This window comes from Streptomyces racemochromogenes, from assembly GCF_044129415.1.
Taxonomy (GTDB): domain Bacteria; phylum Actinomycetota; class Actinomycetes; order Streptomycetales; family Streptomycetaceae; genus Streptomyces; species Streptomyces racemochromogenes_A.
The window spans coordinates 1-56687 of the sequence record NZ_JBBDHD010000021.1 but is presented as its reverse complement, the minus strand read 5'-3'; the positions used below and the strand labels follow the sequence as shown (position 1 = coordinate 56687).

Annotated in this window: 48 protein-coding genes and 1 pseudogene (1 of these 49 running past the window's edge); 21 read left to right on the top strand and 28 right to left on the bottom strand. The window is 75.4% G+C overall.

The features are described from left to right. Positions 1–187 carry the end of an MFS transporter gene (locus WDV06_RS11225; RefSeq protein WP_395509509.1) on the top strand. Its footprint begins 1001 nt before the window's first position, so only the last 187 of its 1188 coding nucleotides appear in the window; its start codon lies beyond the left edge, outside the window; its stop codon occupies positions 185–187. A 15-nt stretch (positions 188–202) separates the two neighbouring features. Here WDV06_RS11225 and WDV06_RS11220 read toward each other — a convergent pair whose 3' ends face one another. The 6 genes from WDV06_RS11220 to WDV06_RS11195 form a co-directional block, all read right to left on the bottom strand. After that, entirely contained in the window at positions 203–1066 is an 864-nt protein-coding gene (locus tag WDV06_RS11220) for an amino acid ABC transporter ATP-binding protein (protein ID WP_395509508.1), read from the bottom strand. A gap of 13 nt (positions 1067–1079) precedes the next feature. After that, on the bottom strand, positions 1080–1880 hold the full coding sequence (locus WDV06_RS11215) for an amino acid ABC transporter permease (RefSeq protein ID WP_395509507.1): 801 nt from the start codon (positions 1878–1880) through the stop codon (positions 1080–1082). Further along, complete coding sequence (locus WDV06_RS11210) at positions 1877–2644, bottom strand: ABC transporter substrate-binding protein (protein ID WP_395509547.1); 768 nt, start codon at positions 2642–2644, stop codon at positions 1877–1879. Before WDV06_RS11210 ends, WDV06_RS11215 begins: the two co-directional genes overlap by 4 nt. A gap of 252 nt (positions 2645–2896) precedes the next feature. Further along, positions 2897–3064: a hypothetical protein gene (locus WDV06_RS11205; RefSeq protein ID WP_362067930.1), complete on the bottom strand. Its 168-nt coding sequence runs from the start codon at positions 3062–3064 to the stop codon at positions 2897–2899. A 125-nt stretch (positions 3065–3189) separates the two neighbouring features. Continuing rightward, a complete protein-coding gene (locus WDV06_RS11200; RefSeq protein WP_395509506.1) occupies positions 3190–6732 on the bottom strand; it encodes a hypothetical protein in 3543 nt (1180 codons plus the stop codon). A gap of 68 nt (positions 6733–6800) precedes the next feature. Continuing rightward, positions 6801–7466, bottom strand: a complete 666-nt coding sequence (locus WDV06_RS11195) for a DUF4360 domain-containing protein (RefSeq protein ID WP_395509505.1) — start codon at positions 7464–7466, stop codon at positions 6801–6803. A 257-nt stretch (positions 7467–7723) separates the two neighbouring features. Between WDV06_RS11195 and WDV06_RS11190 the strand changes: the two genes are divergently transcribed. After that, complete coding sequence (locus WDV06_RS11190; RefSeq protein ID WP_395509504.1) at positions 7724–8668, top strand: nucleoside hydrolase; 945 nt, start codon at positions 7724–7726, stop codon at positions 8666–8668. A gap of 82 nt (positions 8669–8750) precedes the next feature. On the opposite strand, the gene WDV06_RS11185 is transcribed toward WDV06_RS11190, so the two are convergent. After that, on the bottom strand, positions 8751–9572 hold the full coding sequence (locus WDV06_RS11185) for a helix-turn-helix transcriptional regulator (RefSeq protein WP_395509546.1): 822 nt from the start codon (positions 9570–9572) through the stop codon (positions 8751–8753). 140 nt (positions 9573–9712) lie between these two features. On the opposite strand from WDV06_RS11185, the gene WDV06_RS11180 reads away from it, so the two are divergent. Continuing rightward, positions 9713–11128 (top strand): MFS transporter, encoded by a 1416-nt coding sequence (locus WDV06_RS11180; RefSeq protein WP_395509503.1) that lies wholly within the window; start codon positions 9713–9715, stop codon positions 11126–11128. Between the two features lie 193 nt (positions 11129–11321). On the opposite strand, the pseudogene WDV06_RS11175 reads toward WDV06_RS11180, so the two are convergent. The 4 genes and pseudogenes from WDV06_RS11175 to WDV06_RS11160 all read right to left on the bottom strand — a co-directional run. Then, a pseudogene (locus WDV06_RS11175) lies at positions 11322–12089 on the bottom strand (IclR family transcriptional regulator); the annotation flags it as partial. Between the two features lie 866 nt (positions 12090–12955). Further along, on the bottom strand, positions 12956–13534 hold the full coding sequence (locus tag WDV06_RS11170; RefSeq protein ID WP_395509502.1) for an RNA polymerase sigma factor: 579 nt from the start codon (positions 13532–13534) through the stop codon (positions 12956–12958). Between the two features lie 331 nt (positions 13535–13865). Further along, positions 13866–14498 carry an NADPH-dependent FMN reductase gene (locus WDV06_RS11165; RefSeq protein WP_395509545.1) on the bottom strand — a complete coding sequence of 211 codons (633 nt, stop codon included), beginning with the start codon at positions 14496–14498 and terminating at the stop codon, positions 13866–13868. 335 nt (positions 14499–14833) lie between these two features. Further along, positions 14834–15814 carry a hypothetical protein gene (locus WDV06_RS11160; RefSeq protein WP_395509501.1) on the bottom strand — a complete coding sequence of 327 codons (981 nt, stop codon included), beginning with the start codon at positions 15812–15814 and terminating at the stop codon, positions 14834–14836. 332 nt (positions 15815–16146) lie between these two features. On the opposite strand from WDV06_RS11160, the gene WDV06_RS11155 reads away from it, so the two are divergent. From WDV06_RS11155 to WDV06_RS11145, 3 genes are all read left to right on the top strand, one after another. Further along, positions 16147–17250: a mechanosensitive ion channel family protein gene (locus tag WDV06_RS11155; RefSeq protein WP_395509500.1), complete on the top strand. Its 1104-nt coding sequence runs from the start codon at positions 16147–16149 to the stop codon at positions 17248–17250. Between the two features lie 105 nt (positions 17251–17355). After that, entirely contained in the window at positions 17356–17868 is a 513-nt protein-coding gene (locus WDV06_RS11150) for a hypothetical protein (RefSeq protein ID WP_395509499.1), read from the top strand. 140 nt (positions 17869–18008) lie between these two features. Further along, complete coding sequence (locus WDV06_RS11145; RefSeq protein WP_395509498.1) at positions 18009–19523, top strand: glutamate synthase subunit beta; 1515 nt, start codon at positions 18009–18011, stop codon at positions 19521–19523. Positions 19524–19801: 278 nt separating this feature from the next. Here WDV06_RS11145 and WDV06_RS11140 read toward each other — a convergent pair whose 3' ends face one another. Together WDV06_RS11140 and WDV06_RS11135 are read right to left on the bottom strand one after the other, a co-directional pair. Next, a complete protein-coding gene (locus WDV06_RS11140) occupies positions 19802–20323 on the bottom strand; it encodes a hypothetical protein (RefSeq protein ID WP_395509497.1) in 522 nt (173 codons plus the stop codon). 50 nt (positions 20324–20373) lie between these two features. Then, positions 20374–22680 (bottom strand): family 20 glycosylhydrolase, encoded by a 2307-nt coding sequence (locus tag WDV06_RS11135; protein ID WP_395509496.1) that lies wholly within the window; start codon positions 22678–22680, stop codon positions 20374–20376. A gap of 249 nt (positions 22681–22929) precedes the next feature. Here WDV06_RS11135 and WDV06_RS11130 point away from each other — a divergent pair, with 249 nt between their 5' ends. Beyond that, positions 22930–23844, top strand: a complete 915-nt coding sequence (locus WDV06_RS11130; RefSeq protein ID WP_395509495.1) for an alpha/beta fold hydrolase — start codon at positions 22930–22932, stop codon at positions 23842–23844. On the opposite strand, the gene WDV06_RS11125 is transcribed toward WDV06_RS11130, so the two are convergent. Then, the gene (locus tag WDV06_RS11125; protein ID WP_395509494.1) at positions 23834–25078 is read right to left on the bottom strand and encodes a cation diffusion facilitator family transporter; all 1245 of its coding nucleotides are present in this window, start codon (positions 25076–25078) and stop codon (positions 23834–23836) included. The two genes, WDV06_RS11130 and WDV06_RS11125, sit on opposite strands and share 11 nt — an antisense overlap. A gap of 219 nt (positions 25079–25297) precedes the next feature. Here WDV06_RS11125 and WDV06_RS11120 point away from each other — a divergent pair, with 219 nt between their 5' ends. Next, complete coding sequence (locus tag WDV06_RS11120) at positions 25298–26347, top strand: methyltransferase (RefSeq protein WP_395509493.1); 1050 nt, start codon at positions 25298–25300, stop codon at positions 26345–26347. A 21-nt stretch (positions 26348–26368) separates the two neighbouring features. On the opposite strand, the gene WDV06_RS11115 is transcribed toward WDV06_RS11120, so the two are convergent. Further along, entirely contained in the window at positions 26369–26917 is a 549-nt protein-coding gene (locus WDV06_RS11115) for a hypothetical protein (RefSeq protein WP_395509492.1), read from the bottom strand. A 203-nt stretch (positions 26918–27120) separates the two neighbouring features. Here WDV06_RS11115 and WDV06_RS11110 point away from each other — a divergent pair, with 203 nt between their 5' ends. Beyond that, a complete protein-coding gene (locus WDV06_RS11110; RefSeq protein ID WP_395509491.1) occupies positions 27121–27783 on the top strand; it encodes a hypothetical protein in 663 nt (220 codons plus the stop codon). A 157-nt stretch (positions 27784–27940) separates the two neighbouring features. After that, positions 27941–29494, top strand: a complete 1554-nt coding sequence (locus tag WDV06_RS11105; RefSeq protein ID WP_395509490.1) for an alpha/beta hydrolase — start codon at positions 27941–27943, stop codon at positions 29492–29494. 10 nt (positions 29495–29504) lie between these two features. Here WDV06_RS11105 and WDV06_RS11100 read toward each other — a convergent pair whose 3' ends face one another. Continuing rightward, complete coding sequence (locus WDV06_RS11100) at positions 29505–30263, bottom strand: SDR family NAD(P)-dependent oxidoreductase (RefSeq protein WP_395509489.1); 759 nt, start codon at positions 30261–30263, stop codon at positions 29505–29507. A 103-nt stretch (positions 30264–30366) separates the two neighbouring features. Then, entirely contained in the window at positions 30367–30951 is a 585-nt protein-coding gene (locus WDV06_RS11095; RefSeq protein WP_395509488.1) for a TetR/AcrR family transcriptional regulator, read from the bottom strand. Positions 30952–31104: 153 nt separating this feature from the next. On the opposite strand from WDV06_RS11095, the gene WDV06_RS11090 reads away from it, so the two are divergent. Both WDV06_RS11090 and WDV06_RS11085 read left to right on the top strand, forming a co-directional pair. Beyond that, entirely contained in the window at positions 31105–31539 is a 435-nt protein-coding gene (locus tag WDV06_RS11090; RefSeq protein WP_395509487.1) for a CBS domain-containing protein, read from the top strand. A gap of 140 nt (positions 31540–31679) precedes the next feature. Further along, positions 31680–32768, top strand: coding sequence for a peptidoglycan recognition protein family protein (locus WDV06_RS11085; RefSeq protein ID WP_395509486.1), 1089 nt, complete (start codon positions 31680–31682; stop codon positions 32766–32768). A gap of 9 nt (positions 32769–32777) precedes the next feature. On the opposite strand, the gene WDV06_RS11080 is transcribed toward WDV06_RS11085, so the two are convergent. Further along, a complete protein-coding gene (locus WDV06_RS11080; protein ID WP_395509485.1) occupies positions 32778–33164 on the bottom strand; it encodes a hypothetical protein in 387 nt (128 codons plus the stop codon). Between the two features lie 145 nt (positions 33165–33309). Here WDV06_RS11080 and sigJ point away from each other — a divergent pair, with 145 nt between their 5' ends. Further along, on the top strand, positions 33310–34227 hold the full coding sequence (gene sigJ, locus WDV06_RS11075; protein ID WP_395509484.1) for an RNA polymerase sigma factor SigJ: 918 nt from the start codon (positions 33310–33312) through the stop codon (positions 34225–34227). Positions 34228–34239: 12 nt separating this feature from the next. Here sigJ and WDV06_RS11070 read toward each other — a convergent pair whose 3' ends face one another. The 4 genes from WDV06_RS11070 to WDV06_RS11055 form a co-directional block, all read right to left on the bottom strand. After that, positions 34240–34908, bottom strand: coding sequence for a DUF2278 family protein (locus WDV06_RS11070; RefSeq protein WP_395509483.1), 669 nt, complete (start codon positions 34906–34908; stop codon positions 34240–34242). A 44-nt stretch (positions 34909–34952) separates the two neighbouring features. Next, complete coding sequence (locus tag WDV06_RS11065; RefSeq protein ID WP_395509482.1) at positions 34953–36467, bottom strand: alpha/beta hydrolase; 1515 nt, start codon at positions 36465–36467, stop codon at positions 34953–34955. 63 nt (positions 36468–36530) lie between these two features. Beyond that, positions 36531–39728, bottom strand: a complete 3198-nt coding sequence (locus WDV06_RS11060) for an amidohydrolase family protein (protein ID WP_395509481.1) — start codon at positions 39726–39728, stop codon at positions 36531–36533. A 155-nt stretch (positions 39729–39883) separates the two neighbouring features. Further along, positions 39884–41320 (bottom strand): multicopper oxidase family protein, encoded by a 1437-nt coding sequence (locus WDV06_RS11055; protein ID WP_463668211.1) that lies wholly within the window; start codon positions 41318–41320, stop codon positions 39884–39886. A gap of 328 nt (positions 41321–41648) precedes the next feature. On the opposite strand from WDV06_RS11055, the gene WDV06_RS11050 reads away from it, so the two are divergent. The 3 genes from WDV06_RS11050 to WDV06_RS11040 all read left to right on the top strand — a co-directional run bounded on the left by WDV06_RS11050 (position 41649) and on the right by WDV06_RS11040 (position 45040). Next, complete coding sequence (locus WDV06_RS11050) at positions 41649–43589, top strand: choice-of-anchor R domain-containing protein (RefSeq protein ID WP_395509479.1); 1941 nt, start codon at positions 41649–41651, stop codon at positions 43587–43589. Positions 43590–43594: 5 nt separating this feature from the next. Continuing rightward, the gene (locus WDV06_RS11045; RefSeq protein WP_395509544.1) at positions 43595–44173 is read left to right on the top strand and encodes a TetR/AcrR family transcriptional regulator; all 579 of its coding nucleotides are present in this window, start codon (positions 43595–43597) and stop codon (positions 44171–44173) included. 81 nt (positions 44174–44254) lie between these two features. Continuing rightward, complete coding sequence (locus WDV06_RS11040; protein WP_395509478.1) at positions 44255–45040, top strand: SDR family oxidoreductase; 786 nt, start codon at positions 44255–44257, stop codon at positions 45038–45040. Positions 45041–45181: 141 nt separating this feature from the next. Here the strand turns inward: WDV06_RS11040 and WDV06_RS11035 are convergent, their stop codons facing one another. Genes WDV06_RS11035 through WDV06_RS11025 form a run of 3 tightly spaced genes read right to left on the bottom strand, consistent with a single transcriptional unit; the run spans position 45182 to position 49571 of the window. Beyond that, positions 45182–46369, bottom strand: coding sequence for an anhydro-N-acetylmuramic acid kinase (locus WDV06_RS11035; protein WP_395509477.1), 1188 nt, complete (start codon positions 46367–46369; stop codon positions 45182–45184). After that, positions 46366–48126, bottom strand: a complete 1761-nt coding sequence (locus tag WDV06_RS11030; protein WP_395509476.1) for an MFS transporter — start codon at positions 48124–48126, stop codon at positions 46366–46368. Before WDV06_RS11030 ends, WDV06_RS11035 begins: the two co-directional genes overlap by 4 nt. Then, positions 48123–49571 carry a L,D-transpeptidase gene (locus tag WDV06_RS11025; RefSeq protein ID WP_395509475.1) on the bottom strand — a complete coding sequence of 483 codons (1449 nt, stop codon included), beginning with the start codon at positions 49569–49571 and terminating at the stop codon, positions 48123–48125. Before WDV06_RS11025 ends, WDV06_RS11030 begins: the two co-directional genes overlap by 4 nt. Before the next feature lie 170 nt (positions 49572–49741). On the opposite strand from WDV06_RS11025, the gene WDV06_RS11020 reads away from it, so the two are divergent. Continuing rightward, the gene (locus WDV06_RS11020) at positions 49742–50362 is read left to right on the top strand and encodes an L-threonylcarbamoyladenylate synthase (protein ID WP_042810236.1); all 621 of its coding nucleotides are present in this window, start codon (positions 49742–49744) and stop codon (positions 50360–50362) included. A gap of 62 nt (positions 50363–50424) precedes the next feature. Here WDV06_RS11020 and WDV06_RS11015 read toward each other — a convergent pair whose 3' ends face one another. Then, the gene (locus WDV06_RS11015; RefSeq protein ID WP_395509474.1) at positions 50425–51075 is read right to left on the bottom strand and encodes a MerR family transcriptional regulator; all 651 of its coding nucleotides are present in this window, start codon (positions 51073–51075) and stop codon (positions 50425–50427) included. A gap of 87 nt (positions 51076–51162) precedes the next feature. On the opposite strand from WDV06_RS11015, the gene WDV06_RS11010 reads away from it, so the two are divergent. The 4 genes from WDV06_RS11010 (at position 51163) to WDV06_RS10995 (ending at position 53702) form a co-directional block, all read left to right on the top strand. Then, positions 51163–51681 carry a DUF4188 domain-containing protein gene (locus tag WDV06_RS11010; RefSeq protein WP_395509543.1) on the top strand — a complete coding sequence of 173 codons (519 nt, stop codon included), beginning with the start codon at positions 51163–51165 and terminating at the stop codon, positions 51679–51681. An 8-nt stretch (positions 51682–51689) separates the two neighbouring features. Continuing rightward, positions 51690–52319 carry a hypothetical protein gene (locus tag WDV06_RS11005; RefSeq protein ID WP_395509473.1) on the top strand — a complete coding sequence of 210 codons (630 nt, stop codon included), beginning with the start codon at positions 51690–51692 and terminating at the stop codon, positions 52317–52319. Between the two features lie 85 nt (positions 52320–52404). Continuing rightward, positions 52405–52635: a DUF6296 family protein gene (locus tag WDV06_RS11000; RefSeq protein ID WP_395509472.1), complete on the top strand. Its 231-nt coding sequence runs from the start codon at positions 52405–52407 to the stop codon at positions 52633–52635. A 152-nt stretch (positions 52636–52787) separates the two neighbouring features. Next, positions 52788–53702 (top strand): carbonic anhydrase, encoded by a 915-nt coding sequence (locus WDV06_RS10995; protein ID WP_395509471.1) that lies wholly within the window; start codon positions 52788–52790, stop codon positions 53700–53702. An 85-nt stretch (positions 53703–53787) separates the two neighbouring features. On the opposite strand, the gene WDV06_RS10990 is transcribed toward WDV06_RS10995, so the two are convergent. Both WDV06_RS10990 and WDV06_RS10985 read right to left on the bottom strand, forming a co-directional pair. Then, positions 53788–55050: an MFS transporter gene (locus tag WDV06_RS10990; RefSeq protein WP_395509470.1), complete on the bottom strand. Its 1263-nt coding sequence runs from the start codon at positions 55048–55050 to the stop codon at positions 53788–53790. After that, the gene (locus WDV06_RS10985; protein WP_395509469.1) at positions 55047–56576 is read right to left on the bottom strand and encodes a hypothetical protein; all 1530 of its coding nucleotides are present in this window, start codon (positions 56574–56576) and stop codon (positions 55047–55049) included. Before WDV06_RS10985 ends, WDV06_RS10990 begins: the two co-directional genes overlap by 4 nt. Positions 56577–56687: the final 111 nt, after the last annotated feature.

Sequence of the window (56687 nt, the reverse complement as noted above, 5' to 3'; positions counted from 1 at the left end):
CGCCGCCGTGATCTCTGCGCTGTTCGTGGTGGCGTACTGCGGGATCTCGGTGCCGGTGATCGGTGTGGGACTGCTGGTGGGGCCGGTCGGGCTGGAGGGCGCGGGGCTGGTGTTCATCGCGTGCATGGCCGTCCTGGTGTCGGCCGCCGGCGCCTACCTGCTGCGGCGGCCGGTGCGGACGGGCTGACCGGGCGCCCTCCGCTCAGCCGCCCGCCGGGGCGTCGGGCCGCCCGTCCTCCCGGCCGCGGCCGTCGTCGTCCTGTTGCACACCCGGTGCCCGGACGGCCGCCGGGTCCAGGACGCGGTTGAGGAAGTCACGGGTCCGTTCCCGGGCCGGCCGGGTCACCACCTGCTCCGCCGGTCCCTGTTCGACGACGACTCCCCCGTCCATGAACACGACCCGGTCGGCGACCTCGCGGGCGAAGCTCATCTCGTGCGTGACGACCATCATCGTCATCCCCTCCCCGGCGAGCACCCGCATCACCGACAGCACCTCGCCCACGAGTTCGGGGTCGAGCGCCGAGGTGGGCTCGTCGAAGAGCATCACCTCCGGCCCCATCGACAGCGCCCGGGCGATGGCCACCCGCTGCTGCTGCCCGCCGGACAGCTGGGCGGGGTACGCGTCCGCCTTCCCGGCGAGGCCGACGCGCTCCAGGTTCTCCCGGGCGACGGCGAGGGCCTCGGCCTTGCCGCGGCCCAGCACGCGCCGCTGCGGGAGGGTGAGGTTGCCGGTGACGCTCACGTGCGGGAAGAGGTTGAACTGCTGGAAGACCATGCCGATGCGGCGGCGGGCGGCGTCGATGTCGACGTCGGGGTCGGTGAGTTCGGTTCCGCCGACGAGGACCCGTCCCCGGCTCGGCTCCTCCAGCAGGTTCACACAGCGCAGCAGGGTGGACTTGCCGGAACCGGAGGGCCCGATGACGCACACGACCTCGCCGCGGGCGACGTCGAGGTCGATGCCGCGCAGGACGTGGTTGTCCCCGAAGGACTTGTGCAGTCCCCGGATCTCGATCTCCGGGCGATCCGCCCCCATGGTGCCCCCCGCCGTTCCCGTGGTCCGTGACATCGTGTCCTGCTCCTCACGTGGCCTTGTCCGCGCGGGCCTCCAGGCGGCGCACCACGAAGCCCAGCGGTACGGTCACCAGGAGGTAGCACAGGCCCGCGACCAGGATCGGGGTGGAGTTGGCGGTCTCGCTGGCGAGGTCCCGGCCGAACTTGGTCAGTTCCCGCTCCTGCAGGGTGACGCCCAGGAACAGTACGAGCGAGGAGTCCTTGAACAGCAGGACGAGTTCGTTGGTGAGCGGCGGGATGACGATGCGGAAGGCCTGCGGGATGATCACCGACACCATGGCGCGGCCGTGGGAGAACCCGAGCGAGCGGGCCGCCTCCATCTGTCCCTTGGGCACGGCCTGGATGCCCGCCCGAATCGTTTCCGCCATGTAGGCGGCCGCGACCAGGCCGAGGCCGAGCGCGACCTTCCCGTACGTTCCTCCGGGGATCGCGGTGCCGGGGAAGGCCAGGGGCACCGCGACCCCGACGAAGATGAAGATCAGCAGGGCGGGCAGGCCGCGGAAGAGCTCGATGTAGACGCCGGCGACCCAGCGGTAGGGGGCCACCGACGACAGCCGCATCATGGCGATGACCAGCCCGAGCACCAGGCCGAAGGCGAATCCGGAGAAGGTGTACACCACCGTGTTGCGCAGGGCGGTGGTGATGATCTCCGGGAAGAGCCGCGCCGCCAGGTCCTTCTGCGCGAACTGGTTCTGCAGCCGGTCCCAGCCGGCCAGGACGGCCACCAGGACCACCGCCGCCACGAAGACCGCGTACTGGACGCCCTGCCAGACGCGGCGCCGCTGGCGCCGGGTCAGCCGAGAGGTCACGACGCTGCCTGGGGCAGCGGGCCGATCCACTGTTCGTAGAGCTTCTTGTAGGTGCCGTCGGCCTTGGCCGTGGTGATGGCCTTGTCGATCGCGGCGAGGAGGGCGGCGTTGCCCTTCTTCACGGAGAAACCGTACTTCTCGCCGGTCTCGATGTTCTGGCCGAGGACGAACTCGGCGGCATTGGCCTTGTCCTTGAGCCAGCCCTGGACGACCGGGTAGTCGATGACGACCGCGTCGACCTGGCCGGTGCGCAGGCCGTTGAGGACGGCGTCCGAGCTCTCGAAGGCGACGGGGTTGAAGCCCTGGCTCTTGGCGTAGCTCTCGCCGGTGGTCTCGGCCTGGGCGCCGAGCTTGGCGGACTTCGCCTTGACGTCGGCGAGGGAGGTGATCCCGCTCTTCTTGGTCGCCAGCAGCGCCTGGGTGGCGTCGAAGTAGGGGACGGAGAAGTCGACGTTCTTCTTGCGCTCGTCGGTGATGGTCATCCCGGCCGCGGCGAGGTCGCACTGGCCCGAGTTGAGGAAGGCTCCGGTCTTGAAGTTCTCGAACGGGGTGTCGAGGATCTTCTGCTCGACCTTGAGGTCCCGGGCGACCAGGTCGATCAGGGCCACGTCGAAACCGACGACCTTGCCGTTCTGCTCGAACTGGAAGGGCGGGTAGGGAAGATGGGTGCAGGTGGTGAGCTTGCCCTTCTCGACCACGGGGACCCCGCCGGCCGCCTCCCCCGGTCCGCTCCCGCCGGAGGAGCACCCCGCGGCGAGGAACATGCCCGCCGCGGCGGCGCAGGCCGCACCCCGCAGGCGGGAGCGGCCCCGGCGAGCCGGGCTGCTGCTGGTGCGCTGACTGCGGACTCCTCGGGCCGTGCGGAACACGGTGACCTCCACGGGTGCAGGGCGGGCGGCGGTCGCGGGACGGGACCGTCCGATCGAGATCGTAAGCCCCGGCGGCGCGCGGCGGCGGAAGATTCGCGATGCGGCGGGTCCGGGGACGGGCCGGCGGCGCCGTCCCCGGCGGCTGCGTCAGCGCGCGGGCCGGTGGGGCTTTCCGGCGGGCGCCGGCGCGGGCGAGCCGCCGGGCTCCCCGAGGGCCTCGGCCTCCTCCAGGTCCTCCAGGCCGGGGAACCGGTAGGGGTCGAGTGCCCAGCGGGGCATGCGGGATGACAGTGCGTACGTCGGTGCGGTGTCCATCGAACCTCCCGAATGTAGTTACTGGCTGTGATGAGGTACTACTCTGCGCATTCGGTTGCGGGTGGCTGCGACTCCCACCCGAACGCCCTCAATGACATTTCTTCACATGACGTACACATCGGTCCTCAGGTCAGGAGGCCGGCCACCGGGGAGACGGGATCCCAGTCGGGGTCGCGTCCCGTGAGCCGGGCCGTGACCCGCCCCCAGGCGCCGGGATCGGCCGCCAGACGGTCCCCGACGAGGGCCGCGAGTGCGGTCAGGGCGGCCCGTGCCCGGGGCGGGGCGTCCGCGCGGCGGGCCGCCGTACCCAGGTACGCGAGGACCTGGCCCGCCGGGGCCACCGCGTGCACCAGGTCGTCCCCGGTCAGGTGGCCCGAGGCCAGCATCCCGTCGAACTGGACGACGGGCGGGTCGTGGTGGAGACCCGCCAGCCCGTGACGGGCCCGGGCGCGGGTGGCCTCGGGGCCGTCGGGCAGGCCGTCCGGTCCGGGCTCGTGCAGCAGGGCGGCGTACCGGAGCCGGATCGCGGCCGGCGCGCCCGGGAGGTTGACCAGGAACTTCCAGTTGGGGAGCGGATCCTCCTCGTGGGCGGCGGCCAGGACCTCCCAGTCGACCTCGCCGGGGACGGACAGCACCGTGCCGGTCGTCCGCCAGTGCAGCGGGGTCCGCCGCAGGCGGCCGACGAGTCGGGCGGGGGCCAGTTCCCGGGCCACCCGGGCCCGGATCACGGCGGCCGGGTCCGGCGATGCCAGTGCCTTGGCGCACAGCGTGGCGGCGGCCTGGCCGAGCACGTCCCGCCGCGCGAGCGCGGCCAGCCGGGCCGTACCGCCGTGCTCCGCCAGGGCGAGGCAGCCGACCGCCTGCTCGGCGAAGCCCAGGTCGGCGCCCAGACGGGCGAAGACCTCCTCGATCAGGGCCGGTTCGCGCGAGTGCAGCCAGAGCGAGCCGCCGGGCAGGGGCGCGGAGGGGTCGGCCCGCAGCTCCGCGAGGACCCGTGCGGCGGTGCGGGAGTGGGGGCGCGTGGCGATGCGACGGGCCAGGCCGGCCGCGGTTCCGCTCCGCAGCAGGGTGAGGTCGACCTCGGGGTCGTCGAGACCGACCAGCCGTTCCCTGGCATCGGAGGGAAGCCGGCGCGACGCGGCGGCGAGCACCCGCAGGGCCCGCGGGTCGCGCCCTTCCAGCAGGCGGTCGAGGAGGACGCGGGGGGTCCGGTCGTGGCGCAGCAGGTACGCGGCGAGCAGCCAGGGCCCGTCGGGGCCGAGGCGGGGCAGGACCGCGTCGACGACGTCGGCGTCGGCCAGGGACAGCAGCGTCCCCACCGGCCAGATCCACTGGCGGTTGCCCCGCTCCAGGAGCCGGACCGCCTCGTCCGGGCTCTTCGGGGCACTGCTCAGCGAGCCCCACGGGCGGTGCTCCGGCAGCGGGTGGGCGGCGGGCCGCGGGGCGTCGGGGATGCGGGACAGCCGCAGGAGCTCCGCCCAGGTGGGCCCGCCCCCGTCGGCCGGGGTGTCCGGCAGGGCACAGGCCGAGGCCGCCTGGGCCAGCCGGAGCCAGCCGTCGGGGTCGGTGCCCAGTTCGGCGCGCAGCAGGCGGGCCACGGCGGCCCGCCACGCGCCCGCGAAGGCGAGGCGGCGCCAGTCGTGGGGGCGCACGAGCAGGTGGTGTGCCGGGAGCAGGGCGGGCAGCTCCTCGGCGGGGAGGACGCCCTGGATGTAGGCGTGTTCGGTGAGCCGGGCGCTGCTGCCCCAGGACCGGGGGCCCTCGGCGCGGACCTCGTCGAGGGTGGGGGCGGTGTACCAGGGGCCGCCGTGGGGCGGTGCGACGCCGGCGCCCGCACAGGCCCGGGCGAGCCACCGGGGGGTGGCGAGGCCGGGGGCGTCCTCCTGGCGGTGGTCGGCCAGGAAGCGCAGGGTTCCGGGGTCGGCGGGCAGCGGGGCGCCGGCGGGCGCGAGGGAGTACAGGAGGTCCAACGCACCGAGCGCGGCCCGCTCGTGGGCGGTACGCGGACCCTGCGGCGCCGCCCGGTCCGGCCCGCCGGGACGCGTGGTCGTGCCGGGGGCGCCGGGACGGGCGGCCGCGGAGGGGTGCGGCGGGTGGGGCGGCGGGGTGGGGGGCGCGTGGGTCAGCAGTTCCGCCAGGGTGCCCTCGTGGGTGCCCAGTGCGCTGTCCAGGGCGGCCCACTCCTCGGGGGGTCCGGTCAGGCGGGCCGCGGTGACGGTGCGCAGTTCGGCCAGGGCGGCGGCGGTGAGCAGGTTCCGCTCGGTGAGCCGGGCCAGGGCGGCCACCGCGTGCCGCGCGGGGCGTGCGGTGCGGACCAGGTCGACCGGGTCGAGCAGGCCCGCCGCGGCCATGCCCTCCGCCCAGTCCGCGGCCGAGCCGTCGAGCCGCTCCCGGGCCAGGCGCCGCCCGGGCGGCTCCGCGTTGCCGGCGCGCCGCCCGCCGGACCGCCAGGGCTCGTTGAGGACGCTGAGCCGGAACGCGAGGCGCTGCGCGTCGTCCGCCGCCTCGTGCCGGGCGAGCTCCTCGCAGGCCTTGGGCATGAACGGGGTCTTCGCGTGCGCCTCGGCGAGGGCCGCGATGTCATGGGCGTACGGCTCCGCCAGCAGGGCGCTCAGGCTGCTCGTGCCGCGGGTGGCGGCCAGCAGGGCGGGCAGCCGGGCCGGGTCCTCGTAGGGCTCGCCGTCCTCGCTCAGGCGGCGCAGCCCGTTGCCCGAACCGTCCTCCTCGGCCAGGGCCTTCCGGACGGCCGTGCAGACGGGCGTGGTGAGGTGCCGCAGCACGTCCGGACCGTCGAGCAGCGCCTCGACCGCCTCCGGTCCGGCGGTCTCCCATACGCGTACGAGCGCGTGCCGCTGGACGGCGCCCCGGGTCCGCAGGCTCCTGAGCGCGCGGACCGTGAGCTCCGGGTCCCCGGAGGTGAGCAGCGGCGCGAGCCAGGTGTTCGGGAGCGGACGGGTGCCGCCGGCCAGTTCGGCCCGCAGCGCCTCGTCCAGCGGGACCCGCGCGAGGTCGCGCACGAGGGCGCGGCGCAGGGACGGGGTGCAGCGCGGGTTGCGGTAGACGGCGGCGGCGACCTCGGGGTCCCCGACGGCCGCCAGCCGGGCCAGGACCCGGGCGTCGAGCCGGGCGTGCCGTGCCAGGGCGGCCCGGGCGGCCCGGTCCCCGTGCTCGGTGACGGCGGTGACCAGCGCCGGGGCGGGGAGCGCTCCGCCCGCGAGCAGTCCGTCACGGGTGCGGGCCGGCAGCGCGGCCAGGGCCGCGGCGGCGTGCTCGGGCCGGGCGTGCTCCAGCAGCAGGACCAGGGTGGCGTGGACGCTGCGGGGAACGGGCGGACGGACCTCGCCCGGGGCGGCCGGCGGGGCGGGCGGCGGTATGTCGGCCAGCAGTTCGGGCAGGGTGCCGCGGTGGCGGGCGAGCGCGTCGTGCACGCCGAGCCACCGGTCGGGACGGTCGCCGAGCAGGTCGTCGGCCCAGCCGCGCAGCCGGGCCGCGGTGTCCCCGTCCGGCCCTCCGGCGGCCGCCACGCCCGCCGCGACGGTGCGCGCCGGCCGGGCCTCCTCCACCACCCGGAGGGCGGCGCCGGCCACGACGGCGCCCCCGTCCCCGAGGGGGGTGGCGAGGGCTGCGCGCACCATTGCGGAAAGCGGACTGCTCGGCGGGTTGCTCATGGACGCCATGCTAGGCAGCGGGTACGACAACTCCCCCGCACCGGGCCCCCTCCGCCCCGGGCCCGGGGTCAACGCCGCTGGGGGCAGGTCTTCCAGGAGAAGTGGTACTTGGTGTTGATGCTGCCGTCGGTGGAGTCCATCGTCAGGAAGCTGGTGGTCCTGGCGGTGTCGGAGGTGCCGGCCTGGGTGAGCAGCTCGGTGTTGATGTTCAGGTTCCGCTTCGCGCCGCAGGGGTGGAAGACGAGCGCCTCGACGGGCACCGTGTCGGAGATCTGCCAGCCGCCCTGGACGGGGCCGCGCAGGGCGTGGCTCCGGCTGGCCGTCTGGGACATGCCCTGGAAGTAGTAGCTGGCCTTCTGGCTGGCGGTGGCCCCGTCCTCCAGGCTGGCGAAGCCGCGGTAGTCGGCCTGGGCGATGGCGAAGGTGTAGCCCTGGGGGACGTTCAGGCTGAGTCCGAGCTGGCAGTTCTTGCGGAAGTCGGTCGGCTTGGCGCCGACGCCGACCTGGGCGAGGTACTCGCTGTACGTGACGGTGAAGGCCGTGTTGTCGGGGGCGACGGCCACGGTGGCGCTGCCGGGGCGACAGCCCGAGCCGTTGACCTGGACCACGTCGATGGTGATCTGTTCCGGAGGCGCGAAGGACGGGCCCGCGCCGGTGGCGGCTCCCGCCGGGGGCGTGAGAGCGGCCGCGGCGAGCGCGACGGCCGCGCCGGCGGTGAACACCGTTCTGAACATGGGGAGTCCTTCCGATCGCTGCTGTGCGTGACCGGCTCGAACCGTTCCACACCGGCCCGCCCGGGCGGCGCAGGCGCGGCAGGCACGCCCCGCGGGTCCGCTCCGAGGCCACTCGCCCGGACGAATCGTCCGCACGACGCGCCCGAACCGCGTGTATCCGCCACCGGCTCCGGCGTTTTGGCGCACAAGTGGCGGCCCGCGCGCCCCTACGACGGCAGACTGGGCAGGTCAGCGTCCCCCACCGGGAGGAACTGCCCGTGCCCGTCCCGATCGTCATCGACTGCGACCCCGGACACGACGACGCCCTCGCCATCATGCTGGCGGCCGCCGATCCCGCGGTCGACCTGCTCGCCGTCACCACGGTCGCCGGGAACCAGACGGTGGAGAAGACCACCCTCAACGCCCGCCGGGTGTGCACGGTGGCCGGGATCACGGGCGTGCCCATCGCCGCCGGGTGCGCGCGGCCGCTGCTCCAGCCGCTGGCGGTCGCCGCCGACGTGCACGGCGAGTCCGGGCTGGACGGTCCGCGGTTCCCGGCCCCCTCGGTCGACGTGGTGCCGGGGCACGCGGTGGAGCTGCTCCACCGGATCCTGACGGAGCACCCGGAGCCGGTGACGCTGGTGCCCACGGCCCCGCTCACCAACATCGCCCTGCTGCTGACCCGCTACCCCGAATGCGCCGGCAGGATCCGCGAGATCGTGCTGATGGGGGGTTCCACGGAGCGGGGCAACCGGACCCCGGCGGCCGAGTTCAACGTGTACACCGACCCGGAGGCCGCGGACATCGTCTTCCGCAGCGGCGTACCGGTGACCATGTGCGGGCTCAACGTCACCCACCAGGCCCTGGCCACCCCGGAGATCGTGGCCCGGTTCGAAGCGCTGGGCACGGAACTGGGCACCGTGTGCGCCGAGTTGCTGACCTTCTTCGGCTCCGCCTACCAGCGGCTGTGGGGCATGCCCCACCCTCCGCTGCACGACCCCGTGGCGGTGGCCCGCGTCATCGATCCGGCGATCGTGGAGTGCGTGGACGCGTACGTCGCGGTCGAGCTGCGGGGCACGCACACCCGCGGGGCCACCGTCGTGGACCCGCACGGCTACCTGGGCCGGCCCGCGAACGCGCGCGTCGCCGTCGCCCTGGACCGCGAGGCGTTCTGGGACCGCATGGTGGGCGCCGTCGCCGCCCTCGGCGCCCGCACCGGATGACCCCGCGCAGGGCCCGGCGACCCGCTAGGTCCTGTCGTCGAACTCCCGTCTGCGGGCGACGACGGGAACTTGACGACAGGCCCTAGCCCGCGACGGGGTACATCAGTCCGCGGCGGCCCTCCGGCGAGGTGAGCCACTCCAGTTTCTCGGCGGTGTCCGTGCCCGGCAGCGGGGTGTGCAGCACGATCGCCAGGTCGGGGCGCGCCGGGACGCGCAGCTGGGTGGACTCCACGAACAGGGTCCCCACGACGGGGTGTTCCATCCGCTTGCGGAGCTGGCCGCCGGGGCGGACCTCCTGCCGCTCCCACAACTCGGCGAAACGGGGGCTCAGTTCCCGGGCCTGCTCCAGAACCGCCTGGAAGCCCTCGTCCTCGGGGTGTTCGGAGCAGGTGGCCCGGAACTGGGCCACGACGTCCACGGCGATCTCCTCCCAGTGCGGGGAGCGTGCCATGTAGACGGGGTCGGTGAAGAAGGCGATCAGGCAGTTCTGCACGATCTCGGGACGCATCCCCAGGACCAGCGAGGCCGCGTCGTTGTACATCACGGTGTTCCAGTAGACGTCCATGATGTGCGCGGGGAAGGGCATCCAGGCGTCGATCAGGCGTTGCAGGCCCTGGCACATGTCCCGGTCGCCGGGGGCGACTTCGAGGGCGGGCGGGTTCAGGCCGGCGAGCACGTACAGGTGCCGGCGTTCGGCGCTGGTCAGCCTGAGGACCCGGCTCACCGCGTCGAGGACCTGCCCGGACACCGTGATGTCGCGGCCCTGCTCCAGCCACTGGTACCAGGACACGCCCACCCCGGCGAGGACGGCGACCTCCTCGCGGCGCAGTCCTGGGGTGCGGCGGCGGGCCCCGCCGTCGGGCAGGCCGGCCTCCGCCGGGGAGACCCTGGCACGCCGGCTCATGAGGAACTCGCGCAGTTCCGTACGGCGGTTCCGGTCGATCGGTGTGGCCACGAATCCCCCTGTTCGGCTGCCTGGTGGTGGCACCAACAGGATAAGTTCCCACTCTTCACGGGCGTTCCCGGGCCGCGAGGGTGGTGGGCATGACGACAGACATCCGCACCCCCGCGGCCACCGGCCCGCACCCGGCGGCCCCCGAGGACGCCCGGCTCTCCGGACGGGCCCGGCTGGTCCTCTTCGTGCTCTGCGCCGCCCAGTTCATGGTGGCGCTCGACTTCTCCGTCCTCAACGTGGCCCTGCCGGCGCTGGGCAGGGACCTGGGCCTGACTCCGTCCGCCCTCCAGTGGGCGGTCACCGCGTTCACCCTGCCCTCCGGCGGATTCCTGCTCCTCTTCAGCCGGATCGGCGACCTGTACGGCCGCAAGAAGCTCTTCCTGGCCGGTCTCGCCCTCTTCGGGGCCGCCTCGCTGCTCGCCACCCTCGCCTGGAACCCGGCGGCCTTCCTGACCGGGCGCGCCCTCCAGGGCCTCGGTGCGGCCGCGATCGTGCCGGCCGGGATGTCCCTGCTGACCACGACCTTCCCCGAGGGCCCGCAGCGCGACCGGGCGCTCGGCATCTCCGGGACGCTGCTGTCCCTGGGCTTCACGGTCGGCATGGTCCTCGGCGGTGTCATGACCGACACCCTGGGCTGGCGCTCGACGATGGGGCTGCTCGCGCTCGCCGCGCTGGTGGTCCTGGTGCTGGCTCCGGCCCTGCTGGCCGAGTCCCGCACCCCGGAGCGGCCGCGCCTGGACGTGCCGGGCGCCGTCACGGTCACGGCGGGTCTGCTCGCGCTGATCTACGCCCTGTCGACGGCGGCCGACCGCGGGTTCGGCGGGGCGGACGTCCGGGCGACGCTGGTGGCCGGGCTGGTGCTGCTGGCCGTCTTCGTACGGGTGGAGTCGAGGTCCCCGGCCCCGCTGGTGTCGCTGCCCATGCTGAAGCGGCGCACGGTGGCCTGGGGCAACGTCGGCGGACTGGTGACCTTCTCGATGATGTCCACGGTCATCTTCGTCCTCACCCTGTACCTCCAGGAGACGCTGCGGCTGTCCTCCTTCCTGACCGGTCTGGTCTTCGGTGTCCAGGGCGTCGCCTCGGCGCTCGCCGGTTCGCTGGTCCCCCGGTTCGTCGGCCGCTTCGGTGCCCGCCGCACCCTGGTCGGCTCCCTGGTCGGGCAGGGGCTGTTCACCGCGGCGCTGCTGCTGGTGGGCCCGGACTCGGGCGCTCTGGTGGCGACCGTCGCCGTGTCGCTGGGCAGCATGTGCCACCTGGGCGCGATCATCGCGTACGGCCTGACCGCCACGAGCGGGGTGCCCGACGGGGAGCAGGGTCTGGCCACCGGTCTGGTCACCACCACCCAGCAGGTGGGCCTCACGATCGGGATCCCGCTGCTGGGCGTCCTGGCCACGACGCGGGCTTCCCTCTTCGACGGGGTGCGCACCGTCCTGGCGGTGGACGCGGCCCTGGTCGTCGGGGCGGCCCTGCTGGTGGCGGCCGGCCTCGGGCGCCGCAGGGCCTGAGCCGAGCGAGCGGGGCCCGGTCCGGAACCTCCGGTCCGGGCCCGCTCGGCTGTGCGGTGCGCAGTCCCCCTCAGGCGGTCGTGGACAGGATCGTGGTCGCGCGGCCCGGTGCCGCCTCCGGTTCGGGCGGGCGCCGCAGACCCCCGCGCGGGTCGAACGCGGGGCGGGCGGCGGTGGGCCGGGTGCTGCCCGCGACGATCAGTGCGAGTAAGACGGCGGCGGCCTCGCTCTGCAGGATCCGGGCCGCCTGTCGGAGCCGGGCCGGGTCGGGTACGGGGATGGAGAGGGCCACGCACTCGGCGTTCGGGCCCGCCGTGATCGGCACGGCCGCGCAGACCGTGCCGACGGCGTACTCCTGGAAGTCGAGGACCGGGGCGTTGGGCCGGCGGGTGTCGAGCTGGTGGAAGAGGGCTTCCTGGCTGGTCACGGTGTGGGAGGTGAAGCGGGACATCTCGTGCCGGGCGAGGTGGTCCTTGCGGTCGTCGTAGTCGAGTTGGGTCAGCAGGGCCTTGCCGACCGCGGAGGCGTGGGCGGCCGCGCGGAAGTCGACCCATTCGTCGACGGCGGGGGCGCCCGGGCCGTCGGCGTACTGGGTGATCGAGACCTCGCCGTCGGCGTAGCGGGCGACGTAGACGGCCGCGCCGACGGCGTCCCGGACCCAGGCCAGGGTCTCGCGCAGGTGTCCCCTGCCCTCTCCGCAGGCCGCGTCGGCCAGCAGCAGGGCGTGGCCCGCGACGTAGGCGTCCGGTCCGGTGGGGGTGGCGAGCCCGGCCCGGACGACCTGTTCGGTGGCCCGGGCCAGGACCAGTTGCGGGAGTTTCGTCTCGCGGGCGATCTGGGTGAGGCTGACTCCGCCCGAGTAGCGGTTGACGACCTCCAGGACGCGCAGCGCCTGGTGGACGGAGGCGAGCGCGGCGGGGGCCGGGGGCCCGTCGGGGGTCCTGCGGGCGGCATGCGTCAGCTGCGGTTGCCTGAGGGCCTCCAGGGCCCAGGCGTTCGCCTCGTGCGTCAGGTGAGCGGGGTTGAGGCGGGCGTGCCGGGCGACTGCCACGGCGACGGGCGGGCTGGGGGTGACGATGTCGCCCAGCTCGGGGTGCTCCTTGCGGGGGCGCGCCGCCACGGCCTGGCGCAGGCGCGCCGGCAGCCGGTACGGGGGCCGTTCGGCCCGGCCGGGTCCGGTGGTGAGGGCGGTCAGGTCCTGGGTGCTGATGGGCGGGGAGGTCCAGATGACCGAGGCGCCCAGGGTCGCTTCGAGGTTGTCCGGGATCGGGGGCAGGGGTGGCAGGTGTTCCTCGGCGGGCAGGAGGCGGGCCTGCTGCTTCCAGTGGCGGGCGGTGCGGACCTCGGCGCGGGCCAGGTGGTGGAGGTAGAGGCACTGGGCGGCGGTCCGCGATCCCGCGCCGGCGGCGTACTGGAACCAGAACTGGGCGGCCTCCAGCCGGTCCGTCAGGTGCAGCAGGCAGCCGAACAGCAGGGCCGAGTCAACGCCGTGGGGCCAGGACCGGGCGTGCAGGGCGAGCTCCGCGAAGTCCCGGCTCTCGGCCAGGGACCACGTCAGGTCGTCCAGGCAGCGCGCGGCACGTACGTGGCAGGCGGCGTCCAGCACCAGGTCGTCCCAGGCGGTCGACGCGGCCCGCCCCCGGACCGTCTCGGCCGGCGCGTGGGTGCCGATCGCCGAGCGGGCGCGGTCGGCGGCGATGCGGCGGGCGACCCGGCGCCGGGCGGCCCCCTCGTCGTAGCCGGCGTACTCCTCGGCGAGCACCGCCGCGTTCTCCAGGGCCGCGTCCAGTGCGCGCAGCGGCATGTCACGGTCAGCGGGCATGTCGCTCACTGCTCCTTCTCCTCTCCGGGGATCCAGTCCACCCCGAGCTTGCGGGACAGGTTTCGGCGTGCGCCGCGGACGTGCGACCGGACGGTCGCGGGGGAGATCCCCATCATCCGGGCGACCGTTTCGCAGTCGTTGCCCAGCAGGAAGGCCAGCAGGACCACGTCGTACTGCCGCTCGGACAGTTCGGCGATCGCGGCGTACAGGCCGAGCTTCGACTCCAGGAGTTCGAGCCGCTCCCTGGAGGAGCGGCGCAGCGCCGAGAACCATGCCGTTTCCACCATGGCGACCTGGCGGCCGAGGGCGGCCAGGCGCCGTTCCACGTGTTCGCGCAGCACCGCCCACGCGAAGCCGTGGAGGCTCGCTTCCTTCAGTGCCTGGCGCCACACCTTGAGCAGGAAGGTGAAGACGTCGTCGACGACTTCTTCGGCGTCCTTGGCGTTGCCCAGTTGGAGGTGGGCGTAGCGCAGGTACGCGCGGTGCTGCTGGGAGTGGAACGCGGTGAACTCCACCGGGAGCACGCCGGCCAGTTCACTGGAGACCGTCTGGTCCCCGGCTGGGTCGAACTCTCCATCGTTCATGCGTTCCCCCACCGTTGTTCTTCCGGGTCCTGACGGGCTGGGGTGACCTCTATCAGCACGAGGGTGCCGTTGCGGGCAGCGTTCACGTCGAGGTGGAACCTTCCGAGTGGCTTGTGAGTAGCGGGCCGCCTGCCCCCGTGTCCGGCAGCCGTGGAGCGACAAGCTCCCCCCATCACCACCCCATCGGAAAAGGCGCCCGATCGTGCAAGCCGGGATCGGAAATCTTCCGGAAGAGTCGCATCCGCCGTGGCGTGCGCCCCCCGCACAGCAGCGCACGCCCCGCTTCCGGAGGGAGGCGGGGCGTGCGTCGGCGGGGGGGAAAGGCGGTGGCTCAGTCCTGGGCGCGGGCGGTGACGGGCGCGTCGGTCCGGTCGCCGAGGAACTCGTACCAGCGGCGCTGGAGGCACAGGTAGCGGGTGTCGGCCTCGGCGAGGTCCAGGAAGGCGCCGACCGTCGACGCCAGGCGCTCGCCGAGGCCGCTGTCGGCGAGGGCGCCGTCCTCGGTGAACTCCTGGTGGGCGGCCGCGAGGCTGAACATGTCGGGATAGACCCGCGCGCCGAGGTGTTCCAGCGGGACGCGCAGCGCCCACAGGCCCCGGTTGCCGCCGACCATCGACGGGGAGGCCGACACCAGGAGGACCTGCTTGTCCTTGAAGGGCTGCGGGCGGACCCGGGAGACCCAGTCGACGGCGTTCTTGACCGGGCCGGGGACGGAGGCGTTGTACTCGGGCGAGGCGATGACCACGGCCTGCGCCGCGTCGATCCGCTCGCGCAGCGCGAGCGCTCCGGCCGGCACGCCCTCGTCGGCCTCCACGTCCCCGTCGTAGAGCGGCATCGGGAAGTCCCCGAGCAGCGCGGGCTCGGCGGTGGCCCCCGCGCGCACGACCAGTCCGGCGACGAGTGCCGCCAGGCGTGCGTTGACGGACCCGGTGCGGGAGGAACCGGAGAGCACGAACACGTGCATCGAGGCGCGGCCGGAGGGGTGCCCGTCGTGGGGGCGGGCCGGGTCCGTGGGGAAATGAGCCTGGTCGTTCGAGGTCACGCTGTCTCCCTTGCCGGTGCGCGCCCCCGGCGCCGGAGGCGGGGGTCCCCAGCGGACTGTACGGGCGTGCGGGCCGCTCCGGCCGGGGCCGCGCGCGGGCGGGGCCCTTGCGTCACCCGGCTGCCCGGCAGGGCGCGGGGGCGCTGCCGTGCTCCGCGGTCCGGGACCGGGCGTTCCCGCCGGGACGGGCCGGACGGGCGTGCGGCGCACGGGGCGCCGCCCGCTCCCGGGGCTGCGGGAGCGGGCGGTTCAGACCGCTACCACCAGATGACGACGTAGCCGTCACCGCCACCGTGGCCCGGGGCGCCGTTGCCGCCGCCCGCGATTCCACCGGCGCCCCCGTCGCCGCCCGTGGCGGCCAGCGGGGGGAGGCCGACGATGCCGTCCGGGACGTCGGTGGCGCCCGCGGCGCCCGGGCCGCCGTTGCCGCCGGACAGGTTCACACCGCCCGTGGAGCAGGAGCCGGTACCCCCGGTTCCGGGGGTACCGGGGGTGCCGTCCACGGTGGGCGCGGCTCCGCCGCCGCCCCCGCCCCCGCCCCCGCCGGTCGCGGTGAGCAGGGTGGTGCCGGTCGCGGAGGCCGTGACGGTGGTGGCGGAGCCGCCGGTGCCGGCCGTGCCGTCGCCGCCCGCGCCCGTGGTGCCCTGGGCGCCGCCCCGTCCGCCGCGGCCCGCGCTGCCGACGTCCACCCCGTAGTCGGTCAGCGGGATGACCTTGAGGGCGCACCAGGTGAAGCCGCCCGCGCCCCCACCGCCGCCGGCGCCGCCGGCGCCGCCCGTCGCGTTGGCGCCGCCTCCGCCGCCGCCCCCGCCGCCCGCGCCCCAGGCCTGGACGAAGACGGAGGTGACGCCCGCCGGCGGGGTGAAGGTGTTGTCGGAGGTGAACTGGCGCAGTCCGTGCGCGACCGGGGCCGTCCTCTTCTGCTTCTGCCCGTGCTCGTCCTTGCCCTGCTCCCGGTCCTGCTCCCGGTCCCGGTCGTCGTCCCGGTGCCGGTCCGGGTCGCGGACCTGGCCCGTGGCCGGGGGCTGCTGCCGGGCCGGTGACGGCTGTTTGGCGGGTGTCCGCTGCTTGCCGGGTGCGGCCGGCGCGGGGTCCGAGGGCTTGGGGCCGGCCGCGGTCGCCGCCGGAGCCGTCGCGACCAGCTGACCGGTCAGGGCCGCCGCGGCGGCGAGGGAGGCGAGCAGGACCCGGGTACGTGCCCGGGAGCGGCGGGTCCCCTTGTGCGCGTGGAGGTTCATGACTGCACATCCCACCCGGCCCCACGGGGGCCGGCGGCCCGGCGGGGCCGGGGGTGTGGGCCGGGCAGGTGAGGAGTTCGCCGGGCCGGAGCAACTGCGGCGTGGTGGCGGGACCGGGGCGGCGGGAAAGGGCGGGGGTGCGGGGCCGGGGCCGGGGAGGGCGGCCGTCCCGGCCCCGCTGCGGGGGCCGTCGGCGCATACGGCAGGATGACAGTCCGTTCGGAATGCGCACGTCCGCTCGAACGGACCCCCGCACAACGCGACCTGACAGGTGACATGGTGACGACACGACACATACCGCGGCCGGACCTCGTGCGAGCGGAGGCCGTGCGGTGACCCGGGACCTGGTGCTGCACGACTGGGTGGTGGCCGCCATCGCGCTGGCCTCGGGCGGAGCGGCCGGGCTGCTGCTGCGGGCCCTGCTGAAGTGGCTGGCCAAGCACGCCGAGCGGACCAAGTGGACCGGCGACGACATCATCGTCGACGCGCTCCGGACGCTCGCCCCCTGGGCCGCCGTCATCGCGGGCGCGGCGGTGGCGGCGACGGCGCTGCCGCTCACGGCGCGGATCGGGAACATCGTCAGTCAGTCCCTGACCGCCCTGCTGATCATCTTCGCCACCTTCACGGCGGCCCGGGTGATCGCGGGACTCGTCCAGTCCGTGGCGCAGTCCCGGACCGGGGTCGCCGCGTCGGCCACGATCTTCGTCAACATCACGCGGATCGTGGTCCTCACGATGGGCGTGCTGGTCGCCCTGGAGACCATCGGGGTCTCCATCGCCCCGCTGGTCACCGCCCTGGGCGTCGGCGGTCTGGCGGTCGCGCTGGCCCTCCAGGACACGCTGGCCAACCTCTTCGCGGGGGTGCACATCCTCGCGTCGAAGACGGTGCAGCCGGGTGACTACATCCGGCTCAGCAGCGGCGAGGAGGGCTACGTCGTCGACATCAACTGGCGCAACAGCGTGGTGCGGAACCTGTCGAACAACCTGGTCATCATCCCCAACGGCCGGCTGGCCCGGACGAACATGACCAACTTCACCCAGCCCGAGGCGAAGCTGTCCCTCCTGGTCCAGGCGGGCGTCGGCTACGACAGCGATCTGGAGCACGTGGAGCGGGTGACCCTCGACGTGGTGGACGGCGTGATGGCGGACATCGACGGCGGCGTCCCCGACCACGAGGCGAAGGTCCGCTTCCACACCTTCGGGGAGTCCCGGATCGACTTCACCGTGATCCTGGGCGTGGGCGAGTTCAGCGACCAGTACCGGATCAAGCACGAGTTCATCAAGCGCCTGCACCGGCGCTACCAGGAGGAGGGCATCTCCATCCCCGCCCCCGCGCGCACGGTCTCCTTCCGCCCGCAGGAGCACGGACCGGTCCTCTCCGCCCCGGTCCCGCACCAGCGTGCCGGCTCCGCGGAAACGCTTCTGACGGACCGGTAGCAGCGGGGTTCCCGTTCCGGTGGTCACGATCGGGTGAAGGCCCGGGCGAACCGGACACCCGTTCCTAGGATGTTGATCCTTTGATCGGACAAGGAACGACTCGGGGTGGGGACACGGATGTACAGCGCGGACGGGAACAGCGGAACCGGACACGGCGGCAGGGGCGGACGGCGGGCGGGGCGCATACGGCTCGCCCTGGTGGGCCTGCTGGCGGCGGGCGTCGCCGTCGCCTGCGGGCCCGCCGAGGGCGACGGGCCCGCCGTGCGGCCCCCGCTCCCGGCCTCCGCCTCCGCGACGCCGGCCGCCTCCCCGACGCCCTCGCCGTCGGCCACCCCCTCGGCCCTCCCGAGCCCCACCCGCACCACCCCCGACGCCAAGGCCCCCACCGGCCCCGCTCCGGCACGGACCGCCGACGACCCGGCACCGGAGCCCACGGCGAAGGCGAAGACGCCGGAGCAGCCCGCGAAGGCCGGCTGTGAGATCACCTCCAACGCGGGCAACTGCTACAACGCCGGTCAGTACTGCCGCAAGGCCGACGTGGGCCGCTCCACCCATGCCGGGAACGGCCGCATGATCACCTGCCGGCAGGACGGGGGCCAGCCGCGCTGGGGCTACTGAGCTCCGCCGCGACGCCCTCCGGGGCGGGGTGCCGGATCGCCCGGACGGCGTAATCTGGTCGGAAGGCGGCATACGGCACGCTTCGGGCGCGCCGTACGGCTGCCCGTACCCCGCTTGGACCCGGTCCAGGGAGGCGGCGCGTGACCGATCCGTTCGGCTTCCTCAGGATCCCCCGCAAGGCCGTTCCGGCCCGCCCCGTCGAGGAGCGGCTCGGCGACTGGCGCGAGGTGTACGCGGGGCAGGCGCTGCTGCCGCTCGTCCAACAACAGGCGAACCGCTGCATGGACTGCGGGATCCCGTTCTGCCACGCGGGCTGTCCGCTGGGGAACCTGGTCCCCGAGTGGAACGGCTACGCCGCGCACGCCGACTGGCACGCCGCGTACGAGCGGCTGCACGCCACGAACAACTTCCCCGAGTTCACCGGCCGGCTCTGCCCGGCCCCCTGCGAGGACGCCTGCGTCCTCGCGATCAACGACGATCCGGTGACCATCAAGAACGTCGAGCAGACCATCGCCGACGAGGGGCTGCGGCGCGGCATGATGACCCCGCGCCCGCCCGAGCGGCGCGGGACGCGGTCCGTGGGCGTGATCGGCTCCGGCCCGGCCGGGCTCGCGGCGGCCCAGCAGCTGACCCGGGCCGGGCACCGGGTCGTCGTCCACGAGCGGGCCGACCGGATCGGGGGCCTGCTGCGCTACGGCATCCCCGAGTTCAAGATGGAGAAGGGCCTGCTCGACCTCCGGATCGAGCAGATGCGGGCCGAGGGGACCGAGTTCGTGACGGACTCGGACGTCGGCGGCGCGGAACCGGCGGACGGGCTGCGCGGCCGCTACGACGCCCTCGTGGTGGCGGTCGGCGCCGGGGAGCGCCGGGAGCTCCCGGTGCCGGGGCGCTCGCTGAGCGGGATCCACCAGGCCATGGAGTACCTGACCTGCGCCAACCGGGTGTGCGAGGGCGACCTCGCGGCGCCGCCGGTGACCGCCGAGGGCCGGCACGTGGTGGTCGTCGGGGGTGGCGACACCGGCTCGGACTGCCTCGGTACTGCCCTGCGGCAGGGCGCGCTCTCCGTGGTCCAGCTGGACATCAACCCCGAGCCGGGGCCCGGCCGCGCCGAGGGCGAGCCGTGGCCGGTGCAGCCCAGGGTGTACCGGATCTCCCACGCCCACGAGGAGGCGCGGGGGCGGGCGGGGCGCGACCCGAGGCTGTTCTCCAGCGCCACCCTGCGCTTCGAGGGGGACGCCGACGGGCGGGTACGGGCACTGCTGCTGAGCGAGGTCGAGCCCGGGGAGCGGCAGCCCGTGGCGGGGACGGAGCAGGTGGTCGAGGCCGGTCTGGTACTGCTGGCGCTGGGCTTCTCCGGCCCCGAGCGGGCCGGTGGACTGGGCACACAGCTGGGGCTGGAGTACGACGGGCGCGGCAACTTCGCCCGGGACGCGCACTTCGCCGCCGCGGGCGGGCGGGCGCCGGGCGTGTTCGTCGCCGGGGACGCGGGGCGGGGCCAGTCGCTGGTGGTGTGGGCCATCGCCGAGGGCCGGTCGGCGGCCGCGGCGGTGGACCGCTACCTGACGGGGTCCACCGCGCTGCCGGCCCCGGTGGCGGCGCACGACCGTCCGCTGACGGCCCTGGGACGCCTCAGGTACGGGGCCGAACCGGGCTGACGTCCCCTGGCCGTCAGGGGACGGGCCCCTCCTCGGGGGACGTGGTGCCGGGCGGCTCGGGGGTCGGTCTCCACGGCGTCCGCCTCCCCGTCGGCCGGCCCGGCGGGTCCGGCTTCGACCGGCTCCTCGACGTAGCCCTCCCAGCCGCCGGGCGCGGAGATCCGCGGGACGCCCCGGGGGCAGCCGGGGCGAAGGTTCCGGCCGTCGCGCGGTGCGGGCGTCGTCGAACTCGGTCCCGAGGTCCCCGTCGCGCCGGCTGGACGAGGGGCGGGCGGGGGTCAGGGGGTGGGCGTCGGAGGGGGCGTCGGGGCGCCGGCCTTCGAGTGGGCGGCGTCGCAGAGCAGGGTGATCACGACCGGCGAGGTGGCCTGCCCCGCCGCGGTGGAGCCGATGAGCTGGGTGGTCGCGGTCCAGTCGGCCTTGCGGAGGCTGAGCGTCCGCTCCGTGGGCCGCGGCGCGTCCTGCCAGCCGTGGCCGCTGCGGGCCCGGGCGAAACCGGCCCGCAGCGCCGCGTCCGCGCCCGCCGCCGGCGGCTCGGCCGTCAGGACCTCGTGGCACTCGATCGGACTCGCCTCCCGGGGCGCACGGCGCACGGCCACCCCGGCCTCCGCCATGGCCTCCGTCAGGTCGGCCACCGCCCGGTCGGCGGGAAGCGGCGGGCCCGCGTACCGTTCCGGCAGCGGGCCCAGGTCCTGGAACGGGGCCCCGCAGGCCGTCGCCGTCGCCACCGCCAGCACCGCCAGGGCCCGGCGCCCCGCCCCCACCCGCATGGTCCCGCCCGCCTCTTGAGTTCCCTGCACGCCACGGACAGTCTCGCACCCCCGGCCGGGGCGGCCTCGGGAGGCCCCGGTCAGCCGGTCCGCCACTCCTGGTACGGGGAGCCGTCGGGCGGCTGCTGGGTGACGGGTGCTCCGTCGGCGGCAGAGGCCGTGGTCAGCAGCAGGCCGCTCCGCCGGTTGGCCAGGGTCCGGCCGCCGTCGCCGAGGACGGTGGGCCGCCAGCGCTGGCCGTCGCCCCCGTCGCAGACCTCCTGGACGACGGCCGCGCCGGGCGCGGTGGAACCTCCTGCGACGGCCGCGCAGAGTCCCGAGGCACCGTTGACCAGGGTGAGGCTCCCGTCGGCGGCCTGGGTGAGCCGCCACTGCCGGTTGGGGCCACCGTGCGGGGTCCAGGTGATCAGCCGGGTGCCGGGTGCGGTGGAACCCGCCGGGTCGTCCAGGGCCCTGCCCGCCGCGGTGAGGGTGCGGGGGGCGTCGGGCTGGGGGCCGTAGACCTCGAACTCGTAGAGCGAGTAGCCGTACCCGGTCCCGCGCTGGGTGGCGTACACGCGGACGTAGCGGCCGGATCCGGTGAGGCCGGTGAGGTCCTGGAGGCCGCCGGTGCCGGTGGTGGTGGAGTAGACGGTGCGCCAGGCGGCGGCGTCGTCGGAGAGCTGGACCTGGAAGGACTTCCCGTACGCCGCCTCCCAGCGCAGCACCACCCGCGCGACGTCGCGGACGCCGCCGAGGTCGACCTGGAGCCACTGGGGGTCCCGGTAGGCGCTGGACCAGCGCGTGCCGGGGTCGCCGTCGGTGGCCGCCGCGGCCGGGAAGGCGGCGGTCTCGGTACTGGAGGCCGTGGTCGGGCGGCCCTGCGCCAGGTTGCCCGGCCGGCCCGTGGCCGGCCAGGCGGGGTTGTGGCCGACGGCGGCCGCGACCGGGACGAAGTCGGCGTAGGCGGCGGTCGGCTTCGGGGAGCCCCAGGTCTGCTGGGCCAGTGCGCGCAGCGGGTACATGATGCCCGCCGCGATCTGCTCCTCCGTCTCGGCGGTGGGGTTGTCGCACCAGACGTGGAGCAGCGAGCCGGGGTTCTTCGACGGGTCGGAGAGGGTGGCGCCGCCCTCGAAGCGGTCCGGGGTCCAGGTCTCGTACATCCACCGGGTGTCCGGCTTCGCACCGCCGAGCACGTAATAGGTGGGCGTCCAGGACGCGTTGGCGACGGTGTGCCCGGCGGCGGCGAGCTGCTGGGGGGTGAGGCCGTAGGTGTACCAGTACTCGACGAGGATGCCGGGGTCCGGCCGCAGGGTTCCGTCGCCGGACTTGATGCCGTCGTTCCACATCCGGGTGGTCTTGCCGGCCGCCCGCACCAGCGCGTCCGACCAGTTGACGAACCCGTAGTAGGTGTCCTTGGCGGTGGCGTTCGCCCCGTAGTGGGCCCGGGCGTAGCTCAGCAGCTGCGGGTACGCGGCGTAGTCGGTGACGTACTCGTCGGCGCCGATGTGCCAGTACGGGGCGGGGAAGAGCGGCAGGTACTCCTTCAGCAGGTCCCCGATCAGGGTGTAGGAGGCGGGCAGGGAGAGGTCGATGAAGTCGGGGCTGACGGCGCCGGTGCCGCTCTTGAGCCGGAGTTCGGGGTGGGCGGCGAGTACGGCGTTCATGTGCCCGGGCGTGTCGATCTCCGGGACGATCGTGACGTGGTACTTGCGGCCGAGCGCGACGAGGTCGGCGACGTCCTGCTTGGAGTAGTGGTCGGCGGAGACGATCTCGGGGTGGGTGGAGCTCTCCAGGCGGAAGCCGAAGGTGTCGGAGAGGTGGAAGTGGAAGTAATTGAGCTTGAGGTAGGCGAGCTCCTTGATGTGCTGCTTCAGCCAGGCCACGGTGAAGAACTTCCGCCCCTGGTCGACCATGAGGCCGCGCTCGGCCTTGGCGGGCCAGTCCACGGCCGTGCCGGCCGGCACGGTCGTGGACCGGTGCAGGAGCTGCAAGGCGGTGCGGGTGCCGTAGAAGGCCCCGGCGGGTGTCGCGGCGCGCAGGGAGAGGGTGCCGGCGGCGGTCATCCGGTAGCCCTCGGCGGGCAGGGCGTCCTCGCCGAGGGCGAGGGCGATGTCTCCGGGGGCGGGGGTCCCGGTGGTGACGGCGACCTCGCGGCCGGCCAGGGCTCCGAGGTCCTCGGCGAAGGTGGCGGCGTCCTCGGCCAGGAGGCCCGCGGAGGCGGGGGCCAGGACGATGCGGGAGGCGGTGGTGAAGGCGTAGGCGCCGGTACCGGGGGTCCACTGGCGCAGCGCCGGAACCGTCGGGGGCGCCGCGCCGGCGGCCGCCCGGGCCGGAGCGGCGGCGCCCGGCAGGGCGAGGGCGACGACCGCGCAGGCGGCGGCGATCAGGATCCTGAGCAGGCGCATGGCGGCTCCAGCCGGCTGGGAGGCGGGGGTGCGGAGCGGAACGCGGTGCGGGGTGCGGGGGGTGGCCGTGGTGCGCGGACCAGTGCAGCGTGGCGCCGCGTGCATGTCAAGAGGTGCTCGAAACGCCGCCGCTCCGCGCACGGTCGCGCAGGATCCGGCGGCCGCGCGCCGCGTGGCGCCGGTTCCGGACGCGGGACACGCGGCGCGCGGAGCGGCTCGCGTGGCGTCCCGGGCGTGTAGAACCGTCGCATGACAGCGGTGAGTGAGCAGAAGGCCGTGGACGTGGGCCCGTCGGGCATCGAGGTCGCCTACGAGCGCTTCGGCGACCCGCAGGCGCCGCCCGTCCTGCTGGTGATGGGCCTCGCCCTCCAGATGCACGGCTGGCCCGACGGGTTCTGCGCCGAACTGACCGGGCGCGGGCTGCAGGTGATCCGGTTCGACAACCGGGACTGCGGCCTGTCGACGCACTTCCACGACGCGCCGGTGCCCGACGTGGTGGCGGCCCGCCGAGGCGACCTGTCGTCCGTGTCCTACGACCTGTCGGACATGGCGGCCGACTCGGTGGGCCTGCTGGACGCTCTGGGGCTGGCCGGCGCCCACGTGGCCGGCATGTCGCTGGGCGGGGCGGTCGCCCAGACGATGGCGATCGAGCACCCCGGCCGGGTGCGGTCGCTGACCTCCCTGATGTCCACGACGGGCGCCCCCGGTGTCGGACAGCCCGACGCCGGCGTGCTGGGGGTGCTGGCGGGGCCGCCGCCCACGAACCGCGAGGAGGTCATCGAGCGGACGGTCAGGGCGGCGCTGGTCATGGGCTCGCCCGGCTTCGCCCGCGACGAGACCGCGCTGCGGGAGCGGGCCGCCCGCGCCTTCGACCGGGCCTACGACCCGCTCGGCGTCGCCCGCCAGGCCGTGGCCGCCGTCGCCTCGGGCGACCGGACGGCCGCGCTGGCCGGGGTACGGGTGCCCACGCTGGTGGTCCACGGCTCAGACGATCCCGTGTGCGACGTCAGCGGCGGGCGGGCCACGGCGGCGGCCGTCCCGGGCGCCGAACTCGCCGTCTTCGACGGCATGGGCCACGACCTGCCCGAGGCGCTGTGGCCGGAGATCGCCTCACGGATCGCCGCCCTGGTCGGGCGCGCCGAGCGGGCCCCGGTCAGCCGCTGACCCCGGCCGGTCCGGGGTGGGCGTGGACGTGGTCGGTGTGCACCGTCGCGGCACTCATCCGCGGGATCGCCCTGATCAGGGCGGCTTCCGCCGCCACCGCCAGGCCGTGTGCCTGGACGACCGTCAGGTGCGGGCCGACCACGATGTCGGCCTCGGCGCGCAGGGCGTGGCCGATCCAGCGCATGCGCAGCTGTCCGACGTCCAGGACGCCGTCCACCCCGCGCAGTGCGCCCTCGGCGGTGTCGACGAGGGCGGGGTCGACGCAGTCCATCAGGCGGCGGCAGACCTCACGGGCGGCCTTCCCGAGGACCAGCAGGATGGGGAGGGTGATCAGCAGGCCGACGACGGGGTCGGCCGCCGGCCACCCGAGTGCGGAGCCGGCGGCGCCCGCCAGGACCGCCAGGGAGGTGAACCCGTCGGTGCGGGCGTGCAGCCCGTCCGCCACCAGGGCGGCGGAGCCGATCCTGCGGCCGGTACGGACGCGGTGGCGGGCCACCCACTCGTTGCCGGCGAAGCCGGTCACGGCCGCCGCGGCGACGGCCCACAGGTGGGTGACCTCGCGGGGGGCCAGGAGCCGGTCGACGGCCGCCCAGGCGGTGAGGACCGCGGACGCGCCGATCACCGCCACGACGAGGACTCCCGCGAGGTCCTCAGCGCGTCCGTAACCGTACGTGTAGCGGCGGTTGGCGGTCCGCCGGCCGAGGAGGAAGGCGATGCCCAGCGGTACGGCGGTCAGGGCGTCGGCGGCGTTGTGGACGGTGTCGCCGAGGAGGGCGACGGATCCGGAGAGGACGGCGATCAGGGCCTGGAGGACGGCGGTCGCGCCCAGGACGGCGAGGGAGGTCCACAGGGCGCGCATGCCCTCGCGGGAGGCCTCCATCGCCGCGTCGACCTTGTCGGCGGCCTCGTGGCGGTGGGGGGTGAGCCGGTGTGCGAGCCGGTGGCGCAGGCGGGCCGCGGGGGCGTCGGCGGGGACGGGGTGGCTGTGCGGGTGCGGGTGGCCGCCGTCGGCCCGCTCGTCGGGTTCGCGGCCGCCCGGGGCGTGGACGCGGCCCGCGCGGCCGGAGCCCGTGGGGCCGTGGCTCGCCCGGGGGGCGTCCGCGTGGCCGTGGCCCGCGCGCGCGTCGTCCGCGTGGCCGGGGCGGCCGGGGGCGGGGTGGTCGTGCGCCCGGTCGTCGTGGGGGTGGGGGGTGGCGCGGCCGTGGGTGCCGTGGGTGTTCCGGTTGCCCTCCATGCGTCCACCGTGGCACAGGGAACCGATTGCGGCTACGGCCGTCGTACCCGCCGTGACCAGGTGCGAGGGGCTCGCAGCTGCGTACGGGGCGCTGCCGCGTCCGGGTCTGCCCTGAAGTCGACTTGACGGCGTCCGGCCTCGCCGGAAACCCCCCGAACGGTGGCCCGCACGGGCCACCATGGCGGTGCGGTACCCCCCTGAGACGACAGGAGCGCGCCCGTGACCGGCCCCGGTGAATCCCCCGACCCCCTGGCCCCCGGCCGGCCCCTGGCCACCTCCGCGCCCCCGGCGCTGCACGAGGTCATGTTCGGCCACGTCCACTCCGCGGCCCTGCGGGCGGTGGCCGTCCACCGGATCCCCGACCACCTCGCGGACGGCCCCCGCACTCCGGAGGAGCTCGCCTCCCTCACCGGCACCGACGCCGCCGCGCTCCGCCGCGTCCTGCGGCTGCTCGCGGTCCTGGGCCTCTTCCACGAGGACGAACGGGGCAGGTTCCGGCTGGAGGCGGCCGGCCGGCCGCTGCGGACCGACGTGCCGCACTCGCAGCACGCCGGCGTGCTGATGGTCACCGACCCGATGATCGTGCGGTCCGCCGCCGAGCTGCCGGTGTCGCTGGGCGGCGGGCGGTCCCCGTTCGAGCGGGCGTACGGCGGCCCCTTCTTCGAGCACCTGCGCAAGTCCCCCGAGGACCGCGCCGTCTTCGACGCGGGGATGGCGGCGTTCTCCGGCCGGGAGGACGAACTCGTCGCGCAGGCCTACCCGTTCCCCGAGCGGGCCCGGGTGGTCGACGTCGGCGGCGGCCGGGGCGGGCTGCTGCGGGCCGTGCTGCGGAGGGGGCCGGCGCTGGACGGCGTCCTCTTCGACCGGCCCGGTACCGTCGCCGGACACCTGCTGGACGAACCCGCGCTGACGGGCCGGTGGCGCACCGAGGGCGGGGACTTCTTCGAGACGGTGCCGCCCGGCGGTGACCTCTACGTGCTCAAGCACGTCCTGCACGACTGGGACGACGAGGACGCCGTGCGCATCCTCGGCTCGGTCCGCCGCGCGGCAGCGGCCGGGACGCGGCTGCTGGTGGTCGACGCCGTGCTGCCCGGGGGCGGGGTGCCGCACCCGGCGGTGGAGCTGGACATCGTGATGCTGCTGGTCGTCGAGGGGCGCGAGCGGACCGCCGCCGAGTTCGAGGAGCTGCTGTCGCGCGCGGGGTTCCGGCTGCACCGGATCCTGCCGACGCCCTCACTGCCGTCGGTCATCGAGGCGGTCGCGGTGTGACGGGCGCCCGGCCGCCCGGGCTCACAGGACGGCGTGGGCGAGGGCGACCAGGAGCCCGGCCGCCACGCTGAGCACGCACACGGCGGCCAGTGCGGCCAGGGCGGCGATCAGATGGGTCTCCCCCTTCCCCGCCTTCCCGCGCCGGGCCCAGACGAGCAGCCAGGAGGCGAGGGCGAGGAAGGGGACCAGCAGGAAGCCGGTGACGGCGCCGACGTGCCCCACCGCGGATCCGGACAGTTCGTACGCCTTCCCCCGGGCGATCCGGACCGGTACGGCGCTGCCCGGCCCGTACCGCGCGGCGGCGCCCTCCAGCAGGACCTCGCGGCGCGGCTCGCCGGAGCGGCGCGGGGCGTAGACGCCCTCGCACTCGGTGGCGCCCGGATAGCCCTCCGCGTCGGAGGCCTCGTAGCACTCGGACACGGTCAGGGTGCCGTCCACGGGACGCAGTCCGAGGACGGCGACCAGCTGCGGTCCGGGCAGCAGCCAGACCAGCCACCCGGCGAGGGCGAGGACCGCCGCGGACCCCAGGAGGGCCAGGGCCCGGACCGAGTTCCTTGCGCCAGCTGTCACGAAACCCCTCCCGGGGATGAGCCATACCCCCGGCGGCGGCCGCTCTCACGTCAACATCGCGCCCGCCGGGGGCGGAAGGAACCACACCGCCCGGTGTCCGCCATATGCCGTAACCCGGAGTGAGCCGGCCCGTCCGGCTCCTAGGATGGGCCCGCCGCGGCCCCGGAGTGAGGCAGCAGGGGCCCACATTCAGGGAGTTGAGCATGAAGCGGTTGCGTGTGCTGGTCGTCGTCGGGGTGCTGGCGCTGGGTACGGCGGGGGCGGGCACCGCCCAGGCGAGCCCCGTGGCGGCGGCTTCGCACTGCCCGGCCGGTGAGGTCTTCGCCACCGACAACACCGCCGTCATCACCGATCCCGACGATCCGCGGCTCTCCACACGCCTGATCCGCTTCGACCGCGAGGTGCGCCGGATCATCGGGGCGAACGGTGCCGTGGCGGGGCGTTCGACCCTGCTGGACGGGGTGTTCTGGTCCGGCGACCTCAAGCAGACGACCTACGAGCGCTCGCGGGAGTTCGACGTGAACGAGGTCGGCCGCGAGGGGCTGCACCACATCGCGGGCGTCATCGCCAAGCAGTACCACCAGGAGTCGGTGCTGACCTTCCGCTGCCTGCCGCACGGCTCCCCCGAGGCGGACGCCGTCGAGATCCGGGCCTCCGGCGTCAGCGCCGCCCGGCTGCGCGAGGCGCTGGCCGCCGACCCGCGGGCCCGAGAGGAGCTCGGCGGCGGGTCCGTCACCCTCGGCGGGCAGCTGATCCTGGTCGCCCCGGTCGCCGACCTGCCGCTCGCGCGACGCCTCACCACCGCCCTCGGGGTCGACTGGGACAAGGCGGAAGTCCGGTACGGGGACGAGGAGTTCGTCAGCTAGGGCCGGTCACGGCCCCGGCCTCGGACCGGACCGGACCGGACCGGCCGGGGGTGGTGCTGGCACCACCCCGAATGCGGGCAGTGGGGGGATCGTCCGGCGGTCCGCGGGCCCGGAGGATCGGTGTGTACCGAACCACTCCGACGGGGGGAACACCCGGATGCACCTCTTCACCAAGCCCGCGCGCTGGGCCACGGCCGCCGCGTGCGGGCTGCTCGCCCTCGCCGCCCTTCCGGCGGCCCCGGCCGGGGCCGCCGAGGCGAGGTCCGGAGCGCCCGCGCCCGCCGTGCCGGCCCGCTACGCGCAGCAGCGGCTGGACTGGAAGCCGTGCCAGTCCGGGGCCCTGGAGTGCGCCTCCATGACGGTGCCGCGCGACTGGTACCACCCGGGCAGTGGCGCGGACCTCACCGTCGCGGTGTCCCGGCACCGGGCCGCGGACCCCGCCGCGCGGCGCGGCGTGCTGATGATGGCGGCCGGCGGGCCGGGCGCCTCGGGTCTGGGCCGGCCGGCCGGGCTGGCGGCCTACTCGCAGCGGCTCGCGGCCGCGTACGACATCGTCGGGTTCGACCAGCGCGGGGTCGGGGCGAGCACGCAGGTGGTCTGCTCCGACCAGGACACGGTGGACGCCCTGTTCGGCAGCGGTGACCTGCGCGACCGCGCCCCGCAGGCGGTGGACGCCACCGTGGAGCGGGCCCGGGGGTTCGTCCGGGACTGCGAACGGCGGTCGGGCGGGCTGCTCCCGTACATCACCACCGACCAGGCCGTCCACGACATGGACCTGTTCCGGGCGCTGCTCGGCGAGGCGAAGGTGTCCTACTACGGCCCCTCGTACGCCACCTTCCTCGGCGCCTACTACGCGACGGAGTTCCCGCGCCGGGTCGACCGGGTGGTGCTCGACAGCAACATCGGCTTCACCGGCAGCTGGCAGGACTTCCTGACGGGCCAGCCGATGAGCTTCCAGCGCCGGTTCGAGCAGGACTTCCTGCCCTGGCTGGCCGAGAACGACGCCACGTACCACCAGGGCCGGACCGCCGAGGAGGCGAAGGCCTCGTACGAGCGGCTGCGGGACGCGCTGGGCGAGCACCCGCTGGACCTGGAGGGGACGGCGGTCACCCCCAACCACCTGGACGCCGCCGCCACCTCCGTCATCTACAGCGGCGACCGCTTCCCCGACCTGGCCGGCCTGCTCGGTGTGCTGGAGCACCCGGAGGCGGCCCCGCCGGCCGCCCGCAAGGCCCTGGCCGAGAAGCTGAAGCACCCGCTCGGGGCGCAGTTCGCCGCCGACTTCTTCTCCGTCATCTGCCAGGACACGCGTTGGAACCAGGACGGCGCGTACTGGGTGCGCAGGAGCGCGGCCGACAGCGCCGCCTACCCGATGGCCGGGGCCCGCGAGCTGACCTTCGCGTCGGTCTGCGCCGCCTGGCCCCGCTCCCTGGCGCCCCGGGTGCGGGTCACCGGGCGGGGCGTGCCGCCGATGCTGATGCTCAACTCGCTGCACGACCCGGCCACGTACTACGAGGGCGCGCTGAAGGCGCACCGGGAGACCGCCGGTACCCGGCTGATCACCGTCGGCGGCGGCGACCACGGGGTCTACCAGTCGCACAACGCCTGCGTGGACGCCTACGTCGAGGGCTTCCTCGTCGACGGCCGGATGCCGGCCGCCGACGCCTCCTGCGCGGGGAGGCCGCTGCCCGGTCCGGCCGTGGGCCGGTAGGCCCCCGGAGTCAGGCCGAGGAGCCGCTGTCGACCACGAGGTCGGTGCCGACGACGGCGCCGGCCTCCGGCGAGGCGAGGTAGAGCACGGCGGCGGCCACCTCCTCGGCCTCCGCGAGCCGGCCGAGGGGGTTCTCGTGCCTGATCCGCTCGACGCGTTCGGCCTCGGTCTCCCCCGGGCGCAGCGACATGGGCGCGGCGGTGGCGCCGGGGCTGACCGCGTTGATGCGGACGCCGTCGCGGATGTGGTCGAGGGCGGCGGCGCGGGTGAGGGCGGCGACGGCCGCCTTCGAGGTGACGTAGGCGGCGGCGTTGGGGATGCGCGTGTGGGCGCCGAGGTTGGAGGCGACGTTGACGATGACGCCCCCGCCGTTCGCCCGCATGTGGGCGATCTCGTGCTTCATCGCCAGCCAGACGCCGGTGACGTTGGTGCGCAGCACCGCGTCCCAGTCCTCCTCGGCGATGTCGGCGGCGGGCACGGTGCCCCGCAGGATCCCGGCGTTGTTGACGGCGATGTCGAGCCCGCCGAAACGGTCCGCGCTCTCGCGCACGAGGGCGGCGAGCCGGCCGGAGTCGGTGACGTCGGCGGGGACGGCGGCGGCGGTGCCGCCGGCGGCCGCTATGAGGGCCGCGGTCTCCTCCAGCGGGGCCGCCGTGCGTCCGGCGGCGACCACGCGGGCGCCCTCGGCGGCGAAGGCGAGGGCGATGGCGCGGCCGATGCCGGAGCCGGCGCCGGTCACCAGGGCGGTCTTGCCGGTGAAGCGGTTCATCTGCGGTGACTCCCTTGAGGGCCACAGGGCCCATATTTGAACGAACGGTTCAGAATGAAGGCATGCGAAAGGGAGCGCCGGAGCGCTCCCGCGCGAGGTGCGGTCAGTCCAGCAGCGCCAGGGCCTGTTCGGCCGCGTCCCGGACCCGGGCCGGGTCGTCCGACGCCTTGCCGACGACCCGGACTCCCTGGAGCAGGACCAGCAGCATGCGGGCGAGCGCGCGCGGGTCACGCCCCGGGGGCAGCTCGCCCTGGCCCCGGGCCCGCAGGAGCGCGGAGTGCAGCAGCGTCTCGAAACGGTCCCAGTTCGCCTCGACCCGGCGGGCGGCGGCCGTGTCGCGCGCGCCCAGCTCGGCGGCCGTGTTGGTGACGAAACAGCCCGTCAGGCGCCGGCCCGGGGCGGCCGCCTCCGCGGCGAAGCGGCGGACCACCGCCCGCACGGCGGGCAGCGCCGGCCCCGGCCGCGACAGCTCCGACAGGAGCAGCGGGTCGTGCGTCTCGGCGTAGCGGTCCAGCGCCTTCAGGTAGAGCTCGTGCTTGCTGCCGAAGGTCGCGTAGATGCTGGCGCGTCCGATGCCGAGGTGCTCGACGAGGTCCGCGACCGACGTCGCCTCGTAGCCGCGGCTCCAGAACAGTTCGAGGGCGGACTGGAGCGCGGCGTCCGGATCGAATTCCTTGGTCCTGGCCACGTCGGAGATCATAGATCTTTCCGGAACGAACGGTCAAGAAAATGGGCGGGGTGGGACCGCCGCCCGGCGCGCCGGGCGGGCCCATCCGTGCTGTGCTCGTAGGGAAGGGTGCACGAGGCCGCGGACCCCCACTCGGAGAGCCAAGGAGGAACCATGTCGAGGAACCTGCGGGCCCGGGACATCATGACCGAGGGTGTGCAGTGCGTCCGGGAGGACCAGACCCTGCTGGACGCGTCGCGGATGATGCGCGACCTGAACGTCGGCTGCCTGCCCATCTGCGGTGACGACCAGCGCCTCCAGGGGCTGATCACCGACCGCGACATCGTCGTCAAGTGCTGCGCCGAGGGCAGGGACCCGGCCTCGGTGAGGGCGGGGGAGCTCGCCGGGACGCTCCACTGGGTGGACGCCGACTCCCACGCCCAGGAGGCGGTGGACGTCATGGAGGTCCACCAGATCAAGCGGCTTCCCGTCATCGACGTGGCCGGCGGCCACCGGCTGATCGGGATGATCACCGAGGCCAACCTGGCGAAGAACCTCTCGGACGCGGAGATCGCGGAGTTCGCGGTCCGCGTCTACGCCGCGAACTGACCCGGGCCGCGTCCGCCGGCGGATGCCCGTAACCCCTCGCCGGCTCCCTCGTTGAAGCAACCGGTCAGCGAAGTGGTGATGCGCCGGCCGGGCTCCCGGAGCCGGGCCGGCGCATCGCGTCGACGAGGGAGAAGTACCGCGTGCGAAGCCGCCGATCACGGCACACGACCGCCGCCGTGACCGTGGCCGCCGCCCTGGTCTGCGCGCTCACCGCCACGGCCGCGACCGGGGACCAGCCCGCCGCTCCCCCCGCCGCCGCCCGGGCCTTCACGCTCACCGCCGGCGGCCCCGCTCCCGCCCTCACCGCCGCGCACACGGCGGCCTTCAGCATGCTGGCCGTCACCGAACCCGCCGGCCGGACACCGGAACCGGGCGGGTACCGGGTCCGGACCCGGACCCGTTCCTCCGGCTCCTGGTCCGGCTGGACGGTGCTGGAGCCCGGGGAGCCCTGGTGGGCCGGGCCCTCCACCGGGGTCGAGGTCCGGCCCGCCGGCGCGGGCGCCGTCCTGGCGTCCGGACTGCGCCTGGACCTGGTCGACCCCGGTCCCGGCCCGGCGGCCGGTCCCGTGACGGCGGTGTACGAGGGGGCGGGCGCAGGGCCGCGCCGCCCCCGGGTCGTGCCCCGCGCCGACTGGGGCGCGGCGGAGGACGACCGCTCCCCGGTGGTCCACGGCCGGGACGTCGAGGCGGTGTTCGTCCACCACACCGCCCAGACCAACGCCTACGACTGCGCCGACTCCCCCGCCATCGTGCGCGGGCTCCAGGTCCTCCACCAGCGGGCCAACGGCTGGAAGGACCTCGGCTACAACTACGTGGTCGACAAGTGCGGGACGGTCTTCGAGGGCCGGGCCGGCGGCTCGGACCGGCCCGTGACCGGCGCGCACACCCTCGGCTTCAACACCGACACCCTGGGCGTCGCCGTGATCGGCCGGTACACGGACGAGGAGGCCCCGCCCGCCGCCCTGGAGGCCGTCGCCCGGCTCGCGGCCTGGGCCCTGCGCCGGTACGGGCACGACCCGCGGAGCACCGTCACCCTGACCTCATCCGTCGACAACGGCCGCTTCCGGCGCGGCGAGCGGGTCACCGTCGACCGCATCTCCGGCCACCGCGACGTGTTCGCCACCGAGTGCCCCGGAACGGCCCTCTACGGCCGGCTCCCCGAGCTCCGCGCCCGGGCCGCCGACCCCCTGGCCGGCCTGCTCCCCGGCCTCGCCGGCCTGCCGGCCTGACCTGACCCCCTAGGGCCTGTCCCGGCGGTGGTGGGCCAGGTCCAGGACGCTCAGCCCGAACATCGTGACGCCCAGCGGTACATGGACCGAGGGGACGTGGGCGATGCCCAGCACCACCTGGACCGAGGCGAGCACGAGGAACCCGGACGCGTACAGCACCGGGCGGGGCGACCCGCCGCCCGGCCGCCAGGCCAGGACCGCCGCGAGCACGTACAGCATCGTCGCGCCGTACATCACGCGCGCCCCGACGCCGTGCAGCACCTCGCCGTACGAGGTGGACAACAGCAGTCCGGCGGTGACGGCCTGGAAGAAGACCGCCAGGGTCTGGAGGGCCGTCGCCGCCCGCAGGTACGCCGTCGCGCGCCGGGTGGTCGTCGTCGTCTCGATGGTCGCCATGGAAGGGCCCCTTCTCTGCCTCGCGGCGGTGGTCGGTACTGTCTCGCTGGTCCGACGACGCGGCCCCGCGGAATGTGAGGCGCGGGTCGGGAGCGGAGCCGGGGCAGCCGGCGGGACCGAGCGGAACCGAGGAGCGGCCGAGGCCATGAACACCGTCCCCGAACCGGAGCCGGACGTGATCGCCGGCGAACGACGCCATCTGGCCAACCTCGCCTACCGGATGCTCGGTTCGCTGACGGAGGCCGAGGACGCGGTCCAGGAGGCGTACGCGCGCTGGTACGCGATGGAGCCGCGGCGGCGGGCGGCCGTCCGGACCCCGGGCGCGTGGCTGACGACGGTGGTCAGCCGGATCTGCCTGGACGTGCTCGGCTCGGCGCGCGTCCGCCGCGAACGCTACGTGGGCGCGTGGGTCCCCGAACCCCTGCCCGACCGCACGGAATGGCCCGGCGGATCCGGCGGGGCGGCCGACCCGGCGGACCGGGTCACCGCCGACCATTCGGTGCACATGGCCTTCCTCGTCGTCCTGGAGTCGATGACCCCGGCCGAACGCGTGGTGTTCGTCCTCCACGACGTCTTCCGCTACCCCTTCCCCGAGATAGCCGCGATCGTCGGCCGGACCCCGGCGGCCTGCCGGCAGCTGGCCTCGTCGGCCCGCCGGCGCGTCGGGCCGGACCGCGCACCCACCGTGTCCGTCCGCGAACAGGCCGCCCTGCTCAGGGACTTCAAGGAGGCGTGGGAGGCCGGCGACATCGGCGCCCTGGTCGCCCTCCTGGACCCCGGCGCCACGATGGTCGCCGACGGCGGCGGACTGGTCAGTACGGTCCGGCGCACGATCGAGGGCAGCGGGGACATCGCGGCCTACCTGGCGCACATCGCGGGCCTCTCCCCCGGCCTGACCCTCCTGGAGCGCACGGTCAACGGCCTGCCGGGCCTGGTGGCCCAGCGCGACGGCCACACGGTGACGGTGGCGGCCTTCCACCTCGCCGAGGGCCGCATCGCCCGCATCTGGGCGGTCCGCAACCCGGAGAAGCTCCGGCCCTGGACCGCCCCCGAACCCGGCTGACGGCCCGGGACGTCAGCCCGCCCCTGTCGGACGGCCCTCGGCGTCGGTGGGCTCCAACTGGTCGGCGAACCGGCTCAGGAAGACGTCGTACCAGCCGTCCGGCCGCCGGGTGAGGACGGCGCCGTCCTGCCAGGTGCCGTTCTCGGCCCACCACCGGCTGCCGTGCGGGGCGCCCTGGTTCTGGTGGACGTCGCGCATCCCGAGGCCGTGGTCGAGGGGCGTGCCGAAGACCAGGACCTCCCGGCCGGGCACGAGGAGGGACTCCAGGGCCGCGGCGGCTTCGAGGCGGGAGCCCGACACCCACGGGCGAGGCGGGTGCAGCCGGTCCAGGAGGCCCTGGAGCCAGGCGGGCGGGTGGCGCAGGAACAGGAAGCCCGGACGGTCCACGAGGGCGGGGTGGCGCTGGTGGTCGAGGGCGCCGGAGCCGCGCGACATGGAGAGTTCGTGGTAGCCGGGGCCCATGGCCGGAACCGGGTCGAGGATCGAGGGGGCCAGGGTGAACACCTTCCACTGGACGCCGGTGGCGGCGCGTTCGCCGTCCACGTCGACGGCACAGTGGTAGCGGCCGGCGGGCGCGTCGACCTCCAGGTTGACGTGGAACCGGTGCCCGGTGGTGCCGGGCCCGTCGCGGAAGTGGCGGTGCAGCGTCCCTGACAGCACGCCGTAGGAGTCGAGCGGCATGCGGCCAGTCAACCACCGGCCCGGGGGCGGGGGCGGGACCGGGGTCAGTTCGGGCAGTCGGTGTCCCGGGCCGGGCGGGTGCCGGTGGTCAGGAAGCGGGTGACGGCGGCGTCGCCGCAGGCGTTGCCGTTGCCGAGGTACATGCCGTGGCCGCCCTGTTCGACGGTGACCATCACCGCCCGCCCTCCCAGCGCCTCGCGCATCTTCAGGCTCGCGGAGTGCGGGGTCGAGGGGTCCTTGCGGCTCTGGACCATGAGGATGTCGGACGGGCCGCGGTCGGTGATCCGGACCGGCGGCACGGCCGGCGCGGTCTTCCAGAAGGAGCAGGGGGTGACGTTGACGGGCATGCCCGCCGTCAGCGGGTGGCGGGACCGGTCCTCGTCGACGGCGCGCTGCTGGTCGGCGGCGGGCAGCAGGGGCCAGGCGACGTCGTTGCAGATGACCGCGGCCATCTGCGAGGCGTCCTGGTCGCGCAGGGGCTGGGCCAGTTCGGGCGGGAGGACGGGGGTGGCCCGCGGGTCGCGCAGGGCCAGCAGGAGCCGGGCGAGGCCGGGGAAGGCGGAGTCCCCGTAGAGGGCGTTCTGCACCGCCTGGCGCAGGCCGTTGCCGGTCAGGGGCACGCCCGGGGTGGTGGTCGGGCGCGGGGCGCGGTCCAGGGAGGCGGCGAGGGAGAGCACGAGGGGTTCCACCTCCTCGGGGCGCCCGGCCAGGCGCAGGCCCTCGCCGTCCCGGGCGGGGTCGGCGGCCCAGGCGGCGAAGTCGGGGAAGCGGTCGTCGGCGCCCTTGCCCATGTTGGCCAGCCAGCCCCGGGCGACCCGCGCCGGGTCGGGGTCGCCGCTGCTGTCGAGGACCCAGCGGTCGGTGCGCCCGGGGTGGGTCTGGGCGTAGACGGCCCCCACGTAGGTGCCGTACGAGACGCCCCAGGCGGAGAGCTTGCGCTCGCCGAGCGCCGCGCGGAGGCGGTCCAGGTCGCGGACCTCGTTGGCGGTGGTGAAGCTGCGCAGGACCGCTCCGCCGTTCGCGGCGCAGGCTTCGGCGACGCGCCGGGAGCGGGCGAGGTTGCCGCTGATGTCGCCGTCCGGGCCGGGCCAGGAGCGCAGGGCGGTGAGGTAGCGGTCCTCGGGGGCGAGGCCACAGGTCGCGGTGGTGCTGCCGCCGACGCCGCGGGGGTCGAAGGCGACGAGGTCGTAGGCGCCGGCGAGCTCCTTCTGCAGGGCGGTGCCCTTCTGCGCCAGGCGCTGGACGCCGGAGCCGCCGGGACCTCCGGGGAGGAGGACGAGGGTGCCCCGGCGGGCCGCCGGGCGGTCGCTGCGGACGCGGGAGACGGCCACGCTGATCCGCGGGCCGTCCGGGTCGGCGTAGTCGAGCGGGACGGGGAGGTCGGCGCACTCCTGCGCGTCGGGACCGCCGGGCTTGGCGCAGGGGCGCCAGTCGAGGCGGGGTGCCGCGGAGCGGGGGCCGTCGGCCGCCGCCGCGGAGGCGGAGGGGACGGCGGCCGCGGTCAGGGCGGTGGCGGTGGCGAGGGCCAGCAGGAGGGAGGTCGTCCGGTGGGTCGTCATGGCGCAAGCCTCGCCGACCTGCGGGCGGGGCCCCATCCGGCGGCCCGGTGGCCGCCAGGGGGGTTAACCCCCGTGCAGAGAGGGGGTGTTGCAGCAGGAGTCGCGCCGCATCTGGTTCCGGACCGGGTGCCAGGCGGCCGGGGCGGGCGCGGCGGCGGGCGCGGGGTGGGCGGCCTCCAGGGTGCCGCGTTCGTGGAGGGTGCCGGCGCGCAGGACCGCGCGGACGCGGACCAGGTCGGCGAAGTCGGTGAAGGGGTCGCCGTCGACGAGGGTGAGGTCGGCGTACTTGCCGGGTTCGACGGTGCCCAGGTGGGCGTCGGCGCCGAAGACGCGGGCCGGGGTGCGGGTGGCGGTGGTGAGGGCTTCGGCCGGGGACAGACCGTAGCGGTGCAGCGCGCGCAGGGCGAGGTGGAGGTGGAGCCCGACGGGGGTGAGCGGGGCGTCGGTGCCCAGGGCGATCCGGCCGCCGCCGTCCAGGACGGCGCGGTAGACGGCCACCTCCCGCTCCAGGGAGGCGAGTTGTTCGGGGCTCGGCGGCTGGGCGGCCGCGGCCGCGACGGCGGCGGCGTCCCAGGGCGGCATCAGGGCCGTGACCCGGGGGTCGGCGGCGAGGGAGGGATCGGCCCCGAGGAGGGGGAAGGCCGTGAACGGGGTGGCGATCAGGTCGAAGCGGCCGTGCGTGTACACCTCCAGCGTGTCCTCCTCGGTGTGGCCGCCGGGGGTGGCCCCGTGACCGTACTCGGCGCGCTCGGTGGCGATCAGATGGGTGGTCAGGTCCTGGCCGGACTGGATGCCGGGCGCGCACAGGTGGGAGCCGGACAGGACGCCGAGCCGTTCGTGGGCGAAGCGGGCGGCCTCCTCCATGGTGGCGTAGGGGGCGCGGACGTAGGTCTTGACGAAGTCCCAGTCCAGGGCGGCGGCGCGGGCCAGGGAGCGGGTGAAGCCCTCGGGGGTGCGGTGGGCGCGGCCCATGCTGTAGGCGACGCGGGAGCCGTCGAGGAGTTCCCCGCCGGCCAGGAGCCGGGGCGCGGCGAGCCGCTCGGCCCTGATGTCCTCGCGCAGCCGGGCCTGTTCGTAGGCGGAGCCCCCGAGGGAGACGGCGGTGGTGACCCCGTAGGCGAGGTGCAGGAGGCCTTGGCGGGCGCCGTAGGTGTAGGGGTACGGGTGGACGTGGGAGTCCCACAGGCCCGGCAGGACAGTGCCCCGGGAGGCGTCGACGGTGCGGGCGGCGCGGCGGCCGGGGCGGTGGGGTTCGACGGCGGTGATCCGGCCGCCGCTGACGAGGACGTCGACGTCGGCGCGGGGCGGGGTGCCGGTGCCGTCCCACAGCAGTCCGGCGTGGACGACGGTGTCGACGGGTGCCGGACGGCGGTGGGTGAGGGCGACGGGGACGGTGCGCGGGGCTCCGGCGGGGTGTCCGTCGGCGTCGAGGGGGAGCAGGCGCAGACGGCCGGCGGACTGGTAGAGCAGGGTGCGGGAGTCGCCGGACCAGGAGGGGTGGTCGGCGCTCTCGTCGGTGAGGCGGCGGGCCGCGCCGGTGGGGGTGCCGTCGGGGCTGACGGGCAGCAGCCACAGGGCGGACTCGCTGACGCAGGCGAGGAAGCGGCCGTCGGGCGACCAGACGGGGCCCGAGGCGTAGCGGTCGGAGAGCGAGGCGTGCGGGGCGAGGGCCTGGAGGCGGGCGGCGCCGGTGGCGGTGTCGACGATCCGGATGAGGTTGTAGCCCTCGCGGAACCGGCGGCTGAGCCGGTTGCGGTCGCAGAGGGCGAGGTGGCGTCCGTCGGGCGACCAGCTGGGCGGGCTCGGCAGTCCGCCGCCGCCGAGGGCGGTGACGAGGGGGGTCTCCGTGCCGGTGGCGAGGTCTCGGACGGAGAGCCGGCCGGAGAGGTCGAGGGCGGCGAGGCGGGTGCCGTCCGGGGAGAGGGAGCCGTAGACCCGGCCGGGCGGCGACAGGACGGTCTCGCGGCCGTCGGCGAGGTCCCGTCGGCGTACGGTGTTCAGGCCGTCGCGGTCGTCGGTGTAGAGCAGCGCGCGGCCGTCCGGGGTCCACACCGGGTTCTGGGGGTAGGCGGTGGCGGGGGCCTGGAGGACGCGGCGCGGGGGTCCGCCGGTGACGTCCGCGACCCAGAGGGCGCCGAGGGCGGCGAAGGCCACGCGGCGGCCGTCGGGCGCGAGGGCGGGCAGGTGGATCCCGCGTACGGGCAGGGGCCGTTCGGCCTCCAGGACGTACTCCTTGACCCGGTAGCGGGGGCGGGCCACGTCGAGGGTGGCGTCGAGGGGGATCTCCTCGCCGGTGCGGTCGAGGTGGGGGCGGACGGTGCGGAACCGTCCGTCGAGGGTGATCAGGAGGCGGTCGTCGCCGAGCCAGCGCGGAGGGGCGGGGGCGAGGTCTCCGTCGAGGAGGACGGGGCGGCCGTCGGCGTAGAGGGTCAGGTGTTCGGCCCTGCGCGGGCCGGGGGTGGCGCAGAGCCAGGCGGTGCGTCCGGCCGGGGAGAGGGCGGGGGCCAGCAGGCTGCCCTCGGCGGCGGTGTGTTCGGTGCGGAGGGGCCCGGTGCCGTCGGCGGCCGCGGAGGCGAGGGTACGGGCGGTGAGGCCGCCCTCGCCGGTGGGAGTGGCCCGGACGAAGAGCACGCGGGAGCCGTCGGGTGTGAAGACGGGGTCGAAGTCCTCCCAGTCGCCGCCCTGTTCCGGTCCGTCCTGCCCGGGCAGACCGGTCAGGCGGCGCAGACCGCCGTCCCCGAGGGCCACGGTCCAGATCCGGTACGGGCTGCCGGCCACGGGGTCGCCGCCGCGTTCGGAGCAGAAGGCGAGGGTGCGGCCGTCGGGCGACCAGGCGGGAGCGCGGTGGTCGAAGGGGCCGTCGGTGAGCCGCCGCAGTCCGGTGCCGTCGGCGCGCATCACCCAGATGTGGAAGTTCCCGCCGCGGTAGGCGCTCAGGGCGACGCGGCCGCCGTCCGGGGAGAGCACGGGGCGCCCCGGTTCCAGGTCGGGAGGGGTGAGCCGGGTCGCCGGGGAGCCGTCGGGCGGCAGGGACCACAAGGCCCCCTGGACCTCGGCGATCACGCGGTCCCCGGAGGCGGTGGCGGTGGCGGCGCCGTTGGTCGTACGGGTGAACCGCAGGCGCACGGGCGCCGCCGGCCCGGCGGGGACCGGAGCGGGCCCGGGTGCGGGGCCCGGGGCCGCCGCCTCGGCCCGGGAGTGTCCGAGGAGCGCCTCCAGCGCCCCCGCCGAGGCCGCCCCCAGTACCGTCCTGCGCGCCATCCGCATCCCGAGCGTCCCTCCCTGTCCGCCGGTCCCGCCCGCCGGTCCCGTCGGACAGCCGAACGAGCGGGGGTCCGCCCGGGCAACGGGCCCGGACGCGGGCTCACCCCGGCGGGCCGCTGCCGCCGGGGTGAGGATACGCAGGGGGGCGGGCGTCAGGAGATGCGCATATTGGCCATCATGCCCATGGCGCCGTGGTCGAACAGGTGGCAGTGGTAGACGTAGGTGCCGCGGTAGCCGGTGAAGGTGGCCTGGAGCTTGACGGTCTCGCCGGGCTTGAGCGGGACGGTGTCCTTCAGGCCGGTCTCGGGGCCGGAGGTGACGGGCTGGCCGTTGCGCTCCAGGACCCGGAACTGGACCAGGTGCATGTGGAAGTTGTGCGGGGCGATCTTGTTGGAGTTGCGCACGGTCCAGATCTCGGTGGCACCGTAGGCGATCTCGGTGTCGATGCGGTCCATGTCGTACGTCTTGCCGTTGATGTACGCGCTGCCGCCGGGGGCCTCGTCCATGCGCATGTCGAACTCGCGGTTGACGGTGGCCGCGCCCAGCGGGGGCAGGGTGCGCAGCTGCTCCGGGACGACGCTGCGGTCCGGGGCGGTGCGGGTGACCCGGAACTGGAGCACCTTGCCGACCACGTCCGCGGACTCGAAGGGTGCGATGTCCTTGTTGCGCAGCTCGATGACGGTGCCGACCGGGTAGCGGGAGAAGTCGATGACCACGTCGGCGCGCTCGCCGGGGCTGATCTTGACGACGTTCGTGCGGTACGGGGCCGGCAGCAGGCCGCCGTCGGTGCCGATCTGCACCAGCTCGGAGTCGTCGGCGAGGGAGAGGTCGAAGAAGCGCTGGTTGGAGGTGTTGGTGAGGCGGAAGCGGTACTTGCGGGAGGCCACCTCGAAGTAGGGCCAGGCCTTCCCGTTGGCGAGGACGACGTTGCGCTTCTTGAAGTCGCCCATGGCGTAGACGAGTTCGCCGTTCTCCAGGAAGCGGGCGTCGCGCAGCGAGACCGGGACGTCGTACTGGCCGGAGGGCAGGCCCAGGCGGCGCTCGACGTCGTCGGTGAGGATGTAGGTGCCCGTCATCCCGCGGAAGACGTTCTCCGACTCCATGTGGTGGGCGTGGTCGTGGAACCACAGGTTCGCGTGCGGCTGGGTGTTGGGGTAGGTGTACGTCTTGGTGCCGCCGCCGGCGGGGATCAGGTCCATCGGGGAGCCGTCGCTGTCCTGCGGGACGTGGGCCCCGTGGAGGTGGATCGAGGTGGGGACGGCGAGGTTGTTGGTCTGCTTGATCACGACCCGGCGGTGGGACTCGGCCTTGATGACCGGGCCGGGGAAGGATCCGTTGAAGGTGCGCAGGGGGGTCCGCAGCCCCGGCACGATCTCCTTCGTGGCCTCCTTGAGGGTCATGCGGTAGTAGCTCGTGCTGCTGGTGCTGAAGTAGGGCGCGAGGACCGGAGGCAGCGGCATCTTCTGCGTGAACTTGGCTATGCCGGCCGCGTCGAGCTCGGCCGCCTCGGCGGGAGCGGCCTCCTTCGCGTTCGCGTTCACGACCGGCAGCAGCATGCCGCCGGTGCCGACGATGCTGGTGGCCGCCACGCCTGCCTTGAGTGCGGTCCGTCGAGTGATCACTGTTCCCCCGGTGGGTACTGGCCCGGCGCCTCACGTGCCGGTCGGTTCGGGTGGGCGCACGGGTGCGTGGTGGTGGACGAGGAGAGCCTGCGCGAGGCCGGTGGTGCCCCGCTGGTGCGGCTGTGGAGGACCGGTGAAGGCGTGCGCCCGAACGGGGGACTTCGCGGAGTGTCCCGCGCGTGGTGTGCGCATTCGCGGCCGACGCGGCGCTCCAGCCGGGGATATTGGATGAATAGCGCCGTCCGCGCGCTCTGCCAGGCTTTTTGACGGTTCATCACAGTGGAGGCAATGCGTGATGCGCACACGGTCCGCGCTGGCGGCCACCGCCCTGCTCACGACGCTGCTGCACGCCGCGGACGCCACGGCCGGTGCGGCCGCCGCGAGCGGGCCCCCCGCCCAGGCCCGGCGGGCGGCGCCGGACCGTCAGGCGGGGCACGACACGGCACTGGCCGGGATCAGGGGCGGCGGGAACGCCGGGGCACAGGAGTTCAGCACCGGGGCCGGCCGGCTGGAGCGGGTGAGCCTCTACCTGAGCAGCGGTGCGGGCACCGGGAGCGTGCGCGTGCAGGTCCGCACCGTCCGGGACGATCCCGGGTCCGCGGTCGCGGACGCGGCCGTCGACCTGGCCGGGCTGGGCGGGGCGGGGGCGGGCTGGGTGGAGGTGCCGCTGGCGGCGGCCGTACGTCCGGGCGCCCGCTACTGGCTGTTCGCGCAGGCCACGACGGCGGAGGACAAGCCGGTCGTCTGGCACGGCACGCGCGGGGACGGGGCCGGGGCTCCGGCCGGGGCCCGGTACGACGAGGCCGGGGGCGGCTGGCGGGATGACGCGGGGCGGTTCGCGTTCTACGTGAACCCGTCGGGCGCGGAGCGGTGCGGGGAGGCGGAGGCCTGTTACGTCCCGGCCTCGCTGAAGCCGGCCCGCACGGCGGGGCTGCTGGCCGACGGGGCCGGCGCGGTGGAGGCGGTCGAGCCGGCCTTCGCCGTCGGCGCGCACTACGTGCCGGGAAGCAACGTGCTGGAGCTGCCGTCCGGGCGGTGGCGCTACCTGCCGGCGGGCGCGGCCAAGTCCCGGGTCGTCGCCGCCGGGGACCCGGGGGCCCTCGCGCAGATCGCGGAGTCCCGGCGCTGGCTGGCCTCGGGGACGGTCCCGGGCGGTCCGGGGGCCCGGCGCGAGGCCGCCGAGCGGGCGCTGCTGTCGATGCGGGCGCTGCTGCGGCCGAACGGGGCCTTCGCCGCGGCCTGGTACCCGTTCTGGGACTTCTCCTGGCCGCGGGACTCCGCCTTCGCCGCGGCGGCGTTCGCGCACACGGGCCACGACGAGGAGGCGTACCGGATCCTGCGCTACAGCGCCCGCACCCAGCGGGCGGACGGCACTTGGGAGGCCCGGACCCGCCTCGACGGGTCGGGGCCGCCCGACAACCGGCCGTGGCAGCTGGACGCCAACGGCTGGGTGCCCTGGGCCGCCTGGCAGTGGTACCGCACCGCGCCCGCCGCGGACCGCACGGAGCGGCTGCGGGCGCTCTACCCGGCGCTGGCGAAGGCGGCCGACTTCACGGCGGGCTCGCTGGACGCGGAGGGGCTGCCGCCCGCCTCGCCGGACTACTGGGAACTGCCCACCACGACCGCGAACATCGGCACGGCCGCCCCGCTGCTGGCCGGGCTGAACGCCGCCCGCGACCTCGCCCGGGAGCTGGGGCGGGACGCGGACGCCGAACGCTGGGCGCGGGCCGCCGGGCGGCTGGAGGCGGGGATCGCGAAGCGGTTCGCGCCGAAGGGGTACGGGCGCACGGCCGACGGGCTGCACGGGCGCGACAGCGCGGCGGCGTTCATGGCGCCCCCGTTCAACACCGCGCCCGCGGGGCTGTCCCGGGCGCTCGACGACACCTTCCGGGAGCTGCGGCGGCCCAACGGCGGGCTGGTCCCGGGCAGCGACCCGGACACCCGGTGGGGGAACGTCACCTGGACGGCGAGCACCTCGTTCTTCGCCCTGGCCTGGACGGCCTCGGGCGAGCGCGCGAAGGGCGGGGCGGTGCTCGACTGGGTGCTGGCGCAGCGCAACCTGCTGGGCGAGCTGCCGGAGACGGTGGACGCCCAGGGGCTGCCGAAGGCCGTCGTACCGCTGGGCTGGACGGACGCGCTGGTGCTGCTGACCCTCGCCGGACAGGACGGTGCGGGGCCGGTGGCCCCGCCGGAGAGACCCGTACTTGACCCATGGGTCCAGAATGATGTTGGATGACGATCATGGGAAGGCCGAAGCAGTTCGATCCTGATGCCGCCGTCGAGCAGGCCATGCAGGTGTTCTGGCGCCAGGGTTACGCCGCCACCACACCGCAGGACCTGGTCGACGCGCTCGGCATCGGCAAGGGCAGCCTCTACCACGCCTTCGGCAGCAAGCACGCCCTGTTCGAACTGGCCCTGCGCCGCTACCGCGACAGCCAGGCGCTGGCCGTGATCGAGGCGCTGGGCGGGGACGGCCCCGTCAAGGACCGGCTGCGGGCCGCCCTGCGGATGCTCGTCGAGATGGACCTCACCGATCCCGACCGGCGGGGCTGCATGGCCGTCAACACGGCCGCGGAGCTGGCCGGGGCCGACGAGGTGGCCGCCGAACTGGTGCGGCGGATGTTCGACCGCACGGAGGAGGCCCTGCGGGCGCTGGTCGAGGAGGGCCGGCGCTCGGGGGAGATCTCCGCCGAGCGGGACGCCCGTGCCGTCGGGAGCATGCTGCTGAGCACGGCCGTCGGCCTGCGGCTGCTGGCCCGCGTCGCCGAGGGGCCCGAGCGCCTCTCGCTGGTGGTCGAGGCCACCGTCGACTCCCTGTAGGACCCGCTCCGGGCCCGCCCCGCGAGGGGCGGCTCCGGCATGCCCGTGTTTTGTACCTGTAGCTCAAGAATTGGGGACCTCATGAAGCTCGGACTGCACGACAAGACCGCCGTCGTCACCGGCGCCGGCCGCGGGATCGGCCTCGCCACCGTGCGGACGCTGGTCGGGGAGGGCGTGCGCGTCGTCGGCGCCGCCCGGACGGTCACGCCCGAACTCGCCGCCTCCGGCGCCGTGGGCGTGGCCGCGGACCTCGCCACCGCCGCCGGGGTGGCCGCCCTCGCTGAGGCCGCGCACGCCGAACTGGGCGGCGTCGACCTGCTCGTGAACAACGTGGGCGGCGGCGACCCGGAGGGCGGGCTCACGGGTTTCCTGGACAGCGACGACGCCCAGTGGGCCCGGTACCTGGACCTCAACCTGATGAGCGCGGTGCGGCTGACCCGCGCCGTGCTTCCGGGGCTGGTCGAGCGCCGGGGCGCCGTCGTCAACGTCTCCTCCGTCTGTTCCCGCCTGCCCGCGACCGGCCCGGTGGCCTACAGCGCCGCCAAGGCGGCGCTCGGCGCGGTGACCAAGTCCCTCTCCGAGGAGTTCGGGCCGCGGGGGGTGCGCGTCAACACCGTCTCTCCCGGTCCCACCCGTACCGCCGTGTGGGAGGCCCCGGACAACTTCGGCGCACTGGTGGCCGAGGCCGCCGGGGTGGGCCAGACCGCCCTCCTGGAGCGGCTCCCGGCGGACTTCGGCCTCACCACCGGCCGGATGACCGAGGCCGCGGAGGTGGCCTCGGTCATCGTCTTCCTGCTGTCCGGTCTCGCCGGCAACGTCACGGGCGCGGACTGGGTCGTCGACGGCGGGATGGTCAAGACGGTCTGACGCCCGGCGTGGGCACGGCGATCAGGCACCACCTCCCGTGCCGGGGGGCGGCGGGCCGGCCGTGCCGGTCAGGGCGCGGCCCGGGCCCGTGAGGACGGTCCGCGGCCGGGTGGCCGCCGGAGGCCGGGGGCCCGCCGGCGCTCACTCCGCGGCCGGGCCGACGGCCAGCCGGAGCGGTGCGCGGGCCGGGGCGGGCGGCAGCCGCAGAGGGTGGCGGCCCGGGGTGAGGGAGCCCAGCACCCGGGGTCCCCGGGCCCCGGTGCACCCGGGGACGTTGCCGGGCAGGCCGTGCAGGGTCAGGAAGCCGAGCACGGCGAAGGCGTACGCCTCCTTCGCGGCGGCGGGCAGGCCCAGCACGTCGGAGCCCAGCAGGGCGGTGTCCGGGGGGAGTTCCTCGCGGAGCATCCGCATCAGCACCGGGTTGCGGGTGCCGCCGCCGGAGGCGATGACCTCGGTGACGCCGAGCGGGCGCAGGGCGTCGGCGACGGTGCGGGCGGTGAGCCGGGTGAGGGTGGCCAGGAGGTCCTGGGGGGCGACGGGGTCGAGGCCGTCGAGCGCGGCGCGCAGGTGGCCGGGGTGGAAGAGCTCCTTGCCGGTGGTCTTGGGGGCGGGCAGCCGGTAGTAGGGCTCGGCCAGCAGGCGCCGCAGGAGCGGTTCGTGGACCCGGCCGGCGGCGGCGAGCGCGCCGTCCTCGTCGTACGCGCGCCGCCCTCCGGTGAGTTCGGTGACGGCGGCGTCGAGCAGGGCGTTGCCGGGGCCGGTGTCGAAGGCCGTCGGCGGGCCCGCCGGGGGCAGGGCGGTGACGTTGGCGATGCCGCCGATGTTCAGCGCGGCGGGGGCACCGGGGCGGCCGTGCAGCAGCATCCGGTCGACGAGGCCGACGAGCGGGGCTCCCTGGCCGCCGGCCGCGATGTCGCCGGGGCGGAAGTCGCAGACCACGGGGCGTCCCGTGGCCTCGGCGATCCAGGCGGGGCGGCCCAGCTGGAGGGTGCCGTGGACGCGGCCGCCGGTGCTCCAGTGGTAGACGGTCTGGCCGTGGGAGGCGATCAGTGCGGCGCGGCCCCCGCACAGCTCGTGGTCGGCGCGGGCCGCGAGCCGGGCGAAGGCGCGGCCGATGAGGGTGTCGAGGCGGCACACGTCGGCCAGGGTGGTCGGCGCGGGCGGGAGGGCGGCCGCGAGCGCGGCTCTCAGGGCGTCCTCGTAGGGGGCGCTGACCATGCCGAGCGGGACCAGGCGCAGGGTCTCGCCGCCGTCCTCCAGGGTGAGCCGGGCGGCTGCCGCGTCGACGGCGTCGTACGAGGTGCCCGACATCAGGCCGACGACCTTCACCGCAGGGCCCGGCGGTGGCCGCCGCCGCGCAGGCCCGCCAGGGCGAGGGCGCTGAGGGCGCAGGCGCCGGCGGCGTAGTAGGCGGGGACGTCGTCGTTGCCCGTGGCGGCGGTCAGGGCGGTGATGACGAGGCCCGCGCAGCCGGAGAACACCGCGTTGGCGAGGGCGTGGGCGACGCCGAGTCCGGTGCAGCGGACGTGGGCGGGGAACATCTCCGCGAGCATCGCGGGCCCGGGCCCGGCGAGCAGCCCGACGGTGGCGCCGGCGCCGCAGACGGCGGCGGCCTTCACGGGGGCCGGGGCGGCGGGGTCCTGGAGGAGGTGCAGGAGCGGCAGGGCGAGGAGGGTGACGGCGAGGGCACCGCCGAGCATGACGGGGCGCCGGCCGACGCGGTCGCTGAGGATGCCGGCGGGCAGGATCGAGGCGGCGAAGCCGAGGTTGGCGAGGGCGGTGGCGGCCAGGGCCTCCCGGAGGGACGCGCCGAGGGTGGCCTGGAGGTACGAGGGGAGCACGACGAGAAAGGTGTACCCGGCGGCGGACCACCCCATGACCCTCCCCACCCCGAGCAGCACCCCCCGGACGGTGTCGGCCCCGCCGGAGGGGCCCGGCCCGGGGGCGGCACCGGGCCCGCCGCCCGGGCCCGTACCGCACGCCGGGACGGCACCGCCCCTCCCCCCTCGGCCGGACGCATCCCCCGAACCCCCGCCGAGGGCGGGGGCCGGGGCCCCGCCCGCCCCGGATCCCGGCACGGCACCGCCCTCCCCACCGCGAACGGGCCCCGGGCCGGTACCGGTGCCACCGGCCGTGACGGTGGCCGGGGCCCCACCGAAGCCGGACCCCGCACGCACCGGCACCGAAAGGGGCGTCACACCCGGAGCCCGCCCCGACTCCGGACCCGCGCCGGGGGCCGCGCCCGGAGGCCCGGCGGGCTCCGGGCCCGCGCCGGAGACGGCGGCCGGGCCCGTGGTGGCGCCGGGAACCGCATCGCAGGCGCAGGCGGCCCGCGGGGGCGCAACGGACTCCGCCGACGGCGCCCCCGCGTCGGCCGGGGCGGAATCCCCGGCCACGCCCGAGGCGTAATCCGCAGCCGGGGTGGGGGCTGGGGGGTGGGGCGGGGGTGGTTGTGGGGGGAGGGCGCGGCGGAGGGTCAGGGCCGTTGCGCCCAGGGGGAGGGCCAGGAGGAACGGGACGCGCCAGCCCCAGGCCGTCAGGGCCTGGGGGGACAGCAGAGCGGCCAGGAGGGCGGCGGTGCCGGCGCCGGCGAGGAGGCCGAGGGCGACGGTGAAGGACTGCCAGGCACCGTGGCGGCCGCGCCGGCCGGGCGGTGCGTGCTCGGTCATCAGCGCCACCGCCCCGCCGAACTCCCCTCCCGCGCTCAGCCCTTGCAGCGCACGCAGCAGGGTGAGCAGCCATGGCGCGACGGCCCCCGCCGTGGCCCGGGTGGGGAGCAGGCCGATCAGGGTGGTGGCGAGGGTCATCAGGCCCACGACGAGGATGAGGGTGGGCCGGCGGCCGATGCGGTCGCCGAGGCGGCCGAAGAGCAGGGCCCCGGCGGGGCGCAGGAAGAAGGCCACCGCGAAGGAGGCGTACGTGGCGAGCAGCGGACCGGCGCCCGCCGCCCCCACTCCCGGTGCGGGGGTGAAGAAGAGGTCGGCCAGGACGGTGGCGAAGCAGCCGTAGACCCCGAACTCGTACCACTCCACGAAGTTCCCCGCCGCGCCCGCGAGCAGCACCCGGCGCGGCCGGACGGGGGTCACGTCGTCGGGTCGAGGCGGGAGGCGGCGGCGTCGGTGCGGGCGGCGGGCGGTGCCGCGGCGGGGGTCAGGGCGCTGCCGGCCAGCCAGGTGCGCCAGTCCACGTTCCAGTCGCCGAAGCCGTTGTCGAAGGGGGACATCCGGTCGCCGCCGCTGTTGACGACCTCGACGATGTCCCCCTCGCGGACGGTCTCGTAGAACCAGGCGGCGTCCTCCGTGGACATGCCGGTGCAGCCGTGGCTGACGTTCTCCTCGCCCTGCGCCTCGACCGACCAGGGGGCGGCGTGCACGTACTCACCGCTCCACGTCACCCGCGTCGCGTAGAGGACGGGCAGGTCGTAGAACTCCTTGGTGCCCTTCTGGATCCCGACGGTGTCCCCGCGCATGCGGACCTTGGCCTCCTTGCCCAGGACGACCTTGATGCCGCTGCGGGTGCGGAAGCCCGCCTTGCCGGTGGTGACGGGGATGGTGCGGATGACGCGTCCGTTGCGGCGGACGGTCATCTCGTGGGCGGCGGAGTCGGTGACGGCCTCGATCCGGTCGGCGACGGTGAACTCCAGCGGGTCGGACGGGCCTCCGTACCCGAGGTCGCCGAGCGCGACCCCGTCGAGGCCGCTGCGAACGCGGACGACGGTGTGGGCGGGCCAGTAGGTACGGGGCCGGAAGTGCAGGGTGGCGTCGTCGACCCAGTGCCAGGCGCCCTCGACATGGGGTTCGGAGGTGACCTGGAGGGCCTGTTCCACGCGGGCGCGGGCGTCGGGGGCGTCGGCGGGCACCGGGCGGCTGAGCTCGGCGGTGACGATCTCGCCCGCCCCGTACGTACCGGGGCGGGGGCCGAACTCGGCGGTGAGGCGGCCCCCTTCGGCGGCGGGGCGTGCGGTGCGGAAGGCGAGGGTCACCCCGACGGGGCGGCCTTCGCCGTCCTGGGCGCTGACCTGAAGGGTGTAGCTCTCCCCCGCCCGCAGGGGTTCCGTGTTGCGCCAGCGGCCGCTGTCCGGGGCGATCTCTCCGGCCAGCCGACGGCCGTGCCCGTCGCGGACGGTCACGTCGGTGAGGCGGCCCGCCTCGGCGTGGGCGAGGGCGACCTCCAGCGGTCCGCCGGCGGCGGTGGGGAGCGTGCCGGTGCCACCGAGGGCCGGGTTCCACAGGAGGTCGGCGGTGCCGTCGGTGGTGGCCCGTACCCGCTGTTCCCGCCAGGCCCCGCACGGGCCGCCGGTGAAGGCGGGGGCGGCGCACCAGCGGGCGGCGGGGGCGGGTGCGCGGTCCAGGGCCCGTGCGTCCAGGACCCGTCCGACGAGCAGGGTGACCGCCGCGTCCCGCGCGGCGGGCCCGTTCCCGCGCCCGGGATCGCCGGTCCCCGCGGTGCGCCCGGGTGCTGCGGCGACGGCCAGCAGGGCTCCCGTCACCGCGGCCGCCGTGCTCCACGCCTTCGTCCGCGACATAGCCACGCGGCCCTCCCAGTTGTCGTGCCTCCGGATGGGAGCATCAAAGGGGACGAGGAGCCGGACCGATGATCGTACGCTCGGTCCTGCGGCCGAACGGGCACCGCAAGTGAACCCGGACGGAGCAGGAGGGACGGAGCGGAACGGCCCGCTCCCGCGTCCCGTAGGCTCGACGGATGGCGAAGTACTTCGACGTGCACCCCGAGAACCCTCAGCGGCGCACCATCAGCGGCGTGGCCGACAGCATCCGCTCCGGCGCGCTCATCGCGTATCCCACGGACTCCTGTTTCGCGCTGGGGTGCCAGCTCGGCAACCGGGAGGGACTGGCGCGGATCCGGCAGATCCGCGAGCTCGGCGACAAGCACCACTTCACGCTCGTCTGCCAGAACTTCGCCCAGCTGGGGCAGTTCGTGCACGTGGACAACGACGTGTTCCGCGCGATCAAGGCGTCGACCCCGGGCGCCTACACGTTCATCCTCAAGGCCACGTCGGAGGTGCCGCGCCAGCTGCTGCACCCGAAGAAGAAGACGGTCGGCGTGCGGATCCCCGACCACGTGGTCACCCAGGCGCTGCTGGAGGAGCTGGGCGAGCCGCTGCTGTCCAGCACGCTGCTGCTGCCGGGCGAGGACGAGCCGATGACCCAGGGCTGGGAGATCAAGGAGCGGCTCGACCACGTGGTGGACGCCGTCGTCGACTCCGGGGACTGCGGGACCCGGCCGACGACCGTCATCGACTTCTCGACCGGGGAAGCCGAGATCGTCCGCCGGGGCGCCGGCGACACCGCCCGCTTCGAATAACGGACTCGGGCGGACCGGCCGGACCCCGTACCCCCGGGCCCCGTAGCCCGGGCCCGGCCCCGTCAGGTGGTCCCGTAGCGGCGGACCGTCTCCTCCTGCTGCGCGATGCGGTGCATGGCCCGGAGGATCGGTTCGAAGAGGATGGTGGCGGCCACGGCCGCCTCCACCTGTTCCGCCTCCGAGGGGTAGGTCTCCACGAAGTCCAGGTCGTGGACGGCGACCTGGTGCATCATCCGGGCGTAGGGGGCCATCATCTCCGCGTTCCACGGGTAGCCCAGCCGGATCAGCGAGGCGACCGCCTCCACCAGCGCGGTGTGGTCCGGGCTGAGCGGGGCGAGTTCGCGGGCCCGCTCCCAGCCCAGCTCCTCCAGCAGCCGGTCGACCTCGCGGCGCGCCGTCACCTGGGCCTCGTCACCGTCCTCGGCGTCCGGCGCGGGCGGGTGCGGCAGGGCCCAGTGGGCCGCTCCCAGGCGGAACGAGCGGCCCAGGGAGTCGTCGTCCACGTGCCGGAGCACCTCCCCCGCCGCCGCCACCGAGAGCCCGCCGACCTGGAGCAGGGTGCGGACCAGGCGCAGTCGCCGCAGGTGGGCCTCGTCGTAGTCGGCGGTGGTGGCACTGATCCGCCGACCGGGCGCCAACAGGCCTTCGCGCAGGTAGTACTTGATGGTCGCGATGGAGACGCCACTGCGTTCGCTCAACTCTGACAGCCGCATCCCTTGCGCCTTTCCTTGGATAGCGCCACTATCTCATCTAGCCCCATGGGCAGTGACGCTACCCAATCCCACACCTGCGGAGGCCTCGTGTTCGCCAAGCCGGTTCCGGGCCCCACCACCGCGGCCCTCGAAGGTGACGCCGTGGTCCTGCTGATCGGGATGCGCATCAACCACTTCTGGGCCGTGCACTCCTGGCTGCCCGTGTTCACGGGCATGCCGCGGATGCTGCGCGAGCTGAAGAAGGACAGGACCCGCGGGCTCCTCGGCCACGTCCTGCTGACGGCCTCGCCGCGCACGTACTACGTGGTCCAGTACTGGGAGTCCAAGGAGAAGCTCTACGCGTACGCCGCGGCGCCCGACGCCCTGCACCACCGGATGTGGGCACTGATCAACCGCAGGGAGCGGGAGGGGAGGATGCGCCGGCACGTGGGGATCTGGCACGAGACGTACGTGGCGCCGCAGGGCTCGTACGAGGCGGTCTACTTCGACATGCCGCCGTTCGGGCTGGCGGCGGCCACGGGGGTGCTGCCGCTGGAGAAGCGCGGGCGCCGAGCCGCCGACCGCTTCGCCTACCGCCCGGCGGCAGCGGACGCACCGAAGCGATAGGGAGAACGATGTTCCAGCACGGCAGTACCCGGCGCCCCGCCGCACGGCGGGCCGGCCTCGTGGCGGCGCTCGGCCTGAGCCTCGCCCTCACGGCGGCGTGCGGCGGCAAGGACGCCCCGTCCGGATCGTCCTCGTCCTCGAAGGGCAGGAGCGGCTCCTGGAAGGCCGGCGACTGCGGCGGCCCCGACCCGAAGCAGGCGCCGGACGGCTACCGGGCGTTCGGCTGTGACGAGCCCGGCGCCACCTTCAAGGCCCTGGAGGTCACCTCGGCCGGGATCCTGCCCGGTTCGGTCCAGTGCCCGGCCGGGACGGACCTGATGATCCGCGTGTCCGTGTCGTACGGGACCTCCAAGGACGCCTCCAAGGGCGGCGGGATCCCCACCCACACGGTCTGCGGACGCAACCTCTCCGGCGACCACCCCGGGGACGCGGGGGCCGGAGGCGGGCAGCTCGTGAAGGGCGACTGCGTCTCCTCCTCGGCACAGGAGGTGGCCTGCGCGTCCGCCGGACGCGACGCCTTCAAGGTCCTCGACCTGGTCAAGGAGAAGGCGCAGTGCCCGGCCGGCACCAGCGAGCCCATGGAGCTGACCCTGTCGATCGGGCGCCCGTACGACGTGATCTGCACCGCGCCCGTGTGACCGGCGGGGCCGGGGCGGGGGCCGGCCGGTAAAGGGGAGGCAAAGCCGGGAGGCGGGACGGGCCGGAGGCGCCCACGATGGAGACATGAGCGCTGGACGGTACGAGCTGACGTTCCCCGGCGGCGCCGGGGCGGACGGGGACACCGTGGTCGTGGACCGTACGGAGTCGACCGGCCCCGGCGGACATCCGGTCTACGCCGACGCCACCGGCATCGTCCGCGCCGAGATCAGCGACCGGGGCGAGGTCCGCATGCTGGCTTCCGGCGGCCACCAGGCCCCCTCCCAGCGCGTGACGGCGCGCGCGCTGCCCTCCTGACCGGCCCCTCCCGACCGCCCCTTCGGGCTGGGCCGACGGTGGGAAAGCGGACCGCCCCCGCTCGCGCCTGGAGCCGCCGCGCCCGCACCGCGCCCGATACTCGCCTGGGTCGCCGCGCACGGGACCCGCACGGCGACCCGGAGGGACACGCGATGGACAGGGCAGGACCGCCACGCCGCTCGGCCCTGCTGGCCGGCGGTCTGGCTCTGGCCGCGGGCGCGCTCTCCGGCTGCGCGGCCACGGCCGGCGGCCCCGGCCGTACCCGGGCCCGGCCCGAGCCCGCCGCGCCGAACCCGCAGACGGACACGCCGGCCGAGGCCTACGCGCGGCTGATGGCGGGCAACCGGCGGTGGGTGGACGGCACGCTGCGCCACCCCGACCGCGACCCCACGCGCCGTGAGCTGGTCGCCCAGAGCCAGACGCCGTACGGGGTGGTCCTGGCCTGCATCGACTCGCGGGTGCCGCCCGAGCTGGTCTTCGACACCGGGCTGGGCGACCTGTACGTCCTGCGCACGGGCGGTCAGGCCGTCGGCCCGGTGGTCACCGGCTCCGTCGAGTACGGGCCGATGACGTCGGCCACCCCGCTGGTCATGGTGCTCGGACACCAGCGCTGCGGGGCCGTCCAGGCGGCGTACGAGGCGGCGCGCGACGGGAAGCGGCTGCCCGGCAACCTGGAGGCGATCGCCCGGGCCCTGCGGCCGGCGTACGAGCAGACGGTCCGGCAGGGCGGCCCCGACCCGGTGGACCGGATGATCCGCAACCAGATCACCCTGACCGCGGACGACCTGCGCGCCAACCGGGACCTCGCCCCGCTCGTGGAGAAGGGCGCCCTCGCGGTGGTCGGCGGCTACTACTCCCTCGACACGGGGAGGGTGGAGGTCCTCACGGGCGCCCCGACCGTCGCGACGCCGGGCCGCACGGGCACCCCGGGTACCCCGGGTACCCCGGGTACCCCGGGCCCGACGGTCACCCCCGGCCGGACGTCCGGGCCGGGCCGGACGAGCGGGCCGGAGCCCGCCGGGACCGCCGCACCGAGCGGCACCCCCCTTCCGACCGGGGCGTCCTGAGGCCGCCGCCGGCACGCGCACGAGCCCCCCGCCCGGCCGCGGGAACGCGGCCCGGCAGGGGGCTCGGGGCACCGGCCGCCGGCGGTCAGGCCGCCGGCGCGGGTTCGGCCGGAACGCTCCTGGCCGGCTTCGGCTCCGGGTGGACCGCCTCGTACGGCAGCCTGGGCTCCAGGCGCAGGACGCCCAGGGCCGACACCGTCGCGCCCGCCGCGAGGACCAGCCACATCGCCGTCGGCGACAGGGTGAGCAGGGCCGTCAGGACGGCCGGGGCCAGCGCGCTGGGCACCGCCCAGGAGAGCTGGTACACCGCCAGGTGGCGGCCCCGCGTCTCCTCCGGCGCCGCCTGCGCGCACAGCGCCGACGCCGTGGCCCCGTGCAGCAGCTCGCCCGCCGTGAACAGGACCGTCGCGGCGAAGACGCCCACCAGGATCACGGACTTCTCCCCCACCGCGGCGAGGGCGGCGAACACCAGGAACGAGGCCGCGAACACCGCCGCGCCCAGGGCCACGGCACGGGAGCGGCGGAACGCGACGAGCGCCCGGGTGACCGGGATCTGGAGGAGCGCGATCCCGACCGTGTTCACGGCGTACAGGACACCGACCAGTGAGGTGGACGCGCCCAGGTCCTGGGTGACGTACGCCGGGATGCCCACGGCGAGCACCGTGTAGCCGAACGCGGTGGGCACGTTGAGCAGGGTCAGGGCCAGGAAGGGCCGGTTGCGCGCGACGAGGCGGTAGCCGCCCTTGCGGGAGACCCGGGGGGCCGCCGAGCCCGGAGCCGTCCGCGGGATCGGGATGGACCCGAAGCAGACGGCGGCCAGCACGTATCCGGCGGCGGTGCAGAACACGATCACGTAGTAGAAGGCGTCGCTGCCCAGGGCGAGGACGCCGCCCGCGATCAGACCGCCCACGCCCAGACCGGCGTTGCGCAGGCTGCGCTGCGCGGCGAGCAGCTTGTCCCGCTCGGTGCCCTGGACGAACTCGGCGATGAACGACTGGATCGCCGGCGGGAACGAGGTGTCGCCCAGGGCCACCAGCAGGATCACGCAGAACATCGTGTAGCCGTTGTCCACCAGCGGGTACGTGCAGAAGCCCGCGGCCCGCAGCAGGTAGCCGCCGGTGACGACGGCCTTGGCGCCGAAGCGGTCGATGAGGACGCCCGCCGCCGGGTTGCTGATCAGACCGATCACGGCGGCGGCCGTCATCAGGGTGCCCACCTGGGTCAGCGGCAGCCCCGTCACGTGGTGGAAGTACAGCAGTGACAGCGGGAGGTACATGCCGGCGCCGGTGGCGTCGACGACCATGCCCAGCATGTACCGCGTCTTCGCGGACGGGCGGGCCCCCGTCATGACGCGTCCCCGATCACGCTGTGTTCGCGCACCCACTCGCCGAGCTCGCGCAGCCGGCGCTCGCACTCGGCGCGGTTCGGCGCGGTGCCGACGGCGGCGGCCAGGAAGTCGGAGGAGCCGGAGGCCGGGGCGATGACCTGGCCCTCCTCGGCGTAGAGCCAGAACCCGTCGAGCCAGGGCTCGTCGGGGACGGCCGGCAGCTCGCGCACCAGACCGGGACGCTTCATCATCAGCAGCTGGCCCGCCATGTGACGCGGCTTCGGCAGCCCGGCGGGGTCGTCGCCCTTGCGCACGGCCTCGTGGAGCGGGTGGCCGGCGTCGGCGCGGACGGCGTACTCGCCGAGGTGCACCCCGAACAGGCTGTGGAAGACCTCCCGGATCTTGGCGCCGCCGGGGCGGCAGGCGATCTCGCACAGCACCAGGCGGTCGTCCGGGGTGAGGAAGACCTCCATGTGGAAGGCGTGGTCGCGCAGCCGGGAGCCCTCCGGGGCCAGGGCGGCGAGGACCCGCTCGGCGAGGTCGAGCAGGCGCGGGGTGACCGGGTCGTCCTCGTCGAGGGTGAGGTCGATGCGCGGGCCGGGGTCGGAGGCGAAGGAGGACAGGTCGTACTGGTACTGCGAGGGCCAGGCCATCGCGACCCGGCCGTCGCGCACCAGGCCGTCGACGTGGCACATGCGGCCGGGGACGAAGCCCTCCAGCAGGACGTCGTCCCGCTCGCCGGCGGCGTACACCTCGGCCAGGGACTCCTCGAAGGAGGCCTCGTCGCGCAGGATGCGCAGGCCGATCGCGTTGAAGCCGCTGCGCTCCTTGAAGACCAGCGGGAAGCCCTCGGCGGCGGCGAACGCCCGGGCCTCGGCGGCGGTGCGGGGCTGGACCCAGGCGGCGACCTCGATGCCGGAGGCCTGGGCGCGGGTCTTCATCAGGGCCTTGTCGCGGAACGGCTTGACGTCGTCGGACCACGGGCCGCGCAGCCCGGAGTGCTGGCGCAGCCGGGCGGCCAGGTCCATGTCGCCCTCGTGCAGCGCGGTCACGCCGGTGATGTGGTGCTCCGCCATCAGTTCGAGGGCGCGGGCCTCGAACTCCGGTGCGTCGAAGTCGTCGTGGACCTCCAGGCGGGTGTAGCCGAGGTTGCCGTCGGGGACCTTCTCGCCGGCGAGCTCGATCTTCTCCCGGTTGGCGAGGACCACGATGTCGCCGGTGTGGTCCGGCAGCCAGGACCGGTACGGGAACGGCTCCAGCGGGTTCCGGTGGATGATCAGCAGGTTCTCGCGCGGGGCGATCTCCGAGGGCTGCGCGAGGACGGTGGCGCCGTCGGGGTGGGCGAGGGTGACGCGGACGTGCTCGCGGATCACCTGGGCGCCGCGGCGGATCGCGGCCGTGGTGTCCTCGGCGGAGACGGCGATCAGGCCGAGCCGGTCCCAGTTGTCGGTGAGCACGCGCACGCCGTCGCCGGGCTTGGCGCCCACGGTGACGGAGATGACGCCCTCGGCGGCGCGGGCCTCGTCGAGCCCGGCGACGGACTCCACGGTGGTGCCGGGGGTGCCGACCAGGGCGGGGGGGGGGGGGGGGCCGCCCGCGCCCCCCCCCCCGGCGGGCCCCCCGCCGCCCCCCCCCCCCGCGCCGGCCCCCCGCCGGCG

What these genes read in the sequence shown, in the direction of transcription:
- WDV06_RS11065 (WP_395509482.1), bottom strand. Translation starts at nt 36,467, where the DNA reads ATGACGACCCACCGGACGACCTCCCTCCTGCTGGCCCTCGCCACCGCC.
- WDV06_RS11000 (WP_395509472.1), top strand. Translation starts at nt 52,405, where the DNA reads ATGAGCGCTGGACGGTACGAGCTGACGTTCCCCGGCGGCGCCGGGGCG.
- WDV06_RS11015 (WP_395509474.1), bottom strand. Translation starts at nt 51,075, where the DNA reads ATGCGGCTGTCAGAGTTGAGCGAACGCAGTGGCGTCTCCATCGCGACC.
- WDV06_RS11100 (WP_395509489.1), bottom strand. Translation starts at nt 30,263, where the DNA reads ATGAACCGCTTCACCGGCAAGACCGCCCTGGTGACCGGCGCCGGCTCC.
- WDV06_RS11045 (WP_395509544.1), top strand. Translation starts at nt 43,595, where the DNA reads ATGGGAAGGCCGAAGCAGTTCGATCCTGATGCCGCCGTCGAGCAGGCC.
- WDV06_RS10995 (WP_395509471.1), top strand. Translation starts at nt 52,788, where the DNA reads ATGGACAGGGCAGGACCGCCACGCCGCTCGGCCCTGCTGGCCGGCGGT.
- WDV06_RS10990 (WP_395509470.1), bottom strand. Translation starts at nt 55,050, where the DNA reads ATGACGGGGGCCCGCCCGTCCGCGAAGACGCGGTACATGCTGGGCATG.
- WDV06_RS11105 (WP_395509490.1), top strand. Translation starts at nt 27,941, where the DNA reads ATGCACCTCTTCACCAAGCCCGCGCGCTGGGCCACGGCCGCCGCGTGC.
- WDV06_RS11160 (WP_395509501.1), bottom strand. Translation starts at nt 15,814, where the DNA reads ATGAACCTCCACGCGCACAAGGGGACCCGCCGCTCCCGGGCACGTACC.
- WDV06_RS11090 (WP_395509487.1), top strand. Translation starts at nt 31,105, where the DNA reads ATGTCGAGGAACCTGCGGGCCCGGGACATCATGACCGAGGGTGTGCAG.
- WDV06_RS11050 (WP_395509479.1), top strand. Translation starts at nt 41,649, where the DNA reads ATGCGCACACGGTCCGCGCTGGCGGCCACCGCCCTGCTCACGACGCTG.
- WDV06_RS11060 (WP_395509481.1), bottom strand. Translation starts at nt 39,728, where the DNA reads ATGGCGCGCAGGACGGTACTGGGGGCGGCCTCGGCGGGGGCGCTGGAG.
- WDV06_RS11040 (WP_395509478.1), top strand. Translation starts at nt 44,255, where the DNA reads ATGAAGCTCGGACTGCACGACAAGACCGCCGTCGTCACCGGCGCCGGC.
- WDV06_RS11220 (WP_395509508.1), bottom strand. Translation starts at nt 1,066, where the DNA reads ATGTCACGGACCACGGGAACGGCGGGGGGCACCATGGGGGCGGATCGC.
- sigJ (WP_395509484.1), top strand. Translation starts at nt 33,310, where the DNA reads ATGAACACCGTCCCCGAACCGGAGCCGGACGTGATCGCCGGCGAACGA.
- WDV06_RS11070 (WP_395509483.1), bottom strand. Translation starts at nt 34,908, where the DNA reads ATGCCGCTCGACTCCTACGGCGTGCTGTCAGGGACGCTGCACCGCCAC.
- WDV06_RS11020 (WP_042810236.1), top strand. Translation starts at nt 49,742, where the DNA reads ATGGCGAAGTACTTCGACGTGCACCCCGAGAACCCTCAGCGGCGCACC.
- WDV06_RS11110 (WP_395509491.1), top strand. Translation starts at nt 27,121, where the DNA reads ATGAAGCGGTTGCGTGTGCTGGTCGTCGTCGGGGTGCTGGCGCTGGGT.
- WDV06_RS11195 (WP_395509505.1), bottom strand. Translation starts at nt 7,466, where the DNA reads ATGTTCAGAACGGTGTTCACCGCCGGCGCGGCCGTCGCGCTCGCCGCG.
- WDV06_RS11170 (WP_395509502.1), bottom strand. Translation starts at nt 13,534, where the DNA reads ATGAACGATGGAGAGTTCGACCCAGCCGGGGACCAGACGGTCTCCAGT.
- WDV06_RS11165 (WP_395509545.1), bottom strand. Translation starts at nt 14,498, where the DNA reads ATGCACGTGTTCGTGCTCTCCGGTTCCTCCCGCACCGGGTCCGTCAAC.
- WDV06_RS11200 (WP_395509506.1), bottom strand. Translation starts at nt 6,732, where the DNA reads ATGAGCAACCCGCCGAGCAGTCCGCTTTCCGCAATGGTGCGCGCAGCC.
- WDV06_RS11080 (WP_395509485.1), bottom strand. Translation starts at nt 33,164, where the DNA reads ATGGCGACCATCGAGACGACGACGACCACCCGGCGCGCGACGGCGTAC.
- WDV06_RS11205 (WP_362067930.1), bottom strand. Translation starts at nt 3,064, where the DNA reads ATGGACACCGCACCGACGTACGCACTGTCATCCCGCATGCCCCGCTGG.
- WDV06_RS11135 (WP_395509496.1), bottom strand. Translation starts at nt 22,680, where the DNA reads ATGCGCCTGCTCAGGATCCTGATCGCCGCCGCCTGCGCGGTCGTCGCC.
- WDV06_RS11125 (WP_395509494.1), bottom strand. Translation starts at nt 25,078, where the DNA reads ATGGAGGGCAACCGGAACACCCACGGCACCCACGGCCGCGCCACCCCC.
- WDV06_RS11005 (WP_395509473.1), top strand. Translation starts at nt 51,690, where the DNA reads ATGTTCCAGCACGGCAGTACCCGGCGCCCCGCCGCACGGCGGGCCGGC.
- WDV06_RS11210 (WP_395509547.1), bottom strand. Translation starts at nt 2,644, where the DNA reads ATGTTCCTCGCCGCGGGGTGCTCCTCCGGCGGGAGCGGACCGGGGGAG.
- WDV06_RS11130 (WP_395509495.1), top strand. Translation starts at nt 22,930, where the DNA reads ATGACAGCGGTGAGTGAGCAGAAGGCCGTGGACGTGGGCCCGTCGGGC.
- WDV06_RS11180 (WP_395509503.1), top strand. Translation starts at nt 9,713, where the DNA reads ATGACGACAGACATCCGCACCCCCGCGGCCACCGGCCCGCACCCGGCG.
- WDV06_RS11185 (WP_395509546.1), bottom strand. Translation starts at nt 9,572, where the DNA reads ATGAGCCGGCGTGCCAGGGTCTCCCCGGCGGAGGCCGGCCTGCCCGAC.